Raw genomic sequence first — 57,671 nt, forward strand, 5'->3', positions numbered from 1 at the left:
GGGTGGGGATCGGTTGTTGGGGGCTGGGGGTCGGGAAAAGTCAGAAAGCAAAAGCCGCACTGGTTCATTGAGTTGGCAACCGGCATATTCCCACACCACAACCCCATCGAAGGGTCGGTTTTCGCTGTCCACCACCCATCCGCAGGTTCATCAATGGATGCGGTTTGGTCGCGGATTGCCATTGAGGGGGTGCAGGGGGATTAAAGCCCCCTGCGTTTCCCGCTGGCGGGACGGAAGGGTGGAAAAAATGAGCTTAATTAATCAATGCGGCGTTCGCTATATTCCTTGCCATCGAAGGTCAATAAGCGTTTTTTATCCTCAAGCACCGTTTCAAGGTTGACTGGTCGCGTCCAGATCGTTTGAATATGTTTGAGCGTGTCGCGAGCATAATCCAAGCGCAAATCGTTGCCTTCATGGCGATGGCGCAGATACAATTCGCCGCGATTGTTGTAGTTGGCATCCTCAACGTAGATATAGGGCTGGCCAAAGTTGGTCAGGCCGCTGAGCAACTGCGATTTGATCGCGCCAAAATCGCGATTAACAATCTCATACAAATCGCTATCGTTATTGTGCTTGAAGGTAAATAGCTTGTTCTCGACGCAAAATTCGGGCGTAAGAAACTCGTCGAGAAAGGTAATATCGTTGTGGAAACGCCGCACTTCAAAGACTTTTTCCATACCTTTGCCAAGCTTCAGATCCCATTCACGCTTTTCGCGCATATCGTCGCATTGCTCCCAATCTTTGCCAAAGCGCCCGCGATTCCAGCGATCTTCGATGTCGCGCAGCAACAGCAAACCCAAGCGATACGGATTTAAGCGCCCAGGATGGGCCGCCACAATCCCCGCGTGATGATCGGCAAAATCGACGATTTCCGAGGTTTCGGCGGCGTGCGTGGTCATAATGCGGCTATGCCAAAAGCTCGCCCAACCTTCGTTGATAATTTTGGTCATGCCTTGTGGGGCAAAATAATAGGCTTCGTCGCGCACAATTTCCAGAATATTATGCTGCCAACGCTCAAGCGGCGCATAATTCATTAGGAATAACAGCACATCTTTCTGCGGGTTTTCGGGGAATTTACGCATTTTTTGCTGTTCTTCTAATAATTTTTCGCGTTGCTGGCGTAGAAATTCTGGTGGATTAATAAAATCCTTCATATATGCACGTTCGAATGGCAAACCTTCGGCTACTTCAATATCGTCATCTTCAACGATTGGCTGGCTGGTTTGGGCTTCAGGGCGATTAATGTACGGTGAGTGATAATCGATCAGGTTTTCAATTGATAAACAGGTATCAATAAATGCTTCGACAGCTTCGTAGCCATAACGATCGATATAGCGTTGTACTCGCCCTGCATGATTTGCCATAACATCGAGCATTTTACGGTTGGTTGGAGCAAACCACATATTGTTCTTGAAGAAATCGGCATGGCCTGCAACGTGCGCCATTACCGTTTTCTGATCAACAATCATATTGCCTTCGAGCAAATAGGCATACACTGGATTAGTATTAATCACCATTTCATAAATGATGCTTAATCCATAGACATGGCCCTTGATTAATTGATCATATTCCATTCCGAAGCGCCAATGCGGGTAGCGTCGGGGAAAACCACCCATGGCAGCAACTTCATACAACGTATTATAATCAAGGATTTGGTAGACAATTGGGTAGTAATCGAGGCCATAACGCTTGGCATGACCATCTATTTGCTCCCATGCTTTTTGAAGATTAAGCGGTAAATCGTTGTTGCTGAGTGGCATAGAAACCTCTCTTTGGAAGGATGAAATATGAGGGATGAAGGATGAAAATATTCAACAAAGGATTAAAGATCAACGATGAATAGATTCATGCTACAATCGTTCATAATATCTTCACGATGATTCTTTTTGGTCATCGAACTCATATATTGTAGCTGGTTCTTTAAGTTGTAAGCGTTTCTTCTTAACGATGGTTGTAAAAATAGCAATTAATTGTGATGTCTCATCACGTAAAGGATTAATAACGATCGCTGTTTGAAAATCGGCCAAAAGTAATAATTCTAGCCAATAATCAGTTTCTTCTAATTCCTGTAAGCAGATCCCAAGTTTTGCAATAAACTCGTTATCTGATCGTGAACGATGGGCTTCACGATAATTAGCCCCAACTGATGTGCCTGACCGAAGAAGTTGTTTACCTAAGATTGTTGCTTCTGCCCGATTTGGTAGTGAGCCATAACATTGAATAATTTGGAGTGCAAAACGAGTTGTACGTTGGCGTAAATCATCACGACCAACATCCTTTTGCATGTTAAGTCCTCCGAAATTAAGTAGAATGCTAGCTAAATTAGAAATTTGGATTAATTTCAGATTTAGCTAGCATGTTCATCCTTCATCCCTCATCCTTCATACTTACTATTTTCCTTTGCCTAAAAAGGCCTTGATTGCATTGTAAATATCGTCGCGGTCAGCAATTTCTGAAACGACCATGGTTTCGTTGGCACGAAAATTTTCGTTCAGATCATGAGCAAAACGCCCTGATCCATACAACGAACGCACTTGACCATAACAAAAAAGGTTAACCTTGGGCAAAATCTGGTTACGCAGTATTTCAACACACTCGCGTGTGTCGCCGCCGCCCCAGTTATCGCCATCGGAAAAATGGAACGGGTAAATATTCCATTCGTCGGGTGAATAATGCTCATCGATTAACTTGAGCACCAAGCGGTAGGCCGAGGAAATTTTGGTTCCACCGCCTTCGCGAATCCGATAGAAAACGTCTTGGGTTACTTCTTTGGCTGCTGCGTCGTGCACGATGTAGCGCATTTCAAGATGCTTGTATTGGGAACGCAGCCAGGTTTCAATCCAAAATGCAGTTACCCGCACCAGCTCTTTCTGCTCCTGACCCATCGAGCCAGAAACATCCATGCTGTAGATAATCACGGCGTTGCTTTCGGGCATTTCGGTGGTTTTCCAAGTTCGAAAGCGCATGTCATCGCGAATCGGTACCACCACCGGATCATCGGGATCGTACTGGCCAGAGGCGACTTGGCGTTTCAGCGCTTCGCGGAAGGAGCGTTTGAAGTGGCGCAGCGAATTTGGCCCAACTTTGGTAATGCCCGAATATTTATCCTTTTGCGAGATAATATTCTTGCTACCTTTGGGCTGAATATTGGGCAGTTGGAGTTCTTCACCCAACAATTGAGCCAGTTCGTCGATCGTCATCTCGACATCAAGCGAATGCTGGCCCGAATCTTCGCCTGCCTCGCCTGCGCCTGGCTGCGAGCCATCGCCGCGCCCGATTGGATCGCCGTTCTCGCCCTCGCCTTGGCCAACGCCGCCTTGATTTTTGCCAAAGCGAAAGCGCGGTAAATCGATTGATGGCACAGGAATGGAGACCAAGCGTTTGCCTTGGCGACCAATCATCTCGCCATGAGAAATATATTTGCGCAGATCTTTTTTAATTTTGCCCCGCACAATTTGGCGGAAGCGATTAAGATCACGTTCAACTCGTTGCATAGGCTCACCGTTGATTGTTAGTGGAAGGAACGCACGCAAGCGAGCGGATGCATCATTGAACCCGCTCGCTTTGTCCGAGCCTACTTGCGCTGAGTCGCATCGCCACGAGCAAAAATGCTCGCAACATAATTCAGCACATCGGTAGCACTTTGATCGTTATAGCCAAAATCGCGAATTAAGCGGGTTTTGACGACATCGATTTTTTCTTGCGTATCTTTATCGACAACACTCGAAACCAAACTGGTCAGTTTGATGCTGTCTTTTTGATCTTCAAACAGTTTAAGTTCTAAGGCTCGATGAAGTCGTTCGTTCGTGCGATAATCAAACGTCTTGCCTTCGATTGCTAATGCTCCGATGTAATTCATAATTTCACGTCGGAAATCATCCTTACGATTATCGGGAATATCGATCTTTTCTTCGATCGAGCGCATCAGCCGTTCGTCTGGCTCTTCGTAGGCTCCAGTAAATTTATTGCGTACTTTTTCGCGTTGAGTGTAGGCTTTAATATTGTCGATATAGTTAGCACACAAGCGCTTAATTGCTTCCTCATCGGCAGAAATTGCACGCTGTACCTCATTTTTGACAATATCGGCGTATTCTTCTTTGACAATTGCCAAGAGTTCACGATAGCGTTTACGATCTTCTTCATTAGTGATTAATGAATGGGTTTTGAGGCCACTTTCTAGCTCATTCATCACCATAAATGGATTGATGCCGCCATCACTTTGATAATTAACTAAGGCATTGCTAATTTTATCTTGGATATAGCGTGGTGAGATGCCTTCCATGCCTTCGCGGCGTGATTCCTTGCGCAATTCTTTGATATTATCCTCAGTGAAGCCAGGCAACGATTTGCCATTGTAAAGCTTCATTTTTTGCAATAAGGTCAAGTTTGCGCGTTTTGGTTCTTCGAGGCGAGTTAAAATTGCCCACATGGCGGCAACTTCGATCGTATGTGGCGCAATATGCACGCGTACGTTCTCCGAATTGAAATCCTTTTCGTAAATTCGAATTTCATCACGCAAGCGCGTAATATAAGGAATATCAATTCGCACAGTACGGTCTTTTAGTGCTTCCATAAACTCATTATTTTCAAGCTTACGGAATTCTGGTTCATTGGTGTTGTGACAAACCACGTTGCCTAAACCGCAGACAAAATTATGAATTCCTTCGCATTCAATGTCGTAAACCCATTCATCGACAACTGGTCGGGCGGTTAAGCGGTTTTCAAAGCGGTTGTGGCGGCCACCACGTTTGCCTGAACCAGAAACGAAGCGTACGCGATACGCAGGAGTGCGATCCTCTCGTTCAAGCCGATAAACGCTGTAATCGTGGCCAAGCAAGGTTGATAAGGTGCCAACTTGGGTTGCGAGTAATGATGAAAGGGTTTTATATTCGAAGAATGTATCGCGATACTCATCGCTACATACTTCACCAACAGCGCGGGCTATTTTGCGTGAGCCATCGGTGCGCATTAATTCTTCAAAGGCATGTTGTTGATAGAGCTTGGGCAAATTGAATAGGAAATCAGGCAAGCGCTTGAATTCAGAGTGTTCTCCACAATGATATTTAACCAAAGCAGCAATCGCTTGCGAACTCAGGTACAACCGCCAGCAATTATCGGTTTTTGCCCCAGCATCGATTGAACCATGGGCCGTTGTGATGTTGGCATACGCCTGCCGCACTCGCTCTAACTCATCACGATCGTTTTGGCTAATGACAATGCCTCCATTGCGGCCATTGATATGGCCTTCGGTAGCGTACCAAACCATTACTGTGATGAGATCTTTAAGTTCTTGTTGGTCGTGTTGCGGGTCGTAAATTGCTTTAATTTGGGTTGCATGGCGCGGTAAATTGAGGCGTGCCCAACCTGGTTGGCATGGTTTGGTTAACTTGCCACCATTGGCAAATCGCACCACATCATCACGAATAAAGCCATCGATATTTTGAATCACATCAATTGGCTGCCATTGGGCCTCGGGCTTAATCCAACTATCATCAAGCCAGCGCACTGCGGCTAACTCCAGCCCTTCTTCAGGAAAGAAGGTTTGGCCTGAGCGTGAATAGATCGAATGATTAGGCGTGGTTTCAACAACCCCCCACTTTTGCGAAGTTGTAAGCATATTGCCGCTAAATCGATGGCGGAAAATTGTTTTAACTGGAGTCCAAGTTGTAGATGCACGATTGAAATCAAATGCAAGCACTTCAAGACCGCTACTATCGGCGTTAAATCGAGCGCAAAGCTGTTCTAGCGTTGTCCAGCCAGGCACGCCGTTGTAGCGATAAGGAATCGGGGTATTACCAGCTACACTATGACCAACGATAACTTCATCGATATGGGTTTGCGCGAATTTCTTGGATTTGATGCGATGTTCTTGGGAAGCACCAAGCAAATCGTATAAAAATGCTGTGTCGAGCTTAAGCATTTCAACAAATTCAATAATGCCACGATTAGCAATATTAAATTCACCATCGAAGCTAAAAGCGCGTGGATCGCTATCAGAACCATAGATTGCAATCTTACGATAATTAATATCGCCAGTTAATTCAGTGCTATCTTGATTCTTTTCATCCTTTGGTTGAAATGTGCCAATGCCAACCCGATCTTGTTCGGAAAAAACGAAGCGGCGTACACGGACATGGCGCAGTACTTTAGAAAAATCGCCGTTGTAGCGCCGCATCAAATCGCGGAAATTATAGCGGCACGAAGGATCAAGGTCGCCAGTAATTGTAATCTGTTCGTCTGGTTCGAGGTTGGCGTTGAATTCCTTTAAAAATGCTTCGCGCATTTCGAGCGGAATCAAGTGCAAAGGATCTTCGTGCATTGGGCAGGGGTCCCAATCAGCATCCTTCACCTCGCCAGCGTCGAGATCTTCAATATCGCCCAAAAACCAATCGAACGTATAGAGTGCGCCATGTTCACTGCGCGAATAGCGTTCGAGACCACGTTTTAGGCGGCGGGCGATGGTTGATTTGGCTGAGCCGACTGGTCCATGCAGCAGCAGCACCCGTTTTTCCGTGCCATAGCCATGGGCAGCAGCCTTGAAAAAATTAACCAAGCGCATCAAGGGAATTTCCAAGCCAAAGATGGCATCTTGCTCGTCGAATTCGTTGGTGGTAAAGAAGTTATAACGAATTAACTTCTTCTTGGCATCGATGAATTCTTCCAGCCCATACGACATAATCATGTCGTAAATTCGTTGGAAGGCATTGCGGGTGACTTTTGGATTACTGGTCACAATATCCAAATAATCCTGAAAAGAGCCAACCCAATGGAGATTCTGATAGTTTTGCTGGTCTTGTAAGGTACTCAGCAAGGACATCAGTTGCGAGCCGGAGGGAGTCGTCATAGTTGGCCTCCTACATCACCGCCACGCGGCGGGAACAGAGCGACGACGGAGGGGTGGGGTCCGCCGATAGATACCGAGGAACGCACAAAGCCGACTGAAAATGAGCCAACACCAAAGGACGGCGATTGTTCTGGCAGGTTGATGAAATTTGTGAATGGTCGCTGCCAGAGGATGGTTAAGAAGAGGATGCGCCGTTGCAACTTCGGCTTTTCAATTATAGCAATCGCAAGATTCAGCGTCAAGAAACAAATGTGCCGCAAAAGTCCCATCTGCCTTGATCAGCAGAGGTGATTTAGCCGCTCGTTTGCTTGCTGCGCAACGATGCTTGCAAAGCAAGAATCTGCTGATAGAGCGCTTCAGCATTGGGTATGCCTTCAAAAAAAGTAGCAAATCCACTATTTACGCCAAGAAATAAATATGGGGGTAATGCGCGTTTATTATCGAAGATAATACTTTGCTGGCCATTGGGCAGGCGATCAAGCATAACTGACTTGAGCCGAGCTAAATCGTAGCTATGTTGATAATCGCGATTCAACCAATGCATGTGAATTAACGCCCTACGATTGGTAAGCATATAGGTTGTTTGGCGACGCAAAGCGCGACTAAACAAGAATCGACCAAATACCAGGTATCCTCCATGTAAGGAAAATAATCCGAACATTATTATCGGCAGCGCCGTTGGAAGCTGTTGCCCATGCTCGCCAATAATAAACTTCGTAATTATAAAATAGAGCCAGAATATGCCAATTACCAAAGGAACTAGATCAATTGGATAAAATTTAAAGCCTTGGACTGGCTGGCCTTGCCAAAGAATCTCTTCGCCAGGCTGGAGTTTTAAGTGCTGATTGTTTGTTGGAACACGATAACTCATTGTATGTACTCCACATATGTGAAATCGACTCCAATAATACGTTTAACCATTGTTCTGGTTCCAGGCCACTGCACCACATTTCTCTTAACAATTGTTCATCCAAAGCTGCTTGCTTTTGGCTATGCCGATCGCGTATTATTTATGAACGGAATTCATAAATATCCATTGCGGCGTAAACAACGGAATTAAGAAACAACAATACAGCATATTCAGCTTGGAGGTGGTCGATGACGGTTAAAATGTTGCCTGGCCCAAAAGGAACCCGCCTTGGTGGCAGCCGACGCGATTTGCAAAAATACGGTCCATTGGGCTTTTTCGAATACTTGGCCAGCTACGGCGATTTTACAACCTGTCGGATGGGGCCGTTTCGTGTCTATCTGGTCAATGATCCCAATGGCATTCAAGAACTCTTGGTAACCAATCGCGATAAAGTGCGCAAAAATGCTGGCGATCGCGAGTTGCTTTCGCGCTTTTTGGGCAATGGCTTGCTCAGCAACGATGGCGCTGATCATCAAAAGCAGCGCAAACTGGTGCAGCCCGCATTTCATATGAAGCGGATTCAGGCCTACGCAGAAACCATGGTTGAGCACACCGAAGCCATGCTCAAACGCTGGCACGATGGGGCGATTCTCGATATGGATCAGGCCATGATGGAATTGACCCTAACGATTGTGACCAAAACCCTGTTTAATGCAGACATTAGCGAGCAAGAAGTTCGCCAAGTTAGCCAAGCCTTGGAAGATATTCAAGTCAATTTCACGATTATTTCCGAGCAGGCTGTGCCCTTGCCGCGCTGGGTGCCAACCCGTGCGAATCGGGCCTTGGAACATGCCAGCAAGCAAATTGACCAAGTGGTGCAGCGCGTTATTCGCGAACGGCGCGCCAGTGGCGAAGATACTGGCGATCTGTTGTCGATGCTGTTGCTTTCGATCGACGATGGCAATGGCCAAGGCATGAATGACCAACAAGTGCGTGATGAAGTGGTGACCCTGTTTTTGGCAGGCCACGAAACGACCGCCAACACCTTGACTTGGTGTAGCTATTTGCTCAGCAAGCATCCTGAGGTGCGCCAACGCTTACAAGCAGAGGTCGACGAGGTGCTGCAAGGCCGCTCGGTAACCTTGCAAGATTTGCAAAAATTGCCCTACACTGAAATGGTGATCAAAGAAGTCTTGCGCATGTATCCGCCAGCCTATGCCTTGAGCGCCCGCATACCAACCGAAAATATTACGGTGCTTGGCCAAACGATTACCCCACGCCAAGCAGCGATGGTTTCGCCCTATGCGATGCACCATAATCCACGCTATTGGCCTGAGCCAGAACGCTTCGACCCTGAACGATTCAGCTCGGAGCAAGAACGGGCACGGCATAAATATGCCTATATTCCGTTTGGCGCTGGCTCGCGGGTGTGTATTGGCAACGTGTTTGCCATGATGGAAGCCCAATTATTGTTGGCAACGATCATGCAGCATTACGATTTCACCCTTGACCCAACCCAGCGCGTCGAGTATGATCCGCAAATTACGCTTGGGGTGAAGCATGGGCTGCGGGTGCACTTGGCCCAACGGCAGCCAGCAGAGCAAAGCCTTGAATTTGCAAAAAGTTGAGAGCTATGGTAGTATACGCGGGCGCGTGGGCAGTTAGCTCAGTTGGTTAGAGCGCCACGTTGACATCGTGGAGGTCACTGGTTCGAGTCCAGTACCGCCCACCACTCGCAATCGCCCTCAACGAGGGCGATTTTTTTTGTGTATGGTTTTGCGGTGGTTTGGCCCTTTGAGAGTAGCAATAATCTAGCAAGGAGTTCTGGCATGAGTTTGAAGATTGACCCACGCGATTGGGCCACAGTTCAGCCCTACTACGATGCACTTGCCGCTGAGGAGCTTTCGGCTGAGAATGCAACCGCTTGGTTGAGCCGCTGGAGCGAGTTGGAGGCGCATCTGCAAGAATTTGGCTTTAGTGCCTATCGCGCGATGACCGAAAATACCCAAGATAAAGCTGCCGAAGAGCTGTATCTCTACACCATCGAAGAGTTGACTCCCAAATCCAAGGTTGCTGGCCAAGTGTTGAAAGAAAAATTTTTGGCCCTTGATGCAGCAATCTTCCCCGCCGAAATGCAGGAAATGCTGCGCCGATTTCGGGCCGAAGCCGATTTATTCCGCGAAGAAAACGTGCCCTTGCTGACCGAAGTTGATCGCTTGAGTGCCGAATTTAGCAAGCTGATGGGCGCAATGAGCATCGAATGGCAAGGCGAAACCCTAACCATGCAAGCAGTGGTCAAGCTATTTAGCGACCCGGATCGCAGTATTCGTGAAGGTGCATGGCGGGCTTATCACAGCCGCTTCTTGCAAGATCGGGCTGCGTTCAACGAAATTTATCTCAAACAACTTAAGCTGCGCCGCCAAATTGCCGCCAACGCCAACAAAGCCAGCTATTTGGATTATGTGTGGGATTTATATGGCCGCTTCGATTATACGCCTGCAGATTGCCGCACCTTCCACGATGCGATTGAGCATGAAGTTGTGCCCTTGGTTAAAAAATGGTTGACCGTGCGCCAGCAGGAATTAGGTGTTGAGCGCTTGCGGCCTTGGGATATGATGGTTGATTCGCAATCGCGCCCAGCCTTGACCCCGTTCCAAAATGCCGATGAGCTGGAAAGCGTCTGCCAAACCATCTTTGATAAGGTTGATCCTGAGTTGGGCGCGCAATACACCCGCATGCGTGACGGCTGGCTCGATTTGGCATCGCGACCTGGCAAAGCGCCAGGTGGCTATTGTGGCGGCATGTTTGTCTCCAAAGTGCCATACATCTTTATGAATGCAGTTGGCACGCACGACGATGTGCAAACCATGTTGCACGAAGGCGGCCATGCTTTCCACTTTATGGAATCATCGGCAACCAACGACATCATTTGGAATTACGATGCACCAATCGAATTCTGCGAAGTGGCCTCGATGGCGATGGAATTGTTGGCAGCACCCTATTTGACCAAAGATAAAGGCGGCTTCTATAGCGAAGCCGATGCCCGCCGTGCCCGCTCAGAGCACCTTTGGAGCATGCTCAACTTCTTGCCGTACATGGCAACCGTCGATGCCTTCCAACACTGGGTGTATATTGAAGCCCCAGAAGATGTGACCGCCGAGCAGCTTGACGCAGTGTGGAAAGATCTCTACACGCGCTTTATAAGCGTTGTTGATTGGAGCGGCTTGGAGGATGTGCATACCACAGGTTGGCATCGCAAGCAGCACATTTTCGAAGCGCCATTGTATTACGTTGAATATGGCTTGGCCCAATTGGGTGCGCTGCAAGTTTGGCGCAATGCAATGCAGGATCAAGCGCAAGCGGTTGCTCAATATCGTTCGGCTTTGGCCTTGGGCAATACCAAGCCACTGAGCCAATTGTTTGCCGCAGCTGGGGCAAAATTCGCCTTCGATCGCGAAACCGTTGGCGAATTGGCCCGCCTAACCGATCAGCATCTCACCGTGCTTCACGACTAATTGAATGTATACTTGCTCCCCTGCGCTGAATCAGTTCGGTGCAGGGGATTTTTGTTTTAACTCGCTCAACGTCGAGGGGTTAGAGAGTCGGAAACCGCGAAGAGCACGAAGAATTTTAGCCACGAATTACACGAATTGCACGAATTGCACGAATTGCTGTTGGCTATAGGTTTCATCCCTCATCCTTCATCCTTCATCCTTTCCGTTTGCCACAGATTGGCACAGATGTTTAGGATTAGGTTCCTGCTGACCGATAGCCAACAGCCCATAACCCATAGCCTTCATCCCTTTTTGACTTTTGACTTTTGATTTGGCATTTCATCCTTCATCCTTTATTTCTGCCTTCTGACTTTCTGCTATGTTCTATGTTCTATGTTCTATGTTCTTACTGGCCCCTCATTTCTGAACCCTGACCCCTAAAAATCATGGGTATAATTACTGATTAATAGACTGAATTAATTAAATGACGAGGCAGATATATGGATGATAAACCTCAAGGCTGTTTATGGTGCGACTATCGTGGGCCAGTCGTTGCTGGCGAAATCATTAGCGTGGTCAACCCGCAGGTGACTTTGCAGCATGAGCTACGGCGTTGCCCGACCTGTCGCGAGGCCATGGTGGATATTCGCTGGCCCGACCGGATTGTGCGGCGCAAAGTGCGCGAATCGCCGCGGCGTTTTCGGCGCTCGTTGTGGGTGATCGTTTATCCGGTGGAATGTGCTTGGTGTGGTAGCCAAAACACTGATGCCTATGAAGTGAATGCGACGGTCTCCAATCCAGTCAGCACACGGTTTAAGTATGATATTTATCGTTGCCTTGATTGCGAGCGACCGAATGCAATTTCCTATTTGGGCGAAGTCTACGTGCATCGTGCTGACCAAGACAAAGAATTCTTTTCGTTGTGGCATTTAGACCCAGATGTTGAGCAAAGCGCACCAAGCGAGTAGCTGAAAAAACTGCTAAAGTAGCTAAAAACTGGCATGGTCGGATTGCGAAATAGGCCTTTATAAAGGCAAAAAATCGCTGTGGTATGCGTTTGACGCTCCTTTGTGCAATGTGTTACAATACCGAGTGACCCCGCCTCAGCGTCTGTGCGCGGTATTTTTTTGACATTGCCACGATATCCAAACGACAACCAAGGCGGCTAGGAGAACCGAATAATGGCTGAAAACCCGAAACAATCTGGAGGGCGGCGGATCGTCTCGCAGGCCGAAGCAGAGGCGGTGGCTGCCAAAGCAGGCGTTAGCCCTGTTACTCGTACCAAAGTTGGCAAGCCGGTTGGCGAGCGGCTAGGACTCAATCGGCGCGAATTTATGGCGTATGCGACGGCTGGCTCAATGGCTGTGTTAACGGCACTTGGGCTTGGCAGCATTATTGCGCCCAACCAAGACGACGAGTTAATTAATGAATTGACTGGTGGTGCCGACTGGGTTACAGGCGGTTTTGCCTACCCACGGATTAAGAAAGGCCAGTTTGGCGGCAAATTTACCCTTGCTCGCTCTGGCGATAGCTACACCGCTGAAGAAGCACCAGAATTAAATGCTGCTGGTAAATTTTACATTGTTAAGGTTGATAAAACCAAAGGTGCAGCTGAAAACGGCATCGTCTCGACCAACGATAACGATGTTGGGGTCGAAACCAGCGATGGCGCATATTTGATTGCAATCTATCAAGTATGTACCCACCTGGGCTGTTTGATTCCGTTTCAAGCTTCACAAAATCGCTTTATCTGCCCATGTCATGGCTCGACGTTTGAACGTAACAGCCATTACGTGCTTGGCCCAGCGCCTCGGAACCTTGATCAGTTTCCGGTTACTGTAGAAGATGGCGCATTGGTAGTAGACACTGGGAAAAAGAAGACGGGTCTAACTCACGGCTAGTTTACCCAGTCACGAAGGAGTTTCCGTATGGCTGTATCGCCTGAAAGCAAGCGCAAGGGCTTGGGTGGCTGGCTAACCGAGGTAGGCCGCTCGTTCTTCCCTTCGATGGGCGCACGTGAGTGGCGCGAAACCCTGCGTGGGGGGCCAGCACCACGTCCAAACCCACGGATGCGGGTGCACTCGAATAGTTTTTGGTATCACATTCGTCCCCGTTCGTTATCTGAAGAAGCAACCGCATGGTATTACACCATGGGGCTTGGCTGGATGTCGTTTTTCTTCTTTGTGCTTGAGGCGATTACTGGTCTCGTTTTGATGATCTATTATTCGCCATCGCCAAACGAAGCCTATGCGACCATGACGCAGATTATGAACGACGTGCCGTTGGGCGGCCTGATGCGGAATATTCACCGCTTGGGCGCGCACTTTATGGTTGCAGTGGTGATTTTGCACATGCTGCGAACCTATTTTACGGCTTCGTATAAAGCTCCGCGCCAGTTTATCTGGTTTACGGGCATGATCCTGCTCTTTATGACGCTGTTGTTGTCGTTCTCTGGCTATCTCTTGCCATGGGACCAATTGGCGTTCTGGGCGGTGACGATTGGTTCGTCGATGGCTGACGCAGCACCTGGGGTTGGGCCAGCGATTGGCCGCTTGCTCCGTGGGGGCGCAGAAATTGGCGCTGGCGCACTCTTGCGCTTCTACTTGCTGCACATCTTTATGTTGCCAATGCTGACGATTATTTTCATCAGTATTCACTACTATGCAGTGCGCAAGCAAGAAATCTCACCAATTCACGAATTGTTTGAAAACAAAAAACCAACCAAGCGCAAAATTCCTTTCTTGCCCGACCAAGTGTTCTTTGAGTTGGCAGTGATTGTAGTTTTGACCTTTACCTTTATCTTTATCAACAACTTCTTCTGGGATGCCAAGCTGGAAAATCACGCCAACGCCTTGGAAACCCCGCAACACACTCAAGCACCATGGTACTTCTTCTGGTTGCAAGGGATGTTGAAGCTTGGTGATAAGATCGTTTGGGGCTTGGGCATCGCTGGGATTATCTTCGGCGCACTGTTCCTCTTGCCATACATCGACCGCAACCCTTCACGCCGCTTCAAAGATCGCAAATTTGCGGTTGCTGGCGGGATTGTAGCCTTGATCGTCTTTGTTGTCGTTTCGTATGGTGGCTTGCCCGCCTTCGGGATTCAAAAAGTCGGTTCGAACGAATTGGCCGTTTCATATGTGCCAGTTGAAGGCGAAGGTCGCGTGATGGAAGTGCCATTCGACCAAGTGCCGCAAGAAAAATTCGTTTATAAAGTCTATTACGACGCAACCAAAGATGCCTTTGTTGAAGGCGAATTTGGGGTAGCCGAAGGCCCAGCGCCAGAAGCACTCTCGCCAGTGTTCAAAGAAATGCTGCTTGAACTCAAACACGACGTGCAAAAATGGGCCGAATATGACGTACTGTTTGTTCGCCCAACTGTTACCTTGACGATCGAGCCATGGCTCTATCAACAAGCTACCGATACTGCCGAATTCTCAACAGCAGTTGATGGGCTTCTACAAAAACGTGTAACCTTGGATATGGAATGGACGACGGCGGGTTACGACAAAGAAGGTAATTTGGTCGAAACTCCCGAAAAGAGCCGCTATACCCAATATAAATTCCTCAACCGGAATGGGGTTGTTCACGTTGGCGATACGGAACCACGAAACTAAGTTTTTTATCCACGGCCTACGTTGCTGCGTGGGCCGTGTCGAATAAGGAAACACGTCCTATGACGAAAAACATTGCAGTTTCGCTGCTGTTTACCCTCGCAACAGTTGCCTTGCTTGGCTTTATCTGGATTGGCCAAACGAACCAACGTTTGGCTGCCACCGAATTGCGCCAAAATGCTTTGCAATTGGAGTTCGGGCAGCGCAACTACGAACAATATTGTGCCACCTGCCACGGTTTGGCTGGCGAAGGCCAAGGCCCAGGCAACAAAGGTGCTCCTAAGCTTTCCGATTTGCAAGGTCGCTTAGGCCCAGGCACCGAAGCCTTTACCCGCGAAAACGGGATTCAGAAAAAATATGGCTCATTGCGCAACTATGTCGAAGGGATTATTGCCTATGGCAAAACTGGCACGGCCATGCCTGCATGGAAATTGCAAGGCATGCGCGATGACCAAATTAAAGCCATCGCTGCGTATGTGATGTCGATGCAAGGTGGCGCAATTTCGCCAGTCGCGCTTGATTCAGCCAAATCGTGGGCTGCAACAACCGAAGCTGGCTTGCCACCAACCGCAACGCCAAACGAGCCACCATTGGATAATCCAGTGGCTGAAGCTGGCAAGCAAACCTTCAACACCTACTGTATCAGCTGCCACAACAAAACCGATGCTAGCGGCGTAGGCCCTGGCTTGGCAGGTTTGTTCGGCGAAACTGGTACCAAAGCCTTTGGCACCACCCTGCCTAACGGCAATCCAGTCAACGACGAAAATGTCTTAGATTGGATCACGAATGGCGGCGGCGGCCCAGGTGTTGGCCCAGATCCTCAAGATGGCGCTTCGTATGGGGCAATGCCACCACAAGGCCAGATCCTTAGCGAAGATAAGATTCTCGAAGTTATCGCCTACTTGAAGACCCTGACTCGGTAAAGCACGCGCTGGCGATGGCATGCTGTCGCCAGCCTAAAAGCCTTCTAAGGAGGCCATTCAATGAAAAAATGGTTGAATAACATAGGCGTGAGCATGCTTGACCTGGTCATCTTTGTGCCATTTGCCTTGGTTTACACCATCTTTGGCGCAATCTGGACCACCAGCAGTGGCCCATACATGGCTGGCGATTTTGCGACATCGCTGCAAGAGAAAAAAGATATCATGTACTACTTGCTGTGGGCTTGTGCAATCGGCTATGCCGTATTGGCCAATACCATTGCTTTGTGGGGCAAAGCTGCGCGCGGCGGCCTGATTGCGTTCGTCGTTACCTTGGTTGTGATGGTTGCAGCCTTCTTTGGCTTGACCTTCGGGACCCAAGCCTTGTCGAATACGCTGCCATCTTCGACCAAAGTGTTGAGCATCGCAATTGGCGACATCTTGGTCTTGTTGCCAGTTGTCACTGCCACAATCTTCTTCTTTATCGCCTGGATTGTGACCGGCTTTAGCAATCACTTGCGCGGCCAACCAGTTGCGCAAGGCTTTGTGCGCTTGGGCGTAGCCTTGATGGTTATTCCGGTTGTCCAGTTCTTGGTGATTGTGTTCTTGCCACGCTGGGACGACGAAGTGCGCGGGGTTGTGTTTGTGCATGCTATGAGCTTGGGCTTACTCTGGGGCTTGTTCCTCGGTGGCGGGCTTGGCTCGAACTTGCGCAAGCGCAGCGAAACACCTGCAACCGTCTAAATCACCTGCCTGTTGGCATAAAACCCCCTTGGATGATTGGTCATCCAAGGGGGTTTTGGGTTAATTTGGGCTTGCATCAAGCACATAGAATAATGCATAATATGCAATATTATGCATAGAGTTCGTTATGGAGGAGTCATGTCCGCAATCGATTACACACGCTATTATCGTTTTGATGAGTTGGTGGCTGCCTTAGAAGGTTTCGCTGCTGAATATCCCCAATTGATTAGCCTGCAATCAATTGGTAAAAGTTACGAAGGCCGCGATTTATGGCTGGCCACACTGACCAACGATGCAACTGGCACGCCCCGTGAGAAGCCAGCTTTTTGGGTCGATGCCAATATTCACGCCAGCGAAGTAACCGGCGCAATGGCCGGCTTGCACTTGATCGATACCTTGCTCAAGGGCTATGGCAACGATCCTGAATGCACACGCTTGCTCGATCGCACGACCTTCTACATTTTGCCGCGCTTCAATCCCGATGGCGCTGAACGGGCGCTGACTACGCCGTATGTTGTGCGTTCGAGCGTGCGACCTTATCCGTATGCCGAGCGCATCGATGGCCTGTACCAAGAGGACATCAACGACGACGGAATTATTCTACAAATGCGCTTGGTCGATCCGAATGGCGATTGGCGGGTTTCCGAGCACGATCCACGGGTGATGGTCAAACGGAAGCCCTACGAAATTGGCGGCACCTATTATCGAATTTTGCCCGAGGGCTTGATTCAAAATTATGATGGGGTCAATATCAAGCTTAGCCGCTCAATCGAAGGCTTGGATATTAATCGTAATTTTCCTGTCGATTGGCGACCAGAAGCCGAGCAGTATGGCGCTGGGCCGTATCCAACCTCCGAGCCAGAAATTCGCGCGGTCGTGCAATTTATCGTTGATCACCCAGAAATTCATAGCGGCCTGACCTACCACACCTATTCTGGCGTGCTGTTGCGGCCCTACGGCGATCGTGCAGACGATCAGATGAATATCCACGATCTTGATGTGTTCAAGGCCTTGGGCAAGCGTGGCACCGAAATTACTGGCTGGCCAAGCGTTTCGGTCTACCACGATTTTCGCTATCACCCCAAAGATGTAATTACCGGGGTGTTTGATGATTGGGTCTACGATCATTTGGGCATGTTTGCTTGGACAGTTGAATTTTGGGATCTCGTTGGTTCGGCGGGAATTAAAGATCGCAAATTTATCGAATGGTTCAAGGAACACCCAGAAGAAGACGATCTCAAAATTATGCAATGGGTTGATGAGCATGGCGAGGGCTTGTGCTTCTACGATTGGACTCCGTTTGAGCATCCACAGCTTGGCGCGGTTGAAATTGGCGGCTGGCATCCGATGTTTGCCTTCCGCAACCCACCGCCAGCCAAATTGCTCGAAACGATTGCGCCAGTGACCCAATTTGCCTTGGAGCATGCTGCGATTGCCCCATTCACCACGATTAGCAGTTTTGAGCTTGAAAGCTTGGGCGATAACGTTTATCGTTTGCAAGCTGTGGTGCAAAATGAAGGCTATTTGCCAAGCTATGGCTCGCAAAAAGGCCGCGAGCGTAAAGCTACCTTGCCGCTTGAGGCGCTGTTGCAGTTGCCAGAAGGTGCGAGCCTTAAGCTGGGCCAAGCCAAAACCACGATTGGCGATTTGGAAGGCCGTTCGGGGCGAGTTTCATTCTTTGGGTTTAGCAATGGCTCAACCACTGATCGCGCCAAAGTCGAGTGGGTCGTGCATGTGCCCAATCCTGGCGTGATTGAATTGACCGTTCAGGGCGGACGTGGCGGGATTGCCCGCGCCAAGCTCGAATTCTAAAATTGCGCTTAGTTGGCCGCTAGCAGCGTTGGCTGTTAGCGGCTTTTTTGTGCTCAAGCGATAGCGTTCAGTTATTGCTGCGATTGAGATTCATCGGCAGCAAACTAGCTTATAATCATATCTCACTTTAATCATCAATAAAGGGCTTGCTCATGGCTTCAGATTCAACGACTCCGCGCCAACCATCGGCGTTGGTTGCTTTACGCCATCGTGATTATCGGCTGCTCTGGAGTGGCCAGCTGATTTCGATTGCTGGCTCGCAGATGCACACGGTGGCTTTGCATGTTCAGGTTTATCGTTTGGCCGAGGCGATTCCTGGAGCTAATTCAGCAATTTTTCTGGGCTTGATTGGCTTTTTTCAATTTATTCCCTTGATTTTGCTGGCCTTGCGGGCGGGCTTATTGGCTGATCGGGTTGATCGACGACGGTTGATGATCGTCACCCAAAGCATTCTGATGGGTTTATCGTTGGTATTGGCGGTTTTATCGTGGTTTGAATTGATTAATTTATGGCTGCTCTATGGCATTATGATTATCTTTTTCAGCGCCAAAACCTTCGATTTACCCGCCCGCCAAGCGCTGATTCCGCGTTTAGTGCCGCGTGAAGTGCTGCCAACAGCATTAAGCTTGAACATGATTGCTTGGCAAATTGGCAATATTGCAGGCCCAGCCTTGGGCGGCTGGTTTGTGACTCATTCGATTGCCTTGGTTTATTTGCTCGATGCGCTAAGCTATGGCGCGGTGGTTTTGGGCTTGTGGCAAATGCGGGGCAATTATGCGCCAACCGAGGTTAAACCTGTTGTCAAAGGCTCGCTTTGGGAAGGCTTACGCTTTGTTAGCCGAACGCCAATTATTTGGTCGACGATGGTGCTTGATTTTGTCGCGACCTTCTGTGGCGCGGCAACTACGCTCTTGCCATTATTTGCCGATCAAGTTTTGAAAGTCGATGAAAAGGCCTTGGGCTTGATGTATGCAGCGCCAGCAACGGGTGCGTTAATCGCAGCCCTAGCGATGTCGTGGTTTGGCAACCCGCGTCGCCAAGGGATGGTGGTGGTGATTTCGGTCGTGTTGTATGGGCTGGCAACCATGGTCTTTGGCTTAGCGCCAAGTTTGCCGATTGCGCTCTTAGGTTTGGCGGGCACTGGAGCTGCCGATACAGTCAGCGCTGTGTTGCGCGGCACGATTCGCCAATTGAACACCCCCGATGAATTGCGCGGGCGGGCGACTTCGGCCAATATGTTGTTTTTTCAAGGCGGGCCATTGCTGGGCGAAGTTGAGGCTGGAATTGCCGCGACCTTGTTTGGCGCGCCAGCAGCAATTGCTTTCGGTGGCGCGATCTGTGTTACAGCCGCCATAATCATTGCTTTTCGTATTCCAAGTTTGCGCTTGTACGATCGGTGAATTCAGAGATGAAGGATGAAGGATGAGGGATGAAAGCACAACCCAACATTGGCTAGCGAGGTTAAGTTCCCTCACCCCAACCCCTCGCCCGTGGCGCGGGCGAGGGGCTTTAACCCTGTGGTTCTATCGCGACTCGTCGCTGAATAATGGCGGTTCCCCATCGCCCGCGTTCAGTGGGAGAGCAGGTTAAGGGGTGAGAGAACTAAGCAACATCAAGGACGCTGGCGGGATTATGCGGCAAGGGTTCGCATACCAAGGCCAGCGGAAAGGCCACATAAAATGTTGTGCCTGCTTCCTCAATGCTCTCGAAATAAATCGAGCCATGATTCATCTCGACCAAGGCTTTGGCGATTGATAAGCCTAAGCCAGTGCCGCCTGCTGCCCGCGACAACGGGTTGTCGTTGCGAAAGAAGCGCCCGAAAATTCGTGGTTGCTCACGCAGTGAAATGCCAATGCCCGTATCGCGCACCACCACCAGCACATCATCAATGCGCTGTTGAACTTCGATTTGAATCTGGCCATGCTCGGGTGTATATTTGATCGCATTGCTAATCAGGTGGTGGCTAATTTGGCGCAAATGCAGCGGATCAAGGCTCAACAACGGCAATTCGTTAGGCAATACACATTCTAATTGCAGTTTTTTGCGCTCAGCACGTGGCCGAAATTCATCAAGTACCGCCTTCAGCACTGTGCGCAGATCAACTGGTTGCGGGGTATGTTCATTGCGTTGAATTTCCAGCCGCGCCAAATCAACAACTTCGTTCATAAGTTCGGTCAGGCGTTGAATGTTGCGGCCAATGCCCTCGATATAGCTCATTTCTTCGGGGCTAAAATGCTCAGGGTTGCTCCACAGCAGCATATCGGCAAAACCACGAATGCTGGTCAACGGCGAACGCAATTCATGGGCTGCCAAGGCCATAAAATCGCTACGCAGCCGTTCGCTCTCAACCCGCGCACTCATATCGTGCAAAATTGCCACCGCGCCCATACGCTGATCGTCGACCCAAATTGGGTTGGCGCTCAAGCGATAGGTGCGCCCAGCAAAACAGACTCGTTCGGCGGGCTTGATGTGCGGGCGACCCAAGGCTTGATCCAAGGCTGGTTGCACGGCCTCAAGTGCTGCATAAAAGCGCACGCTCAAATTGGGCTGTTCGTGGGTGGTTTGCAGGCGTTCGGCTTCGGCCATGGCAATAATGTTGTAGGCAGCAGTGTTGAGCAACACAATTTGGCCAAGCTGATCGCACACAATCACGCCATCGTCGATTGCCGCCAAAATTGCCCGTTCGCGCTGGGTTTCGCGGCGCTGGTTGGTCAGCAAGTTGGTGAAATGCTCAGCAGCCAGATTGATCGATTGAGCCAATTCGCCCAGTTCGTCAGTGCCCAAATTTGGTGCGCGCACGCTCAAATCGGCGGTTGCCAAGACCTCAACCACGGCAGTTAATTGCTCAATTGCCCGTCGTTTGCGTTGCAAGATTACAATCAAGCCAATTTGCAGCAACAGCCACAAACCGCCAAGGCTGATTAACAGCCAATGCCACCAATCGAAGGTTGCCAGCCAAAGCCCATAGCCAATCAGGCCAAGCCCAAAGCTGCCAACGGCAATTGCCATCAGATACGCCAACCGAATGAGTTGATTAAGCGCCAAACTACTGTGTGCCTGCAACTGCATAGCCATTCTCGTTACTCGAATTGGCCTATGCTAGCAACCCAAAGTTAAGCCTTGATTATGGTCATGTTTAAGCTATATTTTACCTATTGGTGTAGCCTAACTAAACAGCAAGGTCAAGGTTATTGGGGCCAATGAGGCTTGAGTATTGGCTAAAGCCATTATCATTAACAAGCCAGTTGTAGGCACGGCGAGAATGCCCAAGGCCAGTTGAGCTTGGCCTTGGAGCTTCCAGCGACCTTGGTTTGAGCGTGAGGCGCGAATGAGTTTTTGCCAGAGCTTGGCGGTGGCAAAGGCAAAAACCAGCAGCAAGATGCTCGCTACCAGCGCTTTTGGGCCTTGCCATGCCAGCCGATTGTCGATTTGATGTTGCAAGATTGTGGGAGTTGCAGCGCTGCCTGTTTCGGCCCAGCTATCAACTGCTTGGTAGAGCGCAGCTTTGGGTGTGCCAGCAGAACTGCGCAGATCGGGAATGGTTTTGGCAAAGCCCGCTTGAGCATTAATCACATTGCTCAGATTCGCTGCCACAATTAATAGCAGCCCAAGTGCCAGCGTTGTGCTTGCCAGCCCGACATAGGCATACACGTTACGCTCAAATGACCAAAATCCTTGGTTTGGGGTTTTGGCGCGTTTAAACCGTCGCCACAGAACAATACTGAGAGCGCCGAGCGCAAGCGTAAACAAACCGCCCTCAACCACCAACACTGCGTGGTAGGTGGTGTAATCGTTCAACAGGGTTGTGTAGGCAGGGTTTGTGGTTGATTCAGCTTGGTTCAGTCGCGCAAGAGTTGCCTGCAATCCAGCGCCATTGCTCGACTGACTGCTTGCATCAGCCTCTAGGTTTGAGCTTGTTGGCCAAAAGATTGGAATGCTATACACGACCAACACGCCGAGCAGGAAGCCAATTGCGAGTATAGCGCGCTGCCAATGCTGCTGTCGAACAATTGCCTGGCCTACCAGCGCCCGCAGCAAGACCAAACCGCCAATACTTACCAACACAAGCATCAGAATCATAACTACCTCAAAGCTGAACAAGAATTTCTCTGCTGCTTCTAGACGCTTGGTTAACGGGCAAAGTTGCGCCACGCGTGGCGGATACAAACTTGCTTGGGGTCATATTGAGTATTGGCTAGATTCGAGTATTATTAAGCCAAATGCGACCATCTGCGGATGGTATGGAGAGCCACATCAAATGAGCGAACAAACCGATGCCCCGAAACCGATTGTGATTAAACAAAAACGTGGATGTTTGGCCACCCTTGTTGGTTCGGCTTTGACGATTATTGTCAGTGCTGGGCTGGGGGCGGCGCTAGCGCTCTTAGTGATGTGGTATGGGCCACGCAATGTTGGGGTGAGTTTTCCCGATAGCACAGGGCGAATTGCGGCGCTGGAGCAAGCCCAACAAACCGCAATTATCGTCCAAACTGATCAAGCTGCGACCTTGCGCGGCTTGACTGATTTACGCGGCTCGGTCGATGGCTTGCGCGAACGCGTGCAAACCATTGAGAGCAACCTCAATACCCGTGAAACCAACCTCGATAGCCTCCAAAAACAAATCGATTCGAATCTTAATTCGTTGTTGAGCATTCAATCGCGGCTTGATGAGCTTGAATCGATTCCTGCCAATGCGGCCTTGACCAACCGCCTCGATAGCGTCGAACAGGATTTAGCCAGCATTGGCAGTACCTTGGAGCGCCTACGGATTGCTTTAGGGGCAGCTGCACCAACCGCTAGCCCACAGCCAACCGCCACACCCACTCGTTAGCCAAGGAGCACATTATGCCCCAACAACAATCAATTGTGCGTTCAGTTCGCAGTAATCGCCATACCACCACCATCGATATTGGGGTGATTGGCCAAATCGTGCAGTCGGTTAGCGGCACGATTGAAGGCATTTACGAAACTCAACTCGAAAGCGCCGAATTGCTCGCCGAAGGCCGTGCCGAGAACGATCAAAAATCCGCTGAGGAGCCACAAACCCGCTTTGATGAGCGCGCCAGCGTTGTGCTGCACCTCAAATTAATTCCATTTATCCACGAGCAATTGCCACCAATCGTCAATGCGCTGCGCAAACGGGTAATCGAAAGCATTCAACAATATACGGAATTGAATGTTCACGCCGTGCATATTCATATTGCTGGCTTGTGGTATCGCTAGCCAGCAGCTGTAGTGGTTTATTGGATTGGCAACCAGAAGCATGCCCTCACCCCCAGCCCCTCTCCCACTGAATGCGGGCGAGTGGAGCACTGACCGCGTGGTTCCCCGCGCCTTGCGAGCGGGATCAGGGGCGAGGGGATCAGACAATGGTTAACGTGATGAACCAATACAAGCAGCTGCTAGGGGTCAGTAGTTAGCACAATAACGCTCAATGTTAATGTTAAAGCTGACCCCTTGCATACGCCGTCGATAACCGCTATCCCTCATACTCCATTCTTCAACCTATACCTACCCCTCAGATTCAATGCTTATGGTAGGATAAACGCTCTTGTGTGAGGAATTATTATGCACTTTTTATTCAGATTGAGCCTCATTTTGCTCCTCGCTGGGGCTTTAATCAGTTGTTCGCGATCGGATATGCAAGAGGTGCTCAAACCAAGTGGCACCAGCACCCCGATTATTTCGCCCGATAGCGCCGCCCCAACCACGGTCGATAATCAATGGCAACGCTTAGAGCCAGGCCTTGAGTTTCGCGAAATTGGCTACGATGTGACCAATGTTCAGGTGTTGCGGGTCGATCCTGCCTATTTTCGGCTGCGCATTGGCTACGATGTAGCCAGCCCGGGCCGAGTTAGCGAATGGGCTTCAGCACTCAATCCAGTTGCAGTGATCAACGGTGGCTATTTTGATCCCCAAGGGCGGGCCACAGCACTCACAATTTTCGATGGCATAGTCAATGGCACATCATACGATGGCTTTGGGGGCATGCTCGCAGTTGATAGTGCTGATGCATGGTCGTTGCGTTCGTTGCGCGAACAACCCTACGATAGCAGCGAAGTGCTGAATCAAGCGCTACAATCTGCGCCGATGCTCGTTGTTCATGGCGCAGCCATCGAGCAGCCCAACGACGATGGCGATAAAGCTCGTCGCAGCGTAATTGCGCTTGATCAATCTGGGCATTTGTTGATTATTGTCTGTAGTTGGCCGAGCTTTACCTTGACCGAGCTAAGCACGTGGTTGGTGCAGCAAAATCTTGCAATCGATGCAGCCTTGAATCTTGATGGCGGCTCATCGACAGGCTTAGTGGTCAGCAGCGAAAGTCGTTCGTTTAAGCTCGATTCGCTTGTGCGCGTGCCGCAAGTGCTCTTGGTTGAGCGGCGGTAATGCGTTCCCTCACCCGTGGCGCGGGACTTTAATGTCGCACTACGTCGGTAAAACATGGATGAGCCTCCTCGCCCGCGTTTTCGTGGGAGAGGGGGTTGGGGGTGAGGGAACAAAATCTAGCTCAATTCCAAAACAGTTTCAATCGCCTGCTTAGCGGCAGCATAGGGGTCAAGCTGGCGCTCGGCCATTTGATTGAGTAAGTGTTCATATTGCTGTGGCTCAAGCCGCTGGAGCAACTGACGCAAGAGGCGTTCGCGCATAATCATTTTCCATTCGCGCTCAATCCGTTCGCGTTCGCGCAATTCAAGCAGATTATTGCTTTTGAGATGCTCGAAATGGCGTTCAACTGCCGCCGCTGCTTCGGCGATATTCTTGCCAGTGTTAGAAACCGTCTGCACAATCGGCGGCTCCCAGCCATCGCGATGCTCGCCGCTACCAAGATGCAGCATCATCTGCAATTGGCGCACGGTACGCTCAACGCCCTCGCGATCAGCTTTATTGACCACAAACACATCGGCAATTTCCAAGATGCCTGCTTTGATCGCTTGAATATCATCGCCCATGCCTGGGACTTCGACGACCACCACGCTATGCGCTTCACGGGCAATCTCGACCTCGGCCTGACCAGCGCCAACCGTTTCGACAATCACAATATCGAAGCCCGCCGCATCGAGCACTTTAACTGCATCGCCAGTGGCTCGCGACAAGCCGCCAAGGCTGCCACGACTAGCCATCGAACGAATATAACAGCCACTATCGCCGCCCAAGGATTGCATGCGAATCCGATCGCCGAGGATTGCGCCACCACTAAATGGCGAGGTTGGATCGACGGCCAACACCGCGACCGTGCGCCCAAGGCTGCGCCAATGCAAGGCCAATTGGGTCACCAAGGTCGATTTGCCAGTGCCTGGCGCGCCAGTTACCCCAACGATATGGGCATTGCCAGTGTAGGGATACAGCGCAGCCAAGGCAGTTTGGGCTTGGGCATCGCCAGCTTCAACCAGGGTTATCAAGCGGGCCAGTGCCCGACGATTGCCAGCACGAGCCTTTGCAACAAGTTCCACGCCCAACCTACCCTTCTACCGAGCTACGCTGAACATGCTCACGAATAAAATCAATAATTGCATGGGTCGATGAGCCAGGCCCGAAGATTCCAGCAATCCCATGGTCGTTGCGCAAGGCCAGCGCATCCTCATCGGAGATAATGCCACCAGCAACCACCAAAATATCCGCGCCATCGTTTTCGCGCAACATCGTGGTTATTTTGGGTAGCAAGGTCATGTGCGCCCCTGAAAGAATCGACAAGCCGATGCAATCAACGTCTTCTTGCAACGCGGCTTCGACAATCATTTGCGGGGTTTGTTGCAACCCAGTGTAAATAACTTCCATGCCTGCATCACGCAAGGCCCGCGCGATTACTTTTGCGCCACGGTCGTGGCCATCAAGCCCAGGCTTGGCCACCAACACCCGAATTGGTCGTTCCATGAGGTCTTTCCTCCACATTGAGAAATGACGATACACCCCATTGTAGCGCAGTTTAGCGCAGCTGGGGATCATCAGATCTACCCATAGCAATTTAAATTAATCCAGCAACTTCTTTGAGCCGCACCCGCTTGACCCATTGATAGCCGCGTTTGCCTTGCAAGCATTGCTGGCGGGTGGTGGCGATGTTGCCCAAACCCCAACGCTGGCCATTAGCAAGGTCAAAATTCATGCTAGCCTCAATCACATCGAAATTGGCGCTCAAGGGATAATTGGTTCCCGAGCGATCGGTGCCTTGGAATGGGCCGACATATAAGCTGACATGGCCTGCCTGGGCCGCACCATTGTTGCCAAAGACCAAAACATCGCCTGGTTGCCAATCGTTAGCATCGCTAATTTCTTGCAGCGTAACTGGGCCGGGCGCATAATATTGGGCCATATGCGGATTGGCCTTGCTTTGCCAATTAACGTTAATGCCTGCTGCTGCAAAACAAATGCTTACCAAATCGGCGCAAACAATATCTTTGTAGTATTGATGATTGGGATTGCTGGCGAATTGCGCTCCGTAGCACATTTGCTGCAAATTGGTGGGCAAGGCATCGTAAACGGTTTTTTCATCGCCAAGCATAAACAAGGCTTGATCAATAATCGATCGCACTTTGGGATGTAAAGCATTATAGCTAGGATGAGCCGAACGCATGCCGCTGCCACCACCACGAACATTAATCGGCTGGTTGATGTTATTATTGACAATCACTGGCACGCGAACTGGTGTATAGCCAGCGATGTTAACTTCGAGCAAGCCAACCGCACCAGCACCAATATTCTCAAAACGATAATTGCCTTGGGCATCGGTTTTGACTTCGCAGGCAGCGCGAGCTACTGGCGAAACTTCGGGAATCAGATAGGTTTTGGCGGTTTGAAACAAGCGGCCATCAGCAACCAGTTGCGGATTATGAATTAAGGCATTATCGCGAAACGCCTCCCAGCTCATTGGCACGCGCTTATCGATATATTGCACCCAGCAATCCCAGCGCGAGCCAGCAAACCCGCTGATTTTGCGCGTCCAACTGACCTCTTGAGCTGGCGAAACTTCGGGCATCAAATAGGTTTTTTCGCGATGAAACACCCGCCCATCGTCATTCAAATGCGGGTTGTAGATCAACGCGCCATCGCGAAAATCGCCCCATGCAATCGGCACCTTGCCGTTGATCTGCTGCTCCCAGCATTCCCAGCGTGTACCACTAAACCCAGTCAACGAGCGCGTCCAATCGACTTGGCCAGCTGGCAAGAGGCTGCGATTGGCAATATTGCTCAAATAGCCCGCCTGCGAGATAAAGCGCACGCTCACATTGGCTAGCGGCGCAAGATCAATTGCCCGAATCACCCGCCCAGTGATGCTATAACTGGTCATGGCTTTGGCTCCCTACTAGATGCTTTCGTAGCTCAATGGTAGCGGCGGCACGCGCAGATTGCAATAGTCGAAGTTGGGGATCGGTTGTTGGGGATTGGGCTTTTTAACCACGAAGAACACGAAGAGCACGAAGGATCATTACTTAGTGGTCTTCGCGTTCTTCGTGGTTACGAAACGTTTGGCTATAAACTTGGGTGTTGTTTATACCATGTGTTATTTTGCTCGTAGGCATGGCCGACGCGCAGCAAGGTTGCTTCATCAAACGGCTTGCCAATTAATTGCAGGCCGGTTGGCAAATTGTCGCTGAAGCCACAAGGCACAACCAAGCCAGGCACGCCTGCCAAGTTAATGGGCAAGGTACAGACATCTGAAAGATACATCGCCACTGGATCATCGGTTTTTTCGCCAATTTTAAAGGCGACTGTGGGCGAGGTTGGCGCTGCCAGCAGATCGACCTTGCTCCAAACTTCTTGGAAGTCGCGGCGAATTAATGTGCGTACTTGTTGAGCGCGGCGATAGTAGGCATCGTAATAGCCCGATGAGAGCGCATAGGTGCCAAGCATAATCCGGCGGCGCACTTCTGAACCAAACAATTGACCACGCGTTGATTCAATTTCATCAAACAGGCCTTTGCCTTCCAAGCGCACGCCATAGCGCACGCCATCGAAGCGGGCCAAGTTGGTGCTGCATTCTGCTGGCGCGATGATGTAATACACAGGCAAGGCATATTTGGTGTGCGGCAATGAAACTTCAACAATCTCAGCGCCCAAATCCTTAATTTGCTCAATCGCCGTGCGCACCGCTTTCTCGACTCCAGGCTCCATGCCTTCGACAAAATATTCGCTGGGCACGCCAACTTTGAGGCCGCGAATATCACCAGTTAGGCTGGCGCGATAGTCGGGCACTGGCAAGTTGGCACTGGTGGAATCTTTGGGATCATGGCCAGCAATCGTTTCGAGCAGCAGCGCCACATCTTCAACCGTGCGCGCAAACGGCCCACATTGATCGAGCGATGAGGCAAACGCCACCAAACCATAGCGCGAAACCCGCCCGTAGGTTGGCTTCAACCCAACGATGCCACACAAAGCGGCAGGCTGGCGAATCGAGCCACCAGTATCGGTGCCGAGCGTGCCAAAAGCTTGGCCAGCAGCAACCGCCGCCGCCGAACCGCCCGACGAGCCACCAGGCACTCGTTCGGTATCCCATGGGTTGCGCGTGCCGCCAAAGGCACTATTTTCGTTCGACGAACCCATTGCAAACTCATCCATGTTGAGCTTGCCAAGGGTCACCGTGCCAGCCTCGTTGAGCTTGCTCACAACCGTGGCATCGTAGGGCGGAACCCAGTTTTCAAGCACTTTCGAGCCGCAGGTGGTGCGCACATCTTTGGTGACAATCACATCTTTGATGCCCAACGGAATGCCAGTTAGGCTACTTGCATTGCCAGCTTTGATGCGCTCATCGGCGGCTTGGGCTTGTTGCAAGGCCAGTTCGGGCGTTTGAGTTAAATAGGAATGCAGGGTTGGCTCTAACGCGCTGATGCGTTCCAGCAGAGCCTCGGTCAGTTGCACCGAGGTAATCTCGCCGCGATCTAATTGAGCGCGGGCCTCGGCAATCGTCAATTCATGGAGGGCCATAATCACATCCTCACGCATGGGCTTGTTTAGGTTACCAACGCGCATTGTAGCATAGCGCATCGCTTCACGATCAAAAGCGCTGCTTTAACGTGGCGTAGCGTTTAATTTGAATTGGTTCTTAGCTGACCGAAGCAGCAATCAAGCCTTGATTGAAAAGATAAAATTAATTACCAGACCTCGCCCTTGCGCCATTCGACTGAGATTGGCGCAGCTAAATCAAGCGGGCCGGTTTTGGGCAAGCGCAAAATCATCACTTCTTCTTCTGGTGTTGGCTCCACGCCTTGCTCAGTTCGCATCGCCAACGGGCCACGCCACAGTTCCCAGCCCAGCCGCTCGTAAAACGCCGCATCTGAGGGGCTGAGCGCCGCTAGCTCAAAATCGTCGATTGCTGTGACCAAATGGCGCAAAACATGGCTGGCATAGCCGCGTTTTTGATAATCGGGATGGGTTGCTACTGCTTCGATATAGGCCGTGCGGCGTGGTGCTTCGTCGCCAATTTGCAGCCAGCGCTCAACCCACATCGCATGGCTCACCAACTCGCTACCAAGCCAACCCAACACATGCACCGGATTAGGATAGTTAAGATACGGCGCAAAATCTTCTGCGTAGGCCAAACTACACATCACCAAAATTGCCTGGGCCACATCAGGCGTAAGATCGGCACTTTTACAAATTTGCAAGCTCAATTCAGCAGCCATTGGTAATCCTTTCAATCCAAAACTGCGCGCAGTTTAGCATGGCGCGGCCTGATGCCGCTGCATCGCAAGCCCGAATTCTGCTGGCGGGCAAGCAGCACCGCCTAAAGCTGAGTTTGTGTAGTATACTAGGCCACAACGCTATTCTATTCTTCTCTAGCTGGTGTGCTGCTATGACCAATGCTGCGTACACACGCCTAAAACCGCAGATCATCACCGGTCGACGGATTCTGCTGACGGCTTTTGTCACCCCGAATGATGATTACTTCGAGCCGCCCGATGGCTGGATCGATCCGATCGAAGTTGCGCTTTATGGCAATAGTTTTGGCTGCAATTTGGCAACGCCCAATGGTAATAAACGCTATATCGATTCATACAACCGCGATGAGGTGTTGTGGACGACCAATAGCTTAATGCAAAATTGCCAACTGCGGCCAGATTGGGGCTACTCGAATAACTCAACCCTTGATCTGAGTCGACTGGCGCGTTTTGTCAGCCGCTTTACCAAGGCGTGCGTTGCGATTTATCGCCATAACCATCCGCCAGTCACGGTTGGGATGGCAATTATTCCTGCGCAAGGCTTACAATTGCTCGACCCCCAGACCAATTCGCCATTTGGGCCATTGGTGACCCAAGCGCGGGTCGTCGCCCAAACGGCACTTGAGGCAGGAGCCGACGAACGTTTACTGCAAACGATTCGCGATGGTTTATTATCTCTTGCAGGCAGCTAAAATGGTAGCTCAGTTAGCGCTCGCAGACACAATGAGGTGATTGATGGGCAATCAAGTTACAACTGATGCTGGCATTCCGTTTGAACCAATATACCGTGATAACGACCGCCAGCCGGAGCCTGATGCTGGCCAGTTTCCCTACACGCGGGGCATTTATCCCACAATGTATCGTGGCCGCTTGTGGACGATGCGCCAATACGCTGGCTTTGCTTCGGCCCACGAAACCAACGAACGCTTTCGCTATTTACTTGGTCAAGGCCAAATGGGGCTTTCGGTCGCATTTGATCTGCCAACCCAACTTGGCCTCGATTCCGACGATCCACGGGCTGAGGGCGAGGTTGGCAAGGTCGGCGTAGCCATTGATTCAATCGACGACATGGCGACCTTGTTCGCTGGCATTCCGCTGGATAAGGTCAGCACGTCGATGACGATTAACGCTCCTGCCAGCGTGCTCTTGCTGTTGTATGAGTTGGTTGGCGCACAACAGGGCGCGGCAGCCAAAACGCTCACGGGCACCATTCAAAATGATATTCTCAAAGAATATGCCGCCCGTGGAACCTATATCTTCCCGCCACGGCCTTCGATGCGGCTAATTACCGATACCTTTGCCTATTGCGCCGAACGTATTCCGCGCTGGAATACGATTAGCATCAGTGGCTATCATATTCGCGAGGCTGGGGCGACTGCGGTGCAAGAATTGGCCTTTACTTTGGCCAATGGCATCGCCTACGTGCAAGCAGCCATCGACGCAGGCTTGCATGTCGATGAATTTGGCCCACGTTTGTCGTTCTTCTTCAATGCCCACAATAATTTCTTTGAAGAGATTGCCAAATTCCGCGCTGCTCGCCGCATGTGGGCCACGATTATGCGTGAGCGCTTTGGCGCAAGCGATGAACGCGCCTTGACCTTGCGCTTCCACACCCAAACTGGCGGCTCGACCTTAACCTCGCAACAGCCGCTCAATAACGTGGTGCGGGTAACCTTGCAAGCCTTGGCGGCGGTGATGGGTGGCACTCAATCGCTGCACACCAACGGCTTTGATGAGGCGCTTTCGTTGCCCACCACCGAAGCAGCAACCCTTGCTTTGCGTACCCAACAGGTCATTGCCTATGAAAGCGGCGTGACCGCCAGCGCCGATCCCTTGGGTGGCTCGTATTTGGTCGAAAGCATGACCGACGAGATTGAGCAACGCGCTTTGGCATTAATTCGACATATTGACGATTTGGGCGGCGCGGTGCGCGCTGTCGAGGATGGCTTTATTCAAGCCCAAATTATGGATACCGCCTACGAGTATCAAAATCGGGTCGAAAGTGGCGAGCAATTGGTCATCGGGGTCAATAAATTTGTTACCGATGATGCGCCAGTGCCAATCTTCAAGCCCAACGAAGCGGTAGCTGCCGAACAATGCGCCAAATTGGCCAAACTGCGAGCCGAGCGCGATCAAGCGGCGGTCGATGCAGCCTTAGCCGATCTGCAACGGGCTGCTGAAGGCACCGCCAACGTGCTCGAACCAATGCGCGAAGCCTTGAGTCGGCGGGCAACCGTTGGCGAGGTTTGTGGAGTTTTACGCAAGATTTGGGGAGAATACCGACCTGATGTCGCGATCTAAGGGTCTTGTTTTAGCCAGCGTCGTGCTGATTGTGCTGATCATCACGACGCTGGCTCCCAATCTATTCGAGCAGATCGATGGCCGCATTGGCAGCTATATCATGGTTGGCGTGGCGCTGGCTGCGGTTGCTGCTTGGTGGTGGTGGCGCAAACAAGCTTAGTTTTCAGCTTTGCCAGTGGTAATCAAACTCAGCAAATCTGCGCCCCACTGGGCTAATTTTTGGCTACCAATCCCTTTGATTGTGCTTAATTCTTGACTGCTGGTTGGCTGATAGGCCGCCAAATCAAACAACACGCTATCAGGAATAATCATATAGTGCGGCAAATTGAGCTTGCGGGCTTGCTCGGAGCGCCAGCTTTTGAGCGCCAGCAACAAATCGCCATCGGCCTGCAATTGCTCAGTTTGGGCCGAATCGCGCTTGCCCTGAATATTCAAGGCTGGTAGGCTTTGCGGGTTGTTCAAGGCCTCGCGGCCCGCACTATTCAATGCCAACAACGGATACAAGCCCTGTTGCTGGCGATCAAGCAAATGCGCTTCGACCAAGGCCTCAATCACCGCCTCAATCTGCTCCATGGTTACATGCGCCAATGCACCGTGGTCGGGCGAACGCTTGGCATCGCTGGCTCCTTTGAGCAAACGCGCCAAGCCAGTACGCCCCAAAGGATATGGCAAACGCGTCAGCGTTGCTAGCACTTGCAGCGCAATATCACGATGTTGATTACCAGTGCGTTTGGGAGCCGCCATCACGACCACCAAGGTTGCGCCTTGATAGGCCAAACTGCCAGCATCAACCAATACATCAATTTCGGCGCGAATCGAATCGAACGAGCGCTCGGAGAGTGCTCCAAACAATGGATGCGAACTATAGCCACGTGAGCCAGCCAAAATATGGGCCAAATCGCGGCTACTGAGCTGTTGAGGATGTTCGCGCACCGCCTCGACGATAATCCGTTGATGGTCGCTTATTGCGCCGCCATTGCCCCAATTGGCACTAACCAAGGGCATCGTTTGCGGCTGCAAGCTGCTTGGTGGGCGGCTAATGCTGATGCGGCCCGATTGGCAAATATCGCAGGCATTGCCACAGGCAGGCAAGCGTTGGCCAAACTGCGCCGCCAAAATTCGGTGGCGACAATGACTCGCTTCAACATATTGGGTCAACGAATCGAGCTGGCGCTCTTGGGTGCTGCGCCATTGCTTGAGCACCTGATACATCCGTTCGCGGGTATCTTTGGGCGATGGCAAGACTTCGAGTAATACCTCACGCGCTACGCCTTCGTAGCCAAGCAAACCTTGTTCTTGCCATTCGAGCAGTTTTGGCTCAAGCTGATTGGGGAGAATGCGCAGCGCGGCGGCCAAATCGTGACTATCAACATCTTGCCACCAGCGGCCAAGGCTAAACCACTCGCAAAGTTGGTTGATTTCGGGCGTTGCTGGCGCTTCACCACGGCGTAATTTACAAACCCGTGGTAAATCGAAATGGCGACGCAGCAGCCCAACATGCTCCAAAATGCCGAGGCCAACCCGCAAGCGCGTTTCATCGAAGCCAGAAAGCTCCATCAAATGGGCCTGATTGATGGTGCCTTGGCCTCTGCCAATTTGGCCCAAAACCGCTTTATACAGTTCGCGTAATTCTTCAACGCCAAAATGGCTGCTTTCGAGCCATTCTTTGAGCTGGCGTTTATCGAAAAAGTTGTAGAGCATAATGCAGCGCGAAATTTGACCATCGCGGCCAGCCCGCCCCGCCTCTTGGGCATAATCTTCGAGCGATTTGGGCAAATTGGCGTGAATCACCGCCCGCACATCGCGCTTATCCACGCCCATTCCAAAAGCAATTGTTGCTACAATCACGCGGGTTTCGCCGCGCATAAAACGATCTTGGATGGCATCGCGGTCGGGGCAGCCAGCATGATAGGCCTCGGCCACAACCCCAGCTTGGCGCAGGCGCTCAGCTATTTCTTCGCAGCTATTGCGCGAACGGGCATAGACAATAATTGCGCCATTAATTTGATGGCACAAGGTCAGGATTGCTGCTTGTTTTTTCTCTTTGTTCGAGGCTTTGAGCAACTCGAAATGCAAGTTGGGCCGAAAAACGTTGGTGCGCACCGTTTCGAGATCGCCAAGTTGCTCGCAGATAGCTTTTTCGGTGGCTGGGCTGGCGGTGGCAGTTAATCCCAAAACCAGCGGGTTGCCAAGCACCCGCAATGCTTCGCGAATAAATAAATAGTCTGGGCGAAACGAAAAACCCCACAACGACACACAATGCGCTTCATCGACTACAAATAGCGAGATGCCAACTTGCTGCAAGGCATAGAGAAATTGGCGTTGGCGCAAACGTTCGGGTGCAACATAAACCAATTTATAGCGACCTTCGCTCAAGCCACGCAAGCGCGTGCGCACCTCATCAAACGGAATTGCGCTATTGATAAAGGTTGCGCGTTCACGCACTGCCTCGGGCAAGCCATCAAGCTGATCTTTCATCAAGGCAATCAAGGGCGAAATCACAATCGTGGCGTGGGGCAGTAACAGGGCTGGCAATTGATAGCAGAGCGATTTACCAGCGCCAGTTGGCATCAACGCAAGGGTTGATCGGCCTGCCATCACCCGTTCGATCACTTGTTGCTGACCGCTACGAAAGCCAGGCAAGCCAAAATGCTCGCGCAGGGCATCGGTCAACTCATTGGCTAAGGCCGTGGGCTGGGCTTCAGCTTCATCGAAGGTAAAAAGCGGGGTTTCAGGATCAACCAACGTCATAAAAGCCTCAAAAGTAGCAAATCTGTGTCTAAGCATATCACATGATTGAATCTTGAATGACAGGCCGCAACGAGCGATAAGGGTTCAGGGTTCAGGGTTCAGGGTTCAGGCTTGATAAACCGCGAAGAACGCAAATCCGTTATCAGCCTCGCTACGCCAAATTGCCTGCTAACACTTCAAAGAATTAGGTATTGAACACTTGCAGATAAATCGTGAGTAGCTGATCGCTCGGCTGCAATTGCACCACCAAGATTTTGTAGCTTTTGCCATTAACAAATTGATAAACATAACGATATTGTTCACGTTGCAGATTTAAACTATCAAGCTGCCACCAAGCCTCTGCTTCAGGATACGGTGCATGTTGGGTGGCAAAGAGGGTTTCTTTGGTATGAAGTGATTCGGTAATGGGCACAGTTGTCAGCCATGCATCAAGTGCCACTGCGGGCAAATCGAAGCGGGCAATCACCATTGTATCCAAGGCTGCTTCGCCTTGGGTATGCACATTGCTTGCCTCAGCAGGAATTGCAAAGCCCATAAATTGCTCAATCTCGGCGCGACTCAACGAGCTGCTGAGGTCGCGCAAGGCGGCTTCAACCGTGGCATCATGCTGTTGCGCGCGGGTTTGACAGCCAACCAAGGCCAAGCTAAGCACGAAGATCTTGAGTAATCGGCGGTTCATAGGCAGCATCCTACTTCTCTTCTGCTGGACGAATGCCAAAGACAAACAAGCCAGCACTGGTTTCAGGAAACGCAATCACCCGAATCATAAAGCCTTGATAGCGAAATTCATCGCCGACCATTGCAAACGTGTTGAAATGTTCGGCATCATTACCAAGCGTATCAGGTGTTGTTGCCCGTAAATGAACATGCGGTTGATTTGTGGTTGGATCAAGTTGCCAATTGGTTGGGTGCAGATCGAGATCAGTTGTGCCCCCATAGGCATTGAGTGGCAAGAACTTAATCGTTTCTTGGGGTTTTTGATCATTTGGCAAAGCTGGTGGCTGATCAGCGAGTTTAGTTACTCCCAGCGTAACTTTTTGGGAATCAACGGCAATCGCACGCACGTGATAATTGGCAATAGGGATTATGCTTCCCAGTTGCGTCGTAATTCGATAGCGATACGCAGCTTGATCGAACCCGAGATCAAGCCTGATTAAACTAGGATTCTGTGCTAAATCCTCAGCTAAAGGTGGGATAGCCCCAATCGAAAGTTGCTCTATTCCGTTATCAGTCCCGATTTGAATCGTGATGATTTTTTCTTGGTTTAGGCCAAATGTTGGTGTTGGCCTAAGCGTTGCGATTGGCTGGATACTGGTTGGGATTGGGGTGATGGCAGTTTGATCATTGCAACTACTCAACACCATCAGGCTCAAACCCAAAGCCCAACGCTGAAAATATTTCATGCATCTCCTCCCTTAACTTGCATCGCTGCGCCAAATTGCCTGCTAACACTTCAAAGAATTAGGTATTGAACACTTGCAGATAAATCGTGAGTAGCTGATCGCTCGGCTGCAATTGCACCACCAAGATTTTGTAGCTTTTGCCATTAACAAATTGATAAACATAACGATATTGTTCACGTTGCAGATTTAAACTATCAAGCTGCCACCAAGCCTCTGCTTCAGGATACGGTGCATGTTGGGTGGCAAAGAGGGTTTCTTTGGTATGAAGTGATTCGGTAATGGGCACAGTTGTCAGCCATGCATCCAAGTCCGAAGCGGGCAAATCGAAGCGGGCAATCACCATCGTATCCAAGGCCGCTTCGCCTTGGGTATGCACATTGGTTGCCTCAGCAGGAATTGCAAAGCCCATAAATTGCTCAATCTCGGCGCGACTCAACGGGCTGCTGAGGTCGCGCAAGGCGGCTTCAACCGTGGCATCATGGTTTGGTTGGTTAATCACGGTATTATTCTCCCGGCAACTCATTAATATTGATATTAGTAGAATATAAAAAATATATTTCATAGACAAATCCTATATAAGTTCATCATAAATTTATTTTATACCGGTAAGCGGATCGTATGTATAAAAATGTTTCTGACCACTAGATGTCCCTGTTAGATCATATTCTTGGGCAATACCAGTACCATGAAGTCTGCCCATTTCCTCATCAGTAATATGATCATTAGCAATCGTGCGATTATCTATCCATTCTATTCCTGAAGATGGAATGGTCACAGATTTTCCTTGATCCCAATTATAACGATCAAACATATGGACTTGAGAAATAACTTCAACATTTGGACTTCCATCCGGTGCTGGGGTTACTCGGACATAGGCAGTTTGTGCATAACTAAATCCTCCTACTGCATAATACCAATTTTTATCTTCATTTCGATCTGGATAAAATTCTGAATTCCAAGGAATTGTTACATTGAATTCTAAAGGTTCACCATGATAATCAGATCGAAGCTTTTGATTAATTTGGGGGATAATTTCATTTTTATACCTGAGTTCAACCTCTTTTCTAAATGTTGGCATATCATCAAGCATATCATCAACGGAAACATTGAGCGGCTCACCAGAATTATTAAGGTAATGTTGCATATGATAGCCTGTTTCAGAAAAGAATCTGGAAAATCGTGCAAAAGTCGCAGCATTACTCATTTTAGAATGATTTGCTCTATCTTGCTCGGTCGGTTCACCCATTGCACCATGTTTACCACTTCCATCACCATCAGGAGGTTGAGCAGGAGGTGGTGGAGGCGGAGGCATTGTTATGAGTTCGGGTTTAAACGTTTTGCTGCCGTCTAAAGGTTCTGTATAAGGTAAATCTGGAAGCTCTAAAGGCTCTCCCATTATTCGGTTCTTAGATGAAAAAGATTGATGAGCAAAGAGTGTCGCAGCTTCGGCTTCAGCCGCTTGCATCAATTTGGCAATCTCAAGGGTTACTTGGGCACTGGCATCAAATACGCCAATTGCGCGCTGGTACGCTGGCACAATCACGCTCTCGAATTCCTGAAAACAGCGTTGGGCGGCTTGACCTTGCCATTCACCGGCGATCAATGGCTGCATCGTGCGTTCCAAAGTTTGTAGCATTTGTTGCATCGCATCACGTTTGGCATTCAGGCGGCTGGCAATCGATCTAAGTTCTGCATAGCGAACCATAATAATTGGGGCAGACATAGCATGCTCCTAAACGTGGCTTGTGGTGTTGGTTAGGGGAATGAAAGCGAGGATTACACCAATCACGGTTCTCAAGAGCTAATATAGCAAGCCAACTCAAAGCATGTCAAGGGTAATTTAATGCTAGGTTAATATAGTACTTTAATCAACAAAAAAGCCTACTCCACAACTGTGGAATAGGCTACGATATATATCAAAATTAGTACTATTAGACGGCAACCCCAGTTGGATTGAGAATCACCACTTTGGTTTCTTCATCTTCGCGCGGCAGGGTTGATGGCGTGAAGGTGACTTTATCAAGGGTTTCGTATTCCTTCAAGCCCATCTGATGCACAAACACGCTCAATGGCTCCAAATCGAGCGCTTCGAGGCGTTGTTGTTGATTATCGTTGTACAATGGCACAACAACTTTAGGTGCAATTTCGCCGATAATCTCGACCATGCCATCGGGCTTGATCACATGGTTGCCGTTGCCAACTGGCACGAACAACACATCAACAGCGCCAATTTCATCGAGCTGGCCTGCGGTGAGGCCATGGCCCAAATCGCCCAAATGACAAAATGCTACATCATCAATATACATCACAAAAATTGTGTTGTGGCCATGCTTTTTGCCCTCGCTATCGGTATGCGCCGTGCGAACGCCACGAATTAAAATATCGCTCACTTCGTATTCGCCAGGCCCATCGGCCACAAACAGCGTGTCGCGCAAGGGCTTAACGGCCTCGACATGATTGTGATCAGCTTTGTGATGGCTGATTGTAACAACCTGTGCAGTTGGTTTGCCAATATCAAAGCCCACCGATTGATCGCAGGGATCAAGCACCACAATGCCTTCACGACCGCGAATCCGCACGCTGGCATGCCCTAAATACAGTATTTCTGCCATGATTTCCTTCCTAGATAGCCCGTTCGTTACTGACGCTTCACAAGTGCCAATTGCGCTGAGCGCTAGCACATATTTTCGTTAATAATTATACCACGCTGCTTGGCGCAGAGCACAAAAATGCGTTGCTAGCGCCTAAAACGCTAACAACGCAGAATCGGCCTACCTTCGATTTAGGCAACGCTTTCAAATACCAACGGCAGGGCTTCTACCGAGGCTGGGCTAATCCTAATCGCCGATTTGAGCGCCGCCAAAGCAATTTCGGCGCGCTCGTTGGTGGCAGCATGCACTGTCAATAGGGCTTCGCCTGCTTGAACTGGCTCGCCAACTTTGCGCTTGAGCACCAAGCCCACCGCTGGATCGATTGCATCTTCTTTGCGAGCGCGGCCAGCGCCAAGCTCGGTTGCCACAATTCCACAGGTTTCTGCATCGATGCGTTGGACAAAGCCACTGCTCTCGGCCAGCAAATCGATTTGAATTGGGGCAATTGGCAAGCTCTCAGGTTGGTCAACCGCTGCCAGATCGCCGCCTTGCTGGGCCACAAACTCGCGGAATTTGGCCCACGCTTGGCCATTATCGAGGGTTGCTTGCAACTGTTGGCGCGCTTCGTCGAGATTTTGGGCCTTGCCAGCCAACACCAACAAATGCGAGCCAAGGGTCAAACAAACTTCAACCAAATCGCTGGGGCCGTGGCCTTGCAAAGTTTCGATCGCTTCGCGCACTTCCAGCGCATTGCCAATCGTCAAGCCCAACGGTTGCTCCATCGACGACAGAATCGCAGCGACATTGCGTCCAGACAATTGACCGATCCGCACCATCGTTTGCGCCAAATCGCGGGCTTGATCGAGGGTTTTCATAAACGCCCCGGCCCCAACCTTCACATCAAGCACGATACTTTTGGCTCCAGCAGCCAATTTTTTGCTCATAATGCTAGCGGCGATCAACGGAATACATTCAACTGTGCCCGTTACATCGCGCAAGGCATAAAGCTTTTTATCGGCAGGCGCAAGGTCGGCAGTTTGGCCCATAATCACCATTCCAATGTCATGCATCGCATGGCGAAACTCTGCTTCGCTTAGGTCGATGCGCATGTTGGGAATCGCCTCAAGTTTATCGAGCGTACCGCCCGAAAAGCCCAAGCCACGCCCCGACATTTTGGCAACTTGCAAGCCGACTGCTGCCAACATCGGCCCCAAAACAAGGCTAGTTTTATCGCCAACCCCGCCAGTCGAGTGCTTATCGACCGCAGCGGGCGCAAAATCACTCAAATCAAGCTGATCGCCAGAAGCAGCCATGGCAAGGGTCAGATCGGTGGTTTCGCGATCGTCCATGCCTTTGAGCACAACCGCCATGGCCCAAGCAGCCATCTGATAATCAGGCACGCTGCCATCAGTATAGCCCTTGATCAGCCATTGAATTTCTTCGGTTGAGAGCTGTGCTCCATTGCGTTTTTTAATAATCAGATCAACCGCACGCATTATTGTTTTCCGCCTTCTGTAAGTTTGCGCCATGCCAAGGGCAGGCGATTAAGAATATCGCTTGCAATAGTGCCGCGTTCGCCTAATTCTTCGCGAACTAATGCGCCAGCAACGCCATGCACTCCAACCGCCAGTTGCGCGGCTTCAAATGGCGCTAAGCCTTGAGCCAACAACCCAGCGGTTAGTCCTGCAAGAATATCACCAGATCCGGCGGTTGCCAACGCGGGGTTGGCCAAGCCATGCAAAGCTAAGCTGCCATCGGGGCTAGCAATAATTGTGTGCGCTGATTTTAGCACCACGGTTACGCCCCAACGGGCTGCTGCTTCAAGCGCAATTTGTGGATGATCTTCGCCAAGTTTTTCTTCGCCAAGCAAGCGCGCCATCTCGCCAATATGGGGCGTGAGCACGACTGGCTGACCACGCAATTTTTCTTGCCAGTTTTCAATCGTGGCCAAAATATTCAAGCCATCTGCATCGATCACCAGTGGCGGCAATAAGACTGGACCTTCCTCTTCGACTTTAGCTTCTTCTTTAGGCCGCGCAGCCAAGCCAAAGCCAACTCCGCCTTTGCGTTTGGCCGGAATTTCAAACTCGCTCGAGCCAAGAAAACCTACGCCCAAGCGGCGCTTGCTTGAAGCCAAGCCAATCAAGGAGCGGAGAAAATCGCCTGTGCCTGTTTCAGTGCCAAGGCCGGGGCCAACCAACAACGCTTTATATTTGGCTAGTTTTTCGTGCACCAGTTTGGCGGCGGCTTCGGTCAATTCGCCTGGCTCAACTTCCGGCAAGGGCAAATAGGTTACTTCGTGCAAATGGGCGGCGGTGCTGCCATAAATTGAGCGCGGGCAGGCCAAGGTTACAACGCCAGCCCCCGAACGCGCGGCGGCAGTTGCTGAAAGCCAGGCTGCACCAGGATAAAGATACGAGCCAGCCACAACCATCACGCGCCCGAAAGTATCTTTATGGCCGTCAACCGGACGGGCCGGCACCAGCGAACGGATTGTCGCAAGATTCAGTTCAGTTGTAGTCATCGGCTCCTCCATAGAATCTGGTAGGGTAAAGGGGGCGATTGCCAACTTGCCAACCTGGGCCGCACCTGGGTACAAATGGTGGCCGCGTTTGGTTAGGCCCGCCGCCACGGTGTAGGTTGCGTTGATCATCGTGCCCCAGATTTTGCCATTATCAGCATCAAGGCCCGAAGGCAGATCGACCGCCAAAATAGGGACGTTGCTAGCATTCACCAAGTCAATAAGCTGGGCTACATCAGCAGCCAACGGTCGGCTTAGGCCAATGCCAAATAGGCCATCGATTACGAATGTGCTGATTTGCAAGAGCTGCTGGAGTTGCTGATTTTGCGAGTCATCAGCAGCAAAGATCATTGGAATGGCTTCGGCTTGGGCGGCAGCAAACGGCCAATCATCAGCTTGCGGTTTACGTTTATACAGATAGCAGCTCACTGGAAAGCCAGCTTCTTTGATATGCCGCGCAATCACCAAAGCATCGCCGCCATTGTTGCCAGCCCCAACCAGTACCAAAATTGCTGGGTTAGCCTGCTTGGCGATGATTCCTAAGGCCACATCGGCTATGCCACGTGAAGCCTCGGCCATCAAGCCAGCCCACGTCTCGCCTTCATCGACTGCACGTTGCTCGATTGCCCGCATTTGGGCAGCGGTTGTAATGTGATACCCAGGCACAATTTTTGGCATCGTTGCCTCACCACACTTAATACTATCGAAAATTATACACCACAGGCTTAGTCAATCTATGGGCGATTTAGTAAGGATTAACGAAACACTAGCATTGGGAATTGGGGATCGGCTGTTGGGGGCTGGGGATCGGGTCTGATCCACGAAGGACACGAAGCGCACGAAGGACGGAAACCGCGAAGGGCGCGAAGATCGCGAAGGTTAAGTTTTTCGCCACAGATTGGCACAGATTATTGGGATTATTGTTTTGCTGGCCCAACGCTGAGCGCATTCCATCCTTTATAATTCTTCCTTTTTGTTGGCCATGAACTGCACGAATTACACAAATAATTATTCTGTTGGGCCATGTGACTAAATGCTAGACCCTGATCCCTGAATCCTGATCCCTCTTTCTCTCTGCACTAATAAGGAAGATCCACAAGGCAATTCAAAATTGGCTTGTTATTAAATTTCTAAGGCGATATTTTGGGTTGTTACACATTTGTTACACAAATACTACTTCAAGCTGATCATTGCTTATTATAATTATTTGGTATCACTTGGCTGATGGTTCTTTAATTGAAGGAAGGTATATGAAAAAAAATACGCTTATTCGCTGTTCTGTTGACATTAATTGTCGGATTTTCAAACTACGCATCTATCTTTGCAGAAGAGAATATTCATAAAAGTATTATCGAAAAATCTTCTGACCAGTTAACTGACGATGAGTTGATAACATTTGTAAATCTGGCTATTGTAAATCAAATAACCGTTGAAGATGTCCAAAAAAGGCTTAATGATCTATCTCAAGAACAACGTAAATTCATCGATAATGCGATTAATATGGTGGTTATGAATGCCAAAAAGAATACACCAGAAAATATCGAGACTGGTTTACAGAATGATCATATCATACGCCAAAATAATAACGGAACCAATGCGATCCAAGCATGTGATCCAACAGCACAACAACAGGGATTTTGTTGGAGACAATTGATTCAATATTTTCAAGCATATACATCTGTTGAGGATAAAGCTCCTTCATGGCGTAATTGGTATGCAACTATTTGTGATAATGATGCAAATGATCTTGATCTTGTATTGTACTTTGATATTACCTCTGTCGATCCTGACAAACTTCGATGGTCAACATCCAGTGTTGGAATTTATCTAATTTCAAGCAATGGGCAGAATGGATTTAACTTTGATAATTGGGGTGCACATATGTGTATTGAAACCCGTATTACCGCTGTTTATTCAGAGGCTACTGTAGCAGCCAATATCCGAATGCATCGTAATCCATAGGCGTTTTATCACATATTCCCGGACATTTTCTAGAAATTAGGATGAATAAATGTATACAGTACCAATTAATAACAAGCCCAAAAAACCACCATTTTCCAGTCAGTCACTGCTCACACTGCTCTGCAAGTCCAGTGGGATAATTTCGATTTTCTGTGCTATCAGTTTGACTGTATGGCTTGTGAGCATTAATAATGATATGAATTATCGAAATATGTTTGTATTGATGATCTTCTGTTGGCGAATTGTTTGGAAAACCCTCCTTTTTACGTTGCTTTCATGGGGCATTATAGCGCTTGGGGTATCCAGAAATCGCCACATATTTCTTAAAAAAACCGCCTTTGGCATGTATGGGTTAATCTTGTTAATTGGAATTGGGTTTAATGTAGTCTTTTTCATCCTTGACAACGATCCTACTCGATATATTGGAACAGTATTGCTTCCAATGGCGCTCCAGCTACTTATGCTGATTATTGCACCATATCGGTATTTTGATGTGCATGGGTAATTAGGCTACTGGCTACTGGCTATAGGTGTTTATTCCCGATAGCCAGTAGCCATAATTTATCTGCGTGATATGCAAAGACCCGCAGTTTCTTGAGCCACGAATTGCCCGAATGATGATTCTGTTGGGCCATATGACTGAATGCTAGACCCTGATCCCTGAATCCTGATCCCTCTTTCCCTCTGCGTTGAAATCTAGACCCTGATCGCTGAATCCTGATCCCTGTGTGCTTTTGCCTTCTGACTTTTGCCTTCTGCTTTTTGACTTCATCCCTCATCCTTCATCCTTCATACTTCGGTTGCTCTGTGCCTGTGCTATCATAGACAATGGACAAAACGTCTACCATACGGAGGATTGATATTTCAATGGCTCAATATGATGTTGTGATTATTGGTTCAGGGCCTGGCGGCGAAGTTGCTGCCTTGCGTGCTGTCCAATTGGGCTTAAAAGTCGCTGTCGTCGAAAAAGAACAAGTCGGCGGTGTCTGTTTAAATATTGGCTGTATTCCCACCAAATCGCTGTTGCACTGCGCCGACGTGCTGGAAGAAACCAAAGAAGGCAAGAAGTTTGGCGTAATCACTGGCGAGGTTTCGTTCGATCTCAAAGGTGCCATGGGCCACAAAGAAAAAGTGGTCAAAACTATGCGCACCGGCCTCGAAGGCTTATTCAAAAAGAAAAAAATCGATCTCTATCGCGGTTTTGGCCGCTTGGCAGGCACCAACAACGTTGCAGTTAAAGGCGATGATGGCAATGAAACAATCATCGAAACCAAAAACGTGATTTTGGCGGTTGGCTCAACTCCACGCGCTTTGCCATTTGCCCCATTCGATGAGCAACGCATCGTTTCTAGCACTGGCGCGTTGAGCTTGCCCGAAGTGCCAAAACATTTGGTGGTTATCGGCGGCGGGATCATCGGCTGCGAATTTGCCTCGATGTATCGCACCTTTGGCGCACAAGTCAGCATTATCGAAATGTTGCCCCGAATTGTTGCCACCGAAGATGAAGAAATTTCGGCAGAATTGGCCAAAGCCTTCACCAAACGCGGCATCAAGCTCTACACTGGCTCGAAAACCAAGGCCGTCAACAAACGCGCCGATGGCGCAAGCGTGATTTTTGAAGGCCCAGACGGCAAAGAACAAACTTTGGAAGCAGATTATGTGTTGATTGGCACGGGCCGCGCACCATTGACCAAAAATCTTGGCCTCGAAGAGGTTGGCGTAACCACCGACGAACGCGGCTATATTCCGGTCAACGCTACCATGCAAACCAACATTGCCAACATCTATGCAATTGGCGATGTTGTGCCAACGCCATGGCTAGCCCACGTTGCCTCAGCAGAAGGCGTAATTGCAGTTGAGCATATCGCTGGCCATCACACCAACCCAATCAACTACGACATTATTCCAAGCTGTGTCTATTGCTCGCCAGAAGTTGCCCACGTTGGCTTAACCGAAGCCCAAGCCAAAGATCGCGGCTACAACGTCAAAGTTGGCAAGTTCCCATTTGCTGCGGTTGGCAAAGCGACGGCCATTGGCAATCGCGATGGCTTTGTCAAAATCGTCGCCGATGCTGAGTATGGCGAGATTCTTGGCTTCCACCTGATTGGGCCACGCGTGACCGAATTGGTTGCCGAGGGCGGCTTGGCCTTGAGCCACGAAGCTACGGTCGAATCGTTGTTAGCCACGATTCACGCCCACCCAACCTTGTACGAAGCGATGCACGAAGCTGGCCATGCGCTGCTCGATGGCACACTCCACCTCTAAATTAAACTTCGCTGAATCAGCACCCACAGGACACGAAGCGCCAATAGTCGGGCTTTGTGTCCTGTGCAATTATCAAGGCCTTGTTTGGGTTGCCATGAAAATTCTAATTATTTCCAAAGCGCTGACCGCCGCCACCTATCACCGCAAGCTCGAATTGATTGCGGCTGAGCCAGATGTTGAATTAACCGCGATTGTGCCGCCAATGTGGTTTGAGCCTGGTGTTGGCGAATATCCGCTGGAGCTGCAAACAGCGAGCAATTATCGCATGCACGTCGTGCCGCTTGGCCACAACGGCCATCATCATACCTTTTGGTGGCAGGGCTTGGGCAAATTAATTGCTGCTGAGCAACCAGATATTCTGCACGCCGATGAAGAAGCGTTCAATCTCGCCACATTCCAAGCATTTTGGCATGCGCGCAAAACCAAGGCCAAGCTCTGTTTTTATAATTGGGCAGATGTGGCGCGGCGTTATCCACCGCCATTTAGTTTCTTCGAGCGCTACAGCTATCGCCATGCAGCCCATGCGATTGCTGGCAATCACTTGGCCAAGCAACTCATTCGCGATCATGGCTATACTGGCCCAATCAGCGTGATTCCGCAATTTGGCGTTGATGAAACGATTTTTACGCCTGCACCAGAGCCATTACCAAAAGATCCGTTTGTGGTGGGCTTTTTTGGGCGTTTGATGCGCTCCAAAGGCGTGCTCGATTTGCTCGATGCGCTCGAACAGTTGCCCGCCAACATTCATTGTCGCCTAATTGGCAAGGGCGATTTAAGCGCCGAGGTCGAACAGCGCATCAATAAAGCGCCGCTGACTGGGCGGGTCACGCTTGAGCCATTAATTCCATCGAGCGCTATGCCCGATGCCATGCGCAGCGTGCATGCCTATGTGTTGCCATCGCGCACAACTCCCAATTGGAAAGAACAATTTGGGCGGGTGTTGATCGAGGCAATGGCCTGTGGCGTGCCAGTGATTGGCTCGAATTCTGGCGAAATTCCGCATGTAATTGATACGGCGGGCTTGGTATTTCCCGAAGGCGATGTAGCTGCCTTGGCTGAGGCAATTCACAAACTTTATAGCGATGAAACCTATCGCCAAACCATCGCCGCTGCTGGCCGCCAACGCGCCTTGAGCCACTATACCCAGGCTAGCATCGCCCAGCAACACTTGGCGGTGTATCGCTCGATGGGCTAATAACCACAAAAGAGAGAGTGCTATGCAAACAATTCACACCGCTCGTTTAGTCATTCGCCAGTTTACGTTGGCCGATGGCCCATTTGTTATGCAGTTAGTCAATCAACCGTCGTGGCTCCAATGGATTGGCAACCGCAATGTGCACACCTTGAATGATGCAGAAACCTACATCAGCAGCGGCCCCATGACCATGTATCAACGCTATGGAGTTGGCTTGTGTGGCGTGGAATTAGCTGGCACGTTGATTGGCATGGCAGGCTTGATCAAACGTACCCCAGAAGCCGAAATTGACCTTGGCTACGCCTTTTTGCCTGAATACTGGGGCAAGGGCTATGCAAGCGAAGTTGCGCAAGCCCTCTTGACGTATGCAATCACAACCCTCAAACTGCCGCGCATTATTGCCACTACTCATCTTGAAAACCAACAATCAATCAAAGTCCTCGAACGGATTGGTATGCGCTTCGAGGCAATTATTGGCGAAGGCGAGCAGCAATTACGCTTATTTGGCTACAACCAACCAAGAACATAGCGCATAGACCATAGAACATAGCATTTGGGGATCAGGGTCTAGGGGTCAGGGTTCAGGCACTTGATTATGGGAACAATAATCCAATCAATCTGTGGCATCTGTGGCTACAACACCCGAAGAACATAGAGCATAGACCATACAGTTTGATGATCACAATTGGCGGGCAGCGTTTAACCACAAAAGCCAAGAGAGCTGAAAATCGTAGGCATCAAGTGAGAATTAAATACAAAAGACAAATGGACGCTTCTTGGTCGATAGGAGGTGACGAAACCAACCTATCAACCAAGAAGCGTCCATCGCCTACTATACCACCGATTGTCACATTGATCAACTAATCAATGCCGCAATCGCCATTTTTGGGTGCAGGGTGGTAAATCACGTATCTTGTTTCAGCCAAGGAGTGAGGATGAATATATTTCCAGAATCATGGAATACGATTGGCCGCTGGCTGCTCATTATTTCAGCAGGAATTATTATCCTATCAATGATGGTCAGTGTACTCGAAAAATTTATTCGTCGCAGACGCTTATTACGTTCTGGCATGCTTGATGTTGATCGTATGACTGGGACACAATTTGAACATTTTCTTGGCGTAGTCTTTCGTCAATATGGCTACCAAATTGAGCATACAGGTAAAGCAGGCGATTATGGCGCGGATTTAGTGATCAAAAAAGACCAAACTCGCACGATCATCCAAGCCAAACGCTACAGCAAAAATGTTGGTGTTAAGGCGATTCAAGAAGCGGTCGCCGCCAAAAAAATGTACAACTGCCAAGGCGCAATCGTGATAACCAATAGCCACTACACTAGGCAAGCCCAGATTTTAGCCAAAGCCAACGAGGTTGTATTGTGGGATCGTGAACGCTTACTGAAGGTTCTGCTGCAAATCAAACAACATACAAATCAGACTTAGAACTGATAGCAAAGCAAGTGGTTAGCGGTATGCTTATTGCAGGAAAAAAAGGTGCTGCCTACTTTGGTGTTGGAGACATGAAGGTAGGTCTGGGCGGTCGCGGAGAGCCGTTCGGGCGGCGGGCTGGGTTAGCCCGCCGAGTTTATTTCACCGATTGGCACGGGTTGTGTTGTTGTAATCACAGTATCGCAACCAGACCTTGCGAACGAATTAACGAAACAACGTGTGGTACAATAGCCATGCTGACGTTTGAATGAGCTACCTCGGCCCGTGTGGTCGAGGTTTTTGGTGTGTTATGCAACGAACTGATTTACGCAATATCGCAATTATTGCCCACGTTGACCACGGCAAGACGACCTTGGTTGATGCCATGTTGAAGCAAAGTCGGATTTTCCGTGAAAACCAACAAGTCGCTGAACGGGTGATGGACTCCAACGCCATCGAACGCGAACGTGGGATCACGATTATGGCCAAAAATACCGCTGTTGAATACAATGGCGTGCGGATTAATATCGTCGATACTCCCGGCCACGCCGATTTCGGCGGCGAAGTCGAGCGGGTTTTGAACATGGTCGATGGCGTGTTGCTGTTGGTCGATGCGGTTGAAGGCCCTATGCCCCAAACCAAGTTCGTGCTGCGCAAAGCTCTCGAACAAGGCCATCGCGCAATTGTTGTCGTCAATAAGGTCGATCGCCCAAGCGCTCGCCCAAATTATGCCGTCAATGAAACCTTCGATTTGTTTATCGATTTGGGCGCAACCGAAGAACAAGCCGAATTCCCAATTGTTTATGCAAGCGGGATGGCCGGCACCGCTGGCCACGACCCCCACGCAATGCAAGATTCGTTGATTCCGTTATTTGAAACGATTTTGCAATATGTGCCAGCGCCTGATGTTGATGCCAATGGCCCGCCTCAATTGCTGGTCACTGCAACAATGTACGATGATTACAAGGGCAAAATCATCATTGGCCGCTTGAACAGCGGCACAATTCGCAAAGGCCAAGCGGTTGCCCACATCCCCGCCGGCAAAGACCCCAAGCCAGCCAAGGTGGTGCAAGTGTTCACCCACTATGGCATGGATCGGGTCGAAGTCGAAGAAATCACCGCTGGCGATATTGTCGCCATGACTGGGATTAACGATGCAGGTATTGGCGATACGATTGCCGACAAAGATAACCCGGTTGCCTTGCCGCCAATCAAGGTCGAAGAACCAACCGTTCAGATGACCTTCGGCGTGAATACCAGCCCCTTCAGCGGGCGCGAAGGCAAATTGGTAACCTCACGGAAGATTCGCGAACGCTTGTATGGCGAAACCGAGCGCGACGTGGCTTTGAAGGTCGAAGATACCGACAACGCCGATACCTTCCGCGTCAGCGGTCGGGGCGAGTTGCACTTGGCAATTTTGATCGAAAATATGCGCCGCGAAGGCTACGAGTTCCAAGTTTCCAAAGCAGAAGTAATTTATAAAGATGTTGATGGCACCCGCCACGAGCCATATGAATTGGTCGAAATCGAAGTTGATTCCGATTATCAAGGCTCAGTGGTCGAATTGATGGGCTTGCGCCGTGGCACCATGCGCGACATGAGTGTCAACGATTCAGGCTCAGTGCAATTCGTCTATCACGTGCCAACCCGTGGTTTGTTGGGTTTCCGCCAACAATTGCTCACCGCTACCCGCGGCACAGGCATTATGAACAGCTTGTTTGCTGGCTATCAACCCTACGCTGGCGATGTGCAAACCCGCCAATTTGGTTCGTTGATTGCTTGGGAACAAGGCGTGACCAGCAGCTACGGCTTATCGAGCGCCCAAGAACGCGGCCAGTTGTTCGTTGGCTCAGGGGTCGATGTCTACGAAGGTATGATCATTGGTCAACACATTCGTGACGAAGACCTCGAAGTCAATGCATGTAAGAAAAAGCAACTGACCAATATGCGTTCATCTGGTGCCGACGATGCCTTGCGCCTCGACGTACCACGCAACATGTCGCTCGACGATTGTATTGAATACCTCGCCGACGATGAATTGCTCGAAGTAACTCCGCTGCATTTCCGCCTTCGCAAGCGTATCCTCAACACCGACGAACGCCGCCGCGATCGCAAATGGGCCAAAAACCGCTAAATGAAGCGCAAACTCCCTTGTCCAATAAGCTGGACAAGGGAGTTTTTGTTTGCTTGGATCGACCGCTGAGGAAATTTCTGCCTTAGCGTGGACCCCAACCAAGCCCAAATTTATTCGCATCAGAAATGGTAAAGGGTTGCGCAGGCCCGCCCTCGGTCGAGACTACCCACAAATTGAAGCGCGGACGATTATTTTGCAGATCGTCGGGCATGCCCCACTTGGCCAAAAAGACAATCCATTTGCCATCTGGCGACCAGCGCGGCTGGGTTACGCCGCCAATGCTCTTGGTCAGCGGATGTGGATTCGAACCATCGGCGTTCATCACCCAAATTTGGCGCGTGATTGTGCGCTGACTATCGCCAGCAACATAAGCGATTTGCTTGCCATCAGGCGACCATTCGGCGTAATGTTCATCACGATCGCGGGTTGGGTTGATAATTTTTAGCTCGCTGCCGTCTGGCTGAATAATCGCCAAGCCCAATTGCTCGATATTCTCGACAATATCGCGGCTGGTGAACACGATGCCTTGCTCGCCCCAGGTTGGCATTGTGCCCCACATTTTGCTGACTTGCTGGCCTTCAGCTTGGTCAAGCCGTTGGATGTAGATCGTTGAGCTATTTTCCTTCAAATCGTCCAAGCGGCGGTGAGCATAGACCACACTTTGGCCATCGGGCGACCAACTAGGGTATTCGCAACGTCCAGCATCGTTGGTAATGCGCCGTTGATTGCTGCCATCAACATCCATCACATAGACTTGCTCGCGGCCATCACGCTCGGAAGTAAAGGCGATTTGTTTGCCATCAGGCGAAACCACGCCACCATAATTTGCGCCTAGCGTGGTCAATTGCTGTGGCTCGCCGCCCATCGCCGGAATCCGATAGATTTGATACTCGCCATCTTTGGCCCGCATGCCAACAAAGAAATAGCCAGTCAGGCCAGCAACCAAGGGCTGTACCGTTGAGGTTGGCGCAGGAGTGCTGGTTGGCGCAGGCGTGCTGGTTGGCGCAGGCGTTGGCGTGAGCAACGGGGCAGAAGTGGCACTATTATTTAACAACGCAGGAAAATAGATTTGCGAATTGCGCGCAGCTTCAGCAGCATTTTGTTGCCGCACGAGGCTCCAAATTGTGGCGCTAAACCCGCCCAAACTCAGGCTGCCAACTAAGCCAAGCCCAAGCCAATGTCGCCACGTGCGCGGCTGAATCAAGGGTTTGGTGCGAATGATCGGCAATTTAGGGCTGGCTGGCTGAATCGAACGCCAAGCGGTCATTAATTCTAGGGCCAATTGGCCAGCAGATTGCTGCCGTTGCTCTGGCTCCAAGGCCAAACCGCGCAATAACGGCTGATCCAACACGCTTGGCAGGCTGGGCCGCAAGGCGGAAGGTGCTGGCAAGGCTTCGCCAATTAAGCGGGCTGGCGCAGCCAACGGCGCACGACCAGTCAACAAAGCATAAATCGTTGCCGCCAAGGCATAAATATCCGAGCGTGCATCAGTTTGGCCGCGATATTGCTCTGGCGGCGAATAGCCAGCGGTTACGGCGCGCCGCAAACCCAAACTCGAAACCTTGAGATCACGCGCAATGCCAAAATCAATCAGCACCAAACGCCCATCAGGTGTAAGTTTAACGTTCGATGGCTTAATATCGCGGTGCAGCACTGGTTGCGGCAGCGTGTGAATATATTGGACGGCGGTGCATAGTTGTTGCGCCCATTCGACAACCCGCTTGGGTGCAATGCCATCGTGCTCGGTTGCCAACAAAACATTGAGATCTACGCCTTCGATGTAATCCATCACGACACAGGCGTGGCCTTCGTGCACAAAGTGATCGCGAATTCGTGGCAATGATGGATGCGCCAGCCCAGCCAAAATCGTGGCCTCTGCTTCCAGCATCTCAGCAACTTCTGACTCGGCAGCAATACTTTGTTTAACTGCGCAAAGCCCACCGATTTGTTTATCGTAGGCGAGCCAGACGGTAGCAAAACCACCTTTACCAAGTTGTTCTACAAAGCGATAACGTTCACGCATAATCAGTATTGAAGAGCATAGAACATAGAGCATAGAACATACAAATTATGATTCAAACTCTAAGCCAATAGCCAATAGAATAGCCTTATCTTCGCGCTCTTCGTGCTCTTCGTGGTTTCGTTTCTTTTGCCCTTGAAAGCTATTATACTCGCATTACCATGAAGGCCAGCGATCGTGGCGCGTGCCATCGGAGAGCGCTTCGACCTTGCCGGTCTCAAGATTTTGCAGATAGATGCCCCAATGTTCGTTGCGATAGCTCTCGAAAGCCAAGTAGCGACCATCGGGCGACCAGCGCGGCCAGCGATTTTTGCCATTGCCAAGCGTGGTTAGCTCGCGTGGCTCGCCGCCGCTGGTTGGCACGGTATAAATTTTAGTGCGGCTATCGTTATCGCCTGTCATAAAGGCGATCGTTTGGCCATCGGGCGACCAATCGGCCCAAAAGGCACTATCATCGACGCTGGCCAACAAATATTGCTTGTTGCTGGCCAAATCAAGCACCACAATTTCATATAAATCGCTGGTTTGGCTATGAAAAGCCAGCTTGCTGCCATCAGGCGACCAGGCGGGGCCGCCTTGCCAGCCACCTTCAGCAGTCACGCGCTGCACATTCGAGCCATCTGCATCCATAATATAAATATCAAAACTGTTGTTATTACTGCGGTCGCGGTCGCTCTCAAAGGCGATTTTGCTGCCATCAGGCGACCAACGAGGGGCACGGCTTTCGCCTGGAGCCGAGGTCAATTGCTGCTCATCGCTGCCATCGGCATTAATCGTAAAAACCTGTTCAAGCCCATCAACGCCATGCGAATAGGCCACTCGGCCATCGCTACGGCGACGCGAGGCAATGGCATTATCATCGTGATGCGGCACAACCGCGCTCACATTGCCCGATGGAATATCCAAACTGAGCAGATTGTATGCGCCGCTATTGCCTTCACGCGAAGAAATAATCAAATCGCCAGCAGCGCTATCGGGCAAATTGCTGAGTTGGGTTGGCACGAGCGGCGTTTGCAGTTGATTAGATCGATTCAGATACCACCAGCCTGCGCCACCGCCAAACACCAGTAGCAACAACAGCACCCATGGCCAAACCCGCGCTTTGCGCTGGTTGATGACAGGCTGCGGCGTTGCCTGAATTGGCCGTGGAGTTACGCTGGCATGCTCATAACTTTGTTGCTGTTGAACTTGTGGATTGACCCGCGTTGGCGCTTCGGCTCCGCGATAGGGCGCAGCTTGCGGCAAAATCGCAAACGGATCAGCAATTGGCACAATCGGCAGATCGCGAATTTGCTCTAATTCAGCACGTACAACCGCCGCCGAAGCAGGCCGTTCATCAATGTGCAACGAGGTTAATTGGGTAATCAAGCCATCGAGGGCTGGCGAAACCCAATCGACACTTTGGCTGACTGGTGGCAAACGCAGGCCACTGGTCACGCGCTCGTTGGTCAACAGCACATACATCGTTGAGCCAAGGCTATACAAATCGGAGCGTGGCTCAGTTTGGCCGCCATATTGCTCAGGCGGGGCATAGCCAGGCGTGCCAATTTGAATCGTATCTTGATGCTGGCCCTCTTTGAAGCGCCGCACAATCCCAAAATCGATCAAAATAACTTTGCCTTCTGGCGTGCGCATAATGTTGGCTGGCTTAAGATCGCGAAAAATCAGCGGCGGACGTTGGTTGTGCAAATATTCCAGCACATTACATAACTCAATCGCCCAATCGACGACTTGTTGCTCGCCGAACGGGCCGTTGAGTCGTTTTTGCAAGGCCGCCAACGATTCGCCTGGCACATAGCCCATCACCAACATCCAACCATCGTCGACAGCAAAATAATCGAGCACTGGCGCGAGGTTGGGGTGGCTCAAACTGGCCAAGGTATGCGCTTCTTGCTGAAACAAATGGGCCAACGAATCACGTTCTTCTGGGCGCATATGAGCCGTAGCAAAATATTTGATCGCCACATTGCGCTGCCCCAAGCGACCATCGGTGGCCAAAAAGACCGCTCCAAAGCCACCACTGCCCAAGGGCCGCACAATCGTATAGCGCTCTTGAATAATTGTGCCACTTTTCAACATGCCAATTGCCTCACCACAATCCACTTAACCATAACATTGCTATTATAGTCGATTCATTGGGCAAAATATAGCTTATGTGCTGAGGTGTGAGAGAACTTAATCCTGAATAGAAGCCGTTGCTGGCTGATAGCGCATCAGCAACCACCATACAATCAACGCGCCACAAAGGCCAAAGCCCAAAAAGAGCGGTGTGGCAGCTATGTTGAGCAAAAAGCGCCAATAGCGCTCGAGCACAATCAAACCATAGCTCGCCAACAAACCAATAATCAAATAGGGTTTTTGCTTTGGCGCAAGCTGTTGATAGCGCTGCAGCAGCCATGCCAATGGAATCAGCAGCAACACCAAATAATGGCTATGCACCACTGGCAACAGCAAGAGGGTCAAGATGATGATCAAGCCATAATCAAACCACAAACTTGCTGGCGTTGAAGCGCTGCGCCAACGCCGCACAATGCTGCGCCCTGATAAAAATGCAATTGTTGCCGCCAAGCCAGCCGCCAAAAGCTTGCCTAATAAGGGCGCTTCGATTACTGGTTTGAGCGTTAGTTCAACTAAATTACTGGCGCTGAGGTAGGCATAACGATAGGTGTGCTCAGTAAACAGGCGCTCGAAAACTGGCCAAATCGATTGATCGGCGGCATTGGCCGGGCCGTGTAAACTTGGCAACACATCAGTAAAGAAATGCTGGGTCGTTGCCCAACCGCCGCCAGCAAAAATACCTAGCAGCATTGCACCCGCCACCCCCAGTAACACCCCAAGGCTCGCAAAATAGCGCCGATGCAGCAGAAAAATCAACCCAAAAGCCAACGGATACACTTTGATCACCGCTGCAACGCCAATCAATGCGCCCGCCAAAAGATCGCTGCCATTGCTTGGTTTGGCACGCAACAACAGGGCTAAGGCACAGGTCAATAACGCCAACAGCAGCATATTAACTTGGCCCAGCAGCAGCGTATCGTAAAACGGTGGGGCTAGCAGCAACAGCCCTAAACCAAGCAATCGCTGTTGCCAAGCAAGCTGCGCCAAACGGCCAAGCAGCCACCACATTCCAACAAACAGCCCAATATTGCCCAAAAACCAGATCGTTTTGGCTTGAGCAAACGGCAAGCTAGCCAATGGCCGCAACACTGCTGCAAAAAATGGCGGATAAATATACAACGGATGCGCCATGTGCTGGCCATCAATCGTCGCGGCCCGTTGCATCGCCGCACCATCGTAGAGGGTTTCGTGCTGGTTCAAGGCCCGTGCAGCCACATAATAGGCCGCAAAATCATAATGATCGGGGACGCGAATTAAGCTTGGCAACACGCGCACAAACCCAACTGCTGCCAAGGCCAAACCCAATAATCCGAGCATTACATAGATGATATACGGTCGAGCCAACCAACGCCGCCAATGTGTTCGCAAGCCTTGCGCCATCAGAATCTCCCTAGCAATTAAACCAAATTGCCAGAGAGTGTACCACGCAACTGCTTAAACAAAAAAAGCCTCTCGTCCAATGCAGGAACGAGAGGCCACAATGCTGCGTGGTTACGGCTCTTCGCGCAAATCAACGCTGAGAATATTCAGCACCGTCCACGGTGCGCCAATTGCGGTGCGGCTTGGGTTGCCAAACCACAGCACTTTTGGTTGCGCCCCGATTTTCTCAGTAAACAGGGTATTGCCATCGAGAATAAAGGTTTGCTCGCCATTACGCTGCTGAATAATTAAGCTATGCTCAGTTGTATCAATTTGGCCGTTGGTATAGGGCAAACGAATATCTTTAACCTCAGCATCGGCAGTTTGGTCGCGATGGAATTCGACAATCAGGCCTTGATTTTCGTCCTGCCAAATGCCGCTCCAGCTACTGCCCGCCCGATCAGTTTCGCCACACGGTGTAGCCATAGCATCGGCCAGCATAAAACCAGTGCCCAAGGCCGTTACATCGGAATAGCGGAAGGTGATGTTGAGCGTAAAGTTGTTGGCAGGAAAGAGCGTATCGGTAATCGTGCGCACGACTGGATAGCAGTTGGCATTGGTTGCAGCCAGTTGCAATTCGCCATTATTCAGGTTAATGCTGCCATCACGGGTTTCGCTCGCCCACAAGCGTGGGTCAAGCGTGCTGCCATTGAAGGTATCGCCAACAATCTGGCCAACTGGGGTGGCGGTTGGCGTTGGTGGCAAGGCGGTTGCGGTTGGTTGGGCCACGGCAGTAGCAGTTGCCACCGCAACCGTGGTTTGTTGCACATCTGCGGTGACGGTTGCATCAAGAAAAATCTTAATTCGGTCGCGCCGCGCTTGGGTATCTTTGTAGGTTGGGTCTTGGCGCAAAATTTCGTCGTATTCGCTCAACGCTAAGCCATATTGGCCGGTTTCTTCGTAGGCTGTGCCCCGCTGATAGCGTGCTTCTAAATCATCGTTAAAGGCAGCTTCGGTTGCCACAGTAAAGGTTCGAATCGCATCAGCAGTAGCTCGCGGCACATCGAGGGTTGGAATTTGGGTTGCAGGCGGAATTGCCGCCAATGCGGTAGCAGTTTTTGCACTATCGCTCAGCAAAATCCCTTCATCACGCGTAACCGTTGGCAAGCCATTGTTGGCAATTTCGGTTGCATTAACAAAAGCGTTGCCCTTAGGCTTGAAAATAAACCATGCCCCAGCCAACAAGGCTAAGCCAATAAACACACCCAGCACAATCAAGCCTGTGCGATTGTTGCTTTCAGCTGGGCGTTGCGGCAAGGCCGAGGGCGCTGGGCCAAGATCGCGGTCGGGCAAGAGCAATTGTTCGAGCATCGCCTGATCATATTGCGAAGTTGTGCCACGACCTGGTGGTACTGGGATTGGCGAACTTTCCGAGGGCACGTAGCGTTGGGTTGGGCCATCGGCGGGCGTGCTGGGCAAAATCGAGGGCGTAAAGCCAATCACTGGCAAATCGCCAGCTGATTCTTGGGTGCTGCTGGTTTGGCTCAAGGCCACCACAAATTGCTCAATAGTGGCAAAGCGTTGCTGTGGCTGTTGGCTGAGGGCTTTGACAATCGCGCTCGAAACCGCTGGCGAAAGATCTGGTCGCCGCACATCGGGCGGCGCAAAGGCCATCAACGGTTGGGTGTTGGGATC

At 50.4% G+C, this 57,671-nt stretch carries 47 protein-coding genes and 1 tRNA gene (1 of these 48 running past the window's edge); 24 read left to right on the forward strand and 24 right to left on the reverse strand.

Going from position 1 to position 57,671, the window contains the following annotated elements; translation table 11 throughout:
• A partial coding sequence (locus C5S61_RS27105) for a hypothetical protein (RefSeq protein ID WP_205701398.1) occupies positions 1-204 on the forward strand: 204 nt, incomplete at its 5' end.
• 53 nt (positions 205-257) lie between these two features.
• Here the strand turns inward: C5S61_RS27105 and C5S61_RS12720 are convergent.
• From C5S61_RS12720 to C5S61_RS12740, 5 genes are all read right to left on the reverse strand, one after another.
• On the reverse strand, positions 258-1,760 hold the full coding sequence (locus C5S61_RS12720; RefSeq protein ID WP_110515424.1) for a SpoVR family protein: 1,503 nt from the start codon (positions 1,758-1,760) through the stop codon (positions 258-260).
• Positions 1,761-1,871: 111 nt separating this feature from the next.
• Positions 1,872-2,285 (reverse strand): four helix bundle protein, encoded by a 414-nt coding sequence (locus tag C5S61_RS12725; protein ID WP_110515425.1) that lies wholly within the window; start codon positions 2,283-2,285, stop codon positions 1,872-1,874.
• A 105-nt stretch (positions 2,286-2,390) separates the two neighbouring features.
• Complete coding sequence (locus tag C5S61_RS12730) at positions 2,391-3,494, reverse strand: DUF444 family protein (RefSeq protein ID WP_110515426.1); 1,104 nt, start codon at positions 3,492-3,494, stop codon at positions 2,391-2,393.
• A gap of 80 nt (positions 3,495-3,574) precedes the next feature.
• The gene (locus tag C5S61_RS12735; RefSeq protein WP_110515427.1) at positions 3,575-6,844 is read right to left on the reverse strand and encodes a serine/threonine protein kinase; all 3,270 of its coding nucleotides are present in this window, start codon (positions 6,842-6,844) and stop codon (positions 3,575-3,577) included.
• 292 nt (positions 6,845-7,136) lie between these two features.
• Positions 7,137-7,715, reverse strand: coding sequence for a hypothetical protein (locus C5S61_RS12740; protein WP_110515428.1), 579 nt, complete (start codon positions 7,713-7,715; stop codon positions 7,137-7,139).
• Between the two features lie 227 nt (positions 7,716-7,942).
• Here C5S61_RS12740 and C5S61_RS12745 point away from each other — a divergent pair, with 227 nt between their 5' ends.
• The 10 genes from C5S61_RS12745 (at position 7,943) to C5S61_RS12790 (ending at position 19,678) form a co-directional block, all read left to right on the forward strand.
• A complete protein-coding gene (locus C5S61_RS12745; protein WP_110515429.1) occupies positions 7,943-9,322 on the forward strand; it encodes a cytochrome P450 in 1,380 nt (459 codons plus the stop codon).
• A 27-nt stretch (positions 9,323-9,349) separates the two neighbouring features.
• Positions 9,350-9,426, forward strand: a tRNA-Val gene (locus C5S61_RS12750).
• A gap of 97 nt (positions 9,427-9,523) precedes the next feature.
• A complete protein-coding gene (locus tag C5S61_RS12755; protein ID WP_110515430.1) occupies positions 9,524-11,209 on the forward strand; it encodes a M3 family oligoendopeptidase in 1,686 nt (561 codons plus the stop codon).
• A 479-nt stretch (positions 11,210-11,688) separates the two neighbouring features.
• Positions 11,689-12,156: a hypothetical protein gene (locus C5S61_RS12760; protein WP_110515431.1), complete on the forward strand. Its 468-nt coding sequence runs from the start codon at positions 11,689-11,691 to the stop codon at positions 12,154-12,156.
• Positions 12,157-12,369: 213 nt separating this feature from the next.
• A complete protein-coding gene (locus C5S61_RS12765) occupies positions 12,370-13,089 on the forward strand; it encodes a QcrA and Rieske domain-containing protein (RefSeq protein ID WP_110515432.1) in 720 nt (239 codons plus the stop codon).
• A gap of 27 nt (positions 13,090-13,116) precedes the next feature.
• The gene (locus C5S61_RS12770; RefSeq protein ID WP_110515433.1) at positions 13,117-14,805 is read left to right on the forward strand and encodes a cytochrome b; all 1,689 of its coding nucleotides are present in this window, start codon (positions 13,117-13,119) and stop codon (positions 14,803-14,805) included.
• 59 nt (positions 14,806-14,864) lie between these two features.
• Positions 14,865-15,725, forward strand: a complete 861-nt coding sequence (locus C5S61_RS12775; RefSeq protein WP_110515434.1) for a cytochrome c — start codon at positions 14,865-14,867, stop codon at positions 15,723-15,725.
• Between the two features lie 60 nt (positions 15,726-15,785).
• Complete coding sequence (locus tag C5S61_RS12780) at positions 15,786-16,466, forward strand: hypothetical protein (protein ID WP_110515435.1); 681 nt, start codon at positions 15,786-15,788, stop codon at positions 16,464-16,466.
• A gap of 138 nt (positions 16,467-16,604) precedes the next feature.
• A complete protein-coding gene (locus C5S61_RS12785; RefSeq protein WP_110515436.1) occupies positions 16,605-18,278 on the forward strand; it encodes a M14 family metallopeptidase in 1,674 nt (557 codons plus the stop codon).
• Between the two features lie 152 nt (positions 18,279-18,430).
• Complete coding sequence (locus tag C5S61_RS12790; protein WP_110515437.1) at positions 18,431-19,678, forward strand: MFS transporter; 1,248 nt, start codon at positions 18,431-18,433, stop codon at positions 19,676-19,678.
• A 202-nt stretch (positions 19,679-19,880) separates the two neighbouring features.
• On the opposite strand, the gene C5S61_RS12795 is transcribed toward C5S61_RS12790, so the two are convergent.
• Complete coding sequence (locus tag C5S61_RS12795) at positions 19,881-21,347, reverse strand: HAMP domain-containing sensor histidine kinase (RefSeq protein ID WP_164689422.1); 1,467 nt, start codon at positions 21,345-21,347, stop codon at positions 19,881-19,883.
• A 96-nt stretch (positions 21,348-21,443) separates the two neighbouring features.
• Positions 21,444-22,358 (reverse strand): hypothetical protein, encoded by a 915-nt coding sequence (locus C5S61_RS12800; protein ID WP_110515439.1) that lies wholly within the window; start codon positions 22,356-22,358, stop codon positions 21,444-21,446.
• Between the two features lie 178 nt (positions 22,359-22,536).
• On the opposite strand from C5S61_RS12800, the gene C5S61_RS12805 reads away from it, so the two are divergent.
• From C5S61_RS12805 to C5S61_RS12815, 3 genes are all read left to right on the forward strand, one after another.
• Complete coding sequence (locus C5S61_RS12805; protein WP_110515440.1) at positions 22,537-23,109, forward strand: hypothetical protein; 573 nt, start codon at positions 22,537-22,539, stop codon at positions 23,107-23,109.
• A 14-nt stretch (positions 23,110-23,123) separates the two neighbouring features.
• On the forward strand, positions 23,124-23,501 hold the full coding sequence (locus C5S61_RS12810; RefSeq protein ID WP_110515441.1) for an Asp23/Gls24 family envelope stress response protein: 378 nt from the start codon (positions 23,124-23,126) through the stop codon (positions 23,499-23,501).
• A 345-nt stretch (positions 23,502-23,846) separates the two neighbouring features.
• A complete protein-coding gene (locus tag C5S61_RS12815) occupies positions 23,847-24,665 on the forward strand; it encodes a phosphodiester glycosidase family protein (protein ID WP_110515442.1) in 819 nt (272 codons plus the stop codon).
• Between the two features lie 116 nt (positions 24,666-24,781).
• On the opposite strand, the gene meaB is transcribed toward C5S61_RS12815, so the two are convergent.
• The 5 genes from meaB to C5S61_RS12840 form a co-directional block, all read right to left on the reverse strand.
• Entirely contained in the window at positions 24,782-25,729 is a 948-nt protein-coding gene (meaB, locus tag C5S61_RS12820; protein ID WP_205701399.1) for a methylmalonyl Co-A mutase-associated GTPase MeaB, read from the reverse strand.
• A 7-nt stretch (positions 25,730-25,736) separates the two neighbouring features.
• Entirely contained in the window at positions 25,737-26,150 is a 414-nt protein-coding gene (locus C5S61_RS12825; RefSeq protein WP_110515444.1) for a cobalamin B12-binding domain-containing protein, read from the reverse strand.
• Between the two features lie 91 nt (positions 26,151-26,241).
• Positions 26,242-27,561 carry an NlpC/P60 family protein gene (locus tag C5S61_RS12830; RefSeq protein WP_110515445.1) on the reverse strand — a complete coding sequence of 440 codons (1,320 nt, stop codon included), beginning with the start codon at positions 27,559-27,561 and terminating at the stop codon, positions 26,242-26,244.
• A 182-nt stretch (positions 27,562-27,743) separates the two neighbouring features.
• Positions 27,744-29,198 (reverse strand): Asp-tRNA(Asn)/Glu-tRNA(Gln) amidotransferase subunit GatA, encoded by a 1,455-nt coding sequence (gatA, locus tag C5S61_RS12835; RefSeq protein WP_164689429.1) that lies wholly within the window; start codon positions 29,196-29,198, stop codon positions 27,744-27,746.
• 164 nt (positions 29,199-29,362) lie between these two features.
• Positions 29,363-29,893 carry a GNAT family N-acetyltransferase gene (locus C5S61_RS12840; RefSeq protein WP_110515446.1) on the reverse strand — a complete coding sequence of 177 codons (531 nt, stop codon included), beginning with the start codon at positions 29,891-29,893 and terminating at the stop codon, positions 29,363-29,365.
• 170 nt (positions 29,894-30,063) lie between these two features.
• Here C5S61_RS12840 and C5S61_RS12845 point away from each other — a divergent pair, with 170 nt between their 5' ends.
• The 3 genes from C5S61_RS12845 to C5S61_RS26860 are packed head-to-tail and all read left to right on the forward strand — an operon-like array spanning position 30,064 to position 32,390.
• On the forward strand, positions 30,064-30,621 hold the full coding sequence (locus C5S61_RS12845) for a hypothetical protein (protein WP_110515447.1): 558 nt from the start codon (positions 30,064-30,066) through the stop codon (positions 30,619-30,621).
• Positions 30,622-30,664: 43 nt separating this feature from the next.
• Positions 30,665-32,230 carry an acyl-CoA mutase large subunit family protein gene (locus C5S61_RS12850; protein WP_110515448.1) on the forward strand — a complete coding sequence of 522 codons (1,566 nt, stop codon included), beginning with the start codon at positions 30,665-30,667 and terminating at the stop codon, positions 32,228-32,230.
• Positions 32,217-32,390, forward strand: coding sequence for a hypothetical protein (locus C5S61_RS26860; protein WP_164689424.1), 174 nt, complete (start codon positions 32,217-32,219; stop codon positions 32,388-32,390). Before C5S61_RS12850 ends, C5S61_RS26860 begins: the two co-directional genes overlap by 14 nt.
• Here the strand turns inward: C5S61_RS26860 and C5S61_RS12855 are convergent.
• From C5S61_RS12855 to C5S61_RS12890, 8 genes are all read right to left on the reverse strand, one after another.
• Positions 32,387-34,981 carry a RecQ family ATP-dependent DNA helicase gene (locus C5S61_RS12855; protein WP_110515449.1) on the reverse strand — a complete coding sequence of 865 codons (2,595 nt, stop codon included), beginning with the start codon at positions 34,979-34,981 and terminating at the stop codon, positions 32,387-32,389. The genes C5S61_RS26860 and C5S61_RS12855 overlap by 4 nt on opposite strands.
• 184 nt (positions 34,982-35,165) lie before the next feature.
• Positions 35,166-35,660: a hypothetical protein gene (locus C5S61_RS12860; protein ID WP_110515450.1), complete on the reverse strand. Its 495-nt coding sequence runs from the start codon at positions 35,658-35,660 to the stop codon at positions 35,166-35,168.
• Positions 35,661-35,670: 10 nt separating this feature from the next.
• Entirely contained in the window at positions 35,671-36,384 is a 714-nt protein-coding gene (locus C5S61_RS12865) for a hypothetical protein (RefSeq protein ID WP_110515451.1), read from the reverse strand.
• 58 nt (positions 36,385-36,442) lie between these two features.
• Positions 36,443-36,883 (reverse strand): hypothetical protein, encoded by a 441-nt coding sequence (locus C5S61_RS12870; protein ID WP_110515452.1) that lies wholly within the window; start codon positions 36,881-36,883, stop codon positions 36,443-36,445.
• Positions 36,884-36,976: 93 nt separating this feature from the next.
• On the reverse strand, positions 36,977-38,107 hold the full coding sequence (locus tag C5S61_RS12875) for a WXG100 family type VII secretion target (protein ID WP_110515453.1): 1,131 nt from the start codon (positions 38,105-38,107) through the stop codon (positions 36,977-36,979).
• Between the two features lie 208 nt (positions 38,108-38,315).
• Positions 38,316-38,996, reverse strand: a complete 681-nt coding sequence (locus tag C5S61_RS12880; RefSeq protein WP_110515454.1) for an MBL fold metallo-hydrolase — start codon at positions 38,994-38,996, stop codon at positions 38,316-38,318.
• 170 nt (positions 38,997-39,166) lie between these two features.
• Positions 39,167-40,471 (reverse strand): pyrimidine-nucleoside phosphorylase, encoded by a 1,305-nt coding sequence (locus C5S61_RS12885; protein ID WP_110515455.1) that lies wholly within the window; start codon positions 40,469-40,471, stop codon positions 39,167-39,169.
• Positions 40,471-42,174, reverse strand: a complete 1,704-nt coding sequence (locus C5S61_RS12890) for an NAD(P)H-hydrate epimerase (RefSeq protein WP_110515456.1) — start codon at positions 42,172-42,174, stop codon at positions 40,471-40,473. The genes C5S61_RS12885 and C5S61_RS12890 overlap by 1 nt, the downstream gene beginning before the upstream one ends.
• Positions 42,175-42,777: 603 nt before the next feature.
• Here C5S61_RS12890 and C5S61_RS12895 point away from each other — a divergent pair.
• From C5S61_RS12895 to typA, 7 genes are all read left to right on the forward strand, one after another.
• The gene (locus tag C5S61_RS12895) at positions 42,778-43,458 is read left to right on the forward strand and encodes a hypothetical protein (protein WP_110515457.1); all 681 of its coding nucleotides are present in this window, start codon (positions 42,778-42,780) and stop codon (positions 43,456-43,458) included.
• A gap of 49 nt (positions 43,459-43,507) precedes the next feature.
• The gene (locus C5S61_RS12900) at positions 43,508-43,963 is read left to right on the forward strand and encodes a hypothetical protein (RefSeq protein ID WP_110515458.1); all 456 of its coding nucleotides are present in this window, start codon (positions 43,508-43,510) and stop codon (positions 43,961-43,963) included.
• 362 nt (positions 43,964-44,325) lie between these two features.
• Entirely contained in the window at positions 44,326-45,723 is a 1,398-nt protein-coding gene (lpdA, locus tag C5S61_RS12910; protein ID WP_110515460.1) for a dihydrolipoyl dehydrogenase, read from the forward strand.
• A 94-nt stretch (positions 45,724-45,817) separates the two neighbouring features.
• Complete coding sequence (locus C5S61_RS12915) at positions 45,818-46,918, forward strand: glycosyltransferase (RefSeq protein ID WP_110515461.1); 1,101 nt, start codon at positions 45,818-45,820, stop codon at positions 46,916-46,918.
• A gap of 22 nt (positions 46,919-46,940) precedes the next feature.
• Positions 46,941-47,447, forward strand: a complete 507-nt coding sequence (locus tag C5S61_RS12920; RefSeq protein WP_110515462.1) for a GNAT family N-acetyltransferase — start codon at positions 46,941-46,943, stop codon at positions 47,445-47,447.
• 406 nt (positions 47,448-47,853) lie between these two features.
• The gene (locus C5S61_RS12925) at positions 47,854-48,360 is read left to right on the forward strand and encodes a restriction endonuclease (protein ID WP_110515463.1); all 507 of its coding nucleotides are present in this window, start codon (positions 47,854-47,856) and stop codon (positions 48,358-48,360) included.
• A gap of 295 nt (positions 48,361-48,655) precedes the next feature.
• A complete protein-coding gene (gene typA, locus C5S61_RS12930) occupies positions 48,656-50,479 on the forward strand; it encodes a translational GTPase TypA (RefSeq protein ID WP_110515464.1) in 1,824 nt (607 codons plus the stop codon).
• An 82-nt stretch (positions 50,480-50,561) separates the two neighbouring features.
• Here typA and C5S61_RS12935 read toward each other — a convergent pair whose 3' ends face one another.
• The 4 genes from C5S61_RS12935 to C5S61_RS12950 form a co-directional block, all read right to left on the reverse strand.
• Positions 50,562-52,502: a protein kinase domain-containing protein gene (locus tag C5S61_RS12935; protein ID WP_164689427.1), complete on the reverse strand. Its 1,941-nt coding sequence runs from the start codon at positions 52,500-52,502 to the stop codon at positions 50,562-50,564.
• A 153-nt stretch (positions 52,503-52,655) separates the two neighbouring features.
• The gene (locus tag C5S61_RS12940) at positions 52,656-54,578 is read right to left on the reverse strand and encodes a protein kinase domain-containing protein (RefSeq protein WP_124033426.1); all 1,923 of its coding nucleotides are present in this window, start codon (positions 54,576-54,578) and stop codon (positions 52,656-52,658) included.
• A gap of 96 nt (positions 54,579-54,674) precedes the next feature.
• The gene (locus tag C5S61_RS12945) at positions 54,675-55,997 is read right to left on the reverse strand and encodes a glycosyltransferase family 87 protein (protein ID WP_110515467.1); all 1,323 of its coding nucleotides are present in this window, start codon (positions 55,995-55,997) and stop codon (positions 54,675-54,677) included.
• 111 nt (positions 55,998-56,108) lie between these two features.
• A protein-coding gene (locus C5S61_RS12950; RefSeq protein ID WP_110515468.1) for a protein kinase domain-containing protein crosses the window boundary here: on the reverse strand, positions 56,109-57,671 show its 3' portion. Its footprint extends 570 nt past the window's final position; the window shows 1,563 of its 2,133 coding nt (coding positions 571-2,133); the start codon falls outside the window, past its right edge — the gene reads right to left on this strand; its stop codon occupies positions 56,109-56,111.

This window comes from Herpetosiphon llansteffanensis (genome assembly GCF_003205875.1).
GTDB classification, from domain to species: Bacteria; Chloroflexota; Chloroflexia; order Chloroflexales; family Herpetosiphonaceae; genus Herpetosiphon; species Herpetosiphon llansteffanensis.

Excerpts from the sequence above, each read along its gene's own strand:
- C5S61_RS12800 (WP_110515439.1), bottom strand. The coding sequence starts at position 22,358 with ATGATTCTGATGCTTGTGTTGGTAAGTATTGGCGGTTTGGTCTTGCTG.
- C5S61_RS12855 (WP_110515449.1), bottom strand. The coding sequence starts at position 34,981 with ATGACGTTGGTTGATCCTGAAACCCCGCTTTTTACCTTCGATGAAGCT.
- C5S61_RS12860 (WP_110515450.1), bottom strand. The coding sequence starts at position 35,660 with ATGAACCGCCGATTACTCAAGATCTTCGTGCTTAGCTTGGCCTTGGTT.
- C5S61_RS12795 (WP_164689422.1), bottom strand. The coding sequence starts at position 21,347 with ATGCAGTTGCAGGCACACAGTAGTTTGGCGCTTAATCAACTCATTCGG.
- C5S61_RS12720 (WP_110515424.1), bottom strand. The coding sequence starts at position 1,760 with ATGCCACTCAGCAACAACGATTTACCGCTTAATCTTCAAAAAGCATGG.
- lpdA (WP_110515460.1), top strand. The coding sequence starts at position 44,326 with ATGGCTCAATATGATGTTGTGATTATTGGTTCAGGGCCTGGCGGCGAA.
- C5S61_RS12875 (WP_110515453.1), bottom strand. The coding sequence starts at position 38,107 with ATGTCTGCCCCAATTATTATGGTTCGCTATGCAGAACTTAGATCGATT.
- C5S61_RS12770 (WP_110515433.1), top strand. The coding sequence starts at position 13,117 with ATGGCTGTATCGCCTGAAAGCAAGCGCAAGGGCTTGGGTGGCTGGCTA.
- C5S61_RS12840 (WP_110515446.1), bottom strand. The coding sequence starts at position 29,893 with ATGGCTGCTGAATTGAGCTTGCAAATTTGTAAAAGTGCCGATCTTACG.
- C5S61_RS12850 (WP_110515448.1), top strand. The coding sequence starts at position 30,665 with ATGGGCAATCAAGTTACAACTGATGCTGGCATTCCGTTTGAACCAATA.
- C5S61_RS12735 (WP_110515427.1), bottom strand. The coding sequence starts at position 6,844 with ATGACGACTCCCTCCGGCTCGCAACTGATGTCCTTGCTGAGTACCTTA.
- C5S61_RS12790 (WP_110515437.1), top strand. The coding sequence starts at position 18,431 with ATGGCTTCAGATTCAACGACTCCGCGCCAACCATCGGCGTTGGTTGCT.
- C5S61_RS12865 (WP_110515451.1), bottom strand. The coding sequence starts at position 36,384 with ATGAAATATTTTCAGCGTTGGGCTTTGGGTTTGAGCCTGATGGTGTTG.
- C5S61_RS12755 (WP_110515430.1), top strand. The coding sequence starts at position 9,524 with ATGAGTTTGAAGATTGACCCACGCGATTGGGCCACAGTTCAGCCCTAC.
- C5S61_RS12885 (WP_110515455.1), bottom strand. The coding sequence starts at position 40,471 with ATGCGTGCGGTTGATCTGATTATTAAAAAACGCAATGGAGCACAGCTC.
- C5S61_RS12935 (WP_164689427.1), bottom strand. The coding sequence starts at position 52,502 with ATGCGTGAACGTTATCGCTTTGTAGAACAACTTGGTAAAGGTGGTTTT.
- C5S61_RS12925 (WP_110515463.1), top strand. The coding sequence starts at position 47,854 with ATGAATATATTTCCAGAATCATGGAATACGATTGGCCGCTGGCTGCTC.
- C5S61_RS12915 (WP_110515461.1), top strand. The coding sequence starts at position 45,818 with ATGAAAATTCTAATTATTTCCAAAGCGCTGACCGCCGCCACCTATCAC.
- typA (WP_110515464.1), top strand. The coding sequence starts at position 48,656 with ATGCAACGAACTGATTTACGCAATATCGCAATTATTGCCCACGTTGAC.
- C5S61_RS12725 (WP_110515425.1), bottom strand. The coding sequence starts at position 2,285 with ATGCAAAAGGATGTTGGTCGTGATGATTTACGCCAACGTACAACTCGT.
- C5S61_RS12730 (WP_110515426.1), bottom strand. The coding sequence starts at position 3,494 with ATGCAACGAGTTGAACGTGATCTTAATCGCTTCCGCCAAATTGTGCGG.
- C5S61_RS12825 (WP_110515444.1), bottom strand. The coding sequence starts at position 26,150 with ATGGAACGACCAATTCGGGTGTTGGTGGCCAAGCCTGGGCTTGATGGC.
- C5S61_RS12880 (WP_110515454.1), bottom strand. The coding sequence starts at position 38,996 with ATGGCAGAAATACTGTATTTAGGGCATGCCAGCGTGCGGATTCGCGGT.
- C5S61_RS12765 (WP_110515432.1), top strand. The coding sequence starts at position 12,370 with ATGGCTGAAAACCCGAAACAATCTGGAGGGCGGCGGATCGTCTCGCAG.
- C5S61_RS12890 (WP_110515456.1), bottom strand. The coding sequence starts at position 42,174 with ATGCCAAAAATTGTGCCTGGGTATCACATTACAACCGCTGCCCAAATG.
- C5S61_RS12815 (WP_110515442.1), top strand. The coding sequence starts at position 23,847 with ATGCACTTTTTATTCAGATTGAGCCTCATTTTGCTCCTCGCTGGGGCT.
- C5S61_RS12845 (WP_110515447.1), top strand. The coding sequence starts at position 30,064 with ATGACCAATGCTGCGTACACACGCCTAAAACCGCAGATCATCACCGGT.
- C5S61_RS12830 (WP_110515445.1), bottom strand. The coding sequence starts at position 27,561 with ATGACCAGTTATAGCATCACTGGGCGGGTGATTCGGGCAATTGATCTT.
- C5S61_RS12780 (WP_110515435.1), top strand. The coding sequence starts at position 15,786 with ATGAAAAAATGGTTGAATAACATAGGCGTGAGCATGCTTGACCTGGTC.
- C5S61_RS12785 (WP_110515436.1), top strand. The coding sequence starts at position 16,605 with ATGTCCGCAATCGATTACACACGCTATTATCGTTTTGATGAGTTGGTG.
- C5S61_RS12740 (WP_110515428.1), bottom strand. The coding sequence starts at position 7,715 with ATGAGTTATCGTGTTCCAACAAACAATCAGCACTTAAAACTCCAGCCT.
- C5S61_RS12810 (WP_110515441.1), top strand. The coding sequence starts at position 23,124 with ATGCCCCAACAACAATCAATTGTGCGTTCAGTTCGCAGTAATCGCCAT.
- C5S61_RS12760 (WP_110515431.1), top strand. The coding sequence starts at position 11,689 with ATGGATGATAAACCTCAAGGCTGTTTATGGTGCGACTATCGTGGGCCA.
- C5S61_RS12745 (WP_110515429.1), top strand. The coding sequence starts at position 7,943 with ATGACGGTTAAAATGTTGCCTGGCCCAAAAGGAACCCGCCTTGGTGGC.
- C5S61_RS12805 (WP_110515440.1), top strand. The coding sequence starts at position 22,537 with ATGAGCGAACAAACCGATGCCCCGAAACCGATTGTGATTAAACAAAAA.
- C5S61_RS12945 (WP_110515467.1), bottom strand. The coding sequence starts at position 55,997 with ATGGCGCAAGGCTTGCGAACACATTGGCGGCGTTGGTTGGCTCGACCG.
- C5S61_RS12775 (WP_110515434.1), top strand. The coding sequence starts at position 14,865 with ATGACGAAAAACATTGCAGTTTCGCTGCTGTTTACCCTCGCAACAGTT.
- C5S61_RS12920 (WP_110515462.1), top strand. The coding sequence starts at position 46,941 with ATGCAAACAATTCACACCGCTCGTTTAGTCATTCGCCAGTTTACGTTG.
- C5S61_RS12940 (WP_124033426.1), bottom strand. The coding sequence starts at position 54,578 with ATGTTGAAAAGTGGCACAATTATTCAAGAGCGCTATACGATTGTGCGG.
- C5S61_RS12900 (WP_110515458.1), top strand. The coding sequence starts at position 43,508 with ATGTATACAGTACCAATTAATAACAAGCCCAAAAAACCACCATTTTCC.
- C5S61_RS26860 (WP_164689424.1), top strand. The coding sequence starts at position 32,217 with ATGTCGCGATCTAAGGGTCTTGTTTTAGCCAGCGTCGTGCTGATTGTG.